Source organism: Rhizobium sp. Rhizsp42, from assembly GCF_047304155.1.
GTDB lineage: Bacteria > Pseudomonadota > Alphaproteobacteria > Rhizobiales > Rhizobiaceae > Rhizobium.
Window position 1 is genome coordinate 1 of sequence record NZ_JBGLYS010000029.1, and the last position, 57086, is coordinate 57086.

At 61.9% G+C, this 57086-nt stretch carries 49 protein-coding genes and 1 other RNA gene (1 of these 50 running past the window's edge); 29 read left to right on the top strand and 21 right to left on the bottom strand.

The features are described from left to right. Window positions 1-113: 113 nt before the first annotated feature. Complete coding sequence (locus tag ACCD05_RS23345) at window positions 114-1373, bottom strand: AGE family epimerase/isomerase (protein WP_413395662.1); 1260 nt, start codon at window positions 1371-1373, stop codon at window positions 114-116. 173 nt (window positions 1374-1546) lie between these two features. Between ACCD05_RS23345 and metH the strand changes: the two genes are divergently transcribed. Beyond that, a complete protein-coding gene (metH, locus tag ACCD05_RS23350; protein WP_413395664.1) occupies window positions 1547-5320 on the top strand; it encodes a methionine synthase in 3774 nt (1257 codons plus the stop codon). Between the two features lie 106 nt (window positions 5321-5426). Here the strand turns inward: metH and ACCD05_RS23355 are convergent, their stop codons facing one another. The 8 genes from ACCD05_RS23355 to ACCD05_RS23390 all read right to left on the bottom strand — a co-directional run bounded on the left by ACCD05_RS23355 (window position 5427) and on the right by ACCD05_RS23390 (window position 13259). Beyond that, window positions 5427-6296, bottom strand: coding sequence for a hypothetical protein (locus ACCD05_RS23355; RefSeq protein ID WP_413395665.1), 870 nt, complete (start codon window positions 6294-6296; stop codon window positions 5427-5429). 76 nt (window positions 6297-6372) lie between these two features. After that, window positions 6373-6678, bottom strand: a complete 306-nt coding sequence (locus ACCD05_RS23360; RefSeq protein ID WP_018897517.1) for an NIPSNAP family protein — start codon at window positions 6676-6678, stop codon at window positions 6373-6375. Window positions 6679-6747: 69 nt separating this feature from the next. After that, a complete protein-coding gene (locus ACCD05_RS23365; protein WP_413395667.1) occupies window positions 6748-8091 on the bottom strand; it encodes an MFS transporter in 1344 nt (447 codons plus the stop codon). Window positions 8092-8271: 180 nt separating this feature from the next. Continuing rightward, window positions 8272-9333, bottom strand: coding sequence for an ABC transporter ATP-binding protein (locus ACCD05_RS23370; RefSeq protein WP_209190894.1), 1062 nt, complete (start codon window positions 9331-9333; stop codon window positions 8272-8274). Between the two features lie 11 nt (window positions 9334-9344). Further along, window positions 9345-10133 carry an ABC transporter permease gene (locus ACCD05_RS23375; RefSeq protein ID WP_018897520.1) on the bottom strand — a complete coding sequence of 263 codons (789 nt, stop codon included), beginning with the start codon at window positions 10131-10133 and terminating at the stop codon, window positions 9345-9347. Beyond that, the gene (locus tag ACCD05_RS23380; RefSeq protein WP_111562140.1) at window positions 10130-11026 is read right to left on the bottom strand and encodes an ABC transporter permease; all 897 of its coding nucleotides are present in this window, start codon (window positions 11024-11026) and stop codon (window positions 10130-10132) included. Before ACCD05_RS23380 ends, ACCD05_RS23375 begins: the two co-directional genes overlap by 4 nt. A 77-nt stretch (window positions 11027-11103) precedes the next feature. Next, window positions 11104-12207: an ABC transporter substrate-binding protein gene (locus ACCD05_RS23385; protein WP_111562139.1), complete on the bottom strand. Its 1104-nt coding sequence runs from the start codon at window positions 12205-12207 to the stop codon at window positions 11104-11106. Window positions 12208-12386: 179 nt separating this feature from the next. Further along, the gene (locus ACCD05_RS23390) at window positions 12387-13259 is read right to left on the bottom strand and encodes a MurR/RpiR family transcriptional regulator (protein WP_047505874.1); all 873 of its coding nucleotides are present in this window, start codon (window positions 13257-13259) and stop codon (window positions 12387-12389) included. 179 nt (window positions 13260-13438) lie between these two features. Between ACCD05_RS23390 and ACCD05_RS23395 the strand changes: the two genes are divergently transcribed. The 9 genes from ACCD05_RS23395 to ACCD05_RS23435 all read left to right on the top strand — a co-directional run bounded on the left by ACCD05_RS23395 (window position 13439) and on the right by ACCD05_RS23435 (window position 23185). Continuing rightward, window positions 13439-14209: an N-formylglutamate amidohydrolase gene (locus ACCD05_RS23395; RefSeq protein WP_413395671.1), complete on the top strand. Its 771-nt coding sequence runs from the start codon at window positions 13439-13441 to the stop codon at window positions 14207-14209. 126 nt (window positions 14210-14335) lie between these two features. Continuing rightward, the gene (locus tag ACCD05_RS23400; protein ID WP_047505872.1) at window positions 14336-15883 is read left to right on the top strand and encodes an amino acid permease; all 1548 of its coding nucleotides are present in this window, start codon (window positions 14336-14338) and stop codon (window positions 15881-15883) included. Window positions 15884-16030: 147 nt separating this feature from the next. Beyond that, the gene (locus tag ACCD05_RS23405) at window positions 16031-17398 is read left to right on the top strand and encodes a glutamine synthetase family protein (RefSeq protein WP_413395673.1); all 1368 of its coding nucleotides are present in this window, start codon (window positions 16031-16033) and stop codon (window positions 17396-17398) included. Between the two features lie 79 nt (window positions 17399-17477). Next, on the top strand, window positions 17478-17954 hold the full coding sequence (locus ACCD05_RS23410; RefSeq protein WP_413395675.1) for a helix-turn-helix domain-containing protein: 477 nt from the start codon (window positions 17478-17480) through the stop codon (window positions 17952-17954). After that, a complete protein-coding gene (locus ACCD05_RS23415) occupies window positions 17947-18360 on the top strand; it encodes a type II toxin-antitoxin system VapC family toxin (RefSeq protein WP_413395676.1) in 414 nt (137 codons plus the stop codon). The genes ACCD05_RS23410 and ACCD05_RS23415 overlap by 8 nt, the downstream gene beginning before the upstream one ends. Before the next feature lie 16 nt (window positions 18361-18376). Further along, window positions 18377-19762, top strand: a complete 1386-nt coding sequence (locus ACCD05_RS23420) for an aldehyde dehydrogenase family protein (RefSeq protein WP_413395678.1) — start codon at window positions 18377-18379, stop codon at window positions 19760-19762. Beyond that, complete coding sequence (locus ACCD05_RS23425; RefSeq protein ID WP_413395680.1) at window positions 19759-20910, top strand: iron-containing alcohol dehydrogenase; 1152 nt, start codon at window positions 19759-19761, stop codon at window positions 20908-20910. The genes ACCD05_RS23420 and ACCD05_RS23425 overlap by 4 nt, the downstream gene beginning before the upstream one ends. A gap of 242 nt (window positions 20911-21152) precedes the next feature. Beyond that, the gene (locus ACCD05_RS23430; RefSeq protein ID WP_018897531.1) at window positions 21153-21866 is read left to right on the top strand and encodes a ParA family protein; all 714 of its coding nucleotides are present in this window, start codon (window positions 21153-21155) and stop codon (window positions 21864-21866) included. Between the two features lie 215 nt (window positions 21867-22081). Further along, the gene (locus tag ACCD05_RS23435; RefSeq protein ID WP_413395682.1) at window positions 22082-23185 is read left to right on the top strand and encodes a helix-turn-helix transcriptional regulator; all 1104 of its coding nucleotides are present in this window, start codon (window positions 22082-22084) and stop codon (window positions 23183-23185) included. A 21-nt stretch (window positions 23186-23206) separates the two neighbouring features. Here ACCD05_RS23435 and ACCD05_RS23440 read toward each other — a convergent pair whose 3' ends face one another. Further along, window positions 23207-24568 (bottom strand): L,D-transpeptidase family protein, encoded by a 1362-nt coding sequence (locus ACCD05_RS23440; protein WP_413395684.1) that lies wholly within the window; start codon window positions 24566-24568, stop codon window positions 23207-23209. A 242-nt stretch (window positions 24569-24810) separates the two neighbouring features. Between ACCD05_RS23440 and ACCD05_RS23445 the strand changes: the two genes are divergently transcribed. The 3 genes from ACCD05_RS23445 (at window position 24811) to ACCD05_RS23455 (ending at window position 26489) form a co-directional block, all read left to right on the top strand. Then, the gene (locus ACCD05_RS23445; protein WP_413395686.1) at window positions 24811-25650 is read left to right on the top strand and encodes a DUF4432 family protein; all 840 of its coding nucleotides are present in this window, start codon (window positions 24811-24813) and stop codon (window positions 25648-25650) included. Window positions 25651-25734: 84 nt separating this feature from the next. Next, window positions 25735-26070, top strand: coding sequence for a TIGR01244 family sulfur transferase (locus ACCD05_RS23450; RefSeq protein ID WP_413395688.1), 336 nt, complete (start codon window positions 25735-25737; stop codon window positions 26068-26070). Window positions 26071-26147: 77 nt separating this feature from the next. Next, a complete protein-coding gene (locus tag ACCD05_RS23455) occupies window positions 26148-26489 on the top strand; it encodes a RidA family protein (RefSeq protein ID WP_112427250.1) in 342 nt (113 codons plus the stop codon). Window positions 26490-26577: 88 nt separating this feature from the next. Here ACCD05_RS23455 and ACCD05_RS23460 read toward each other — a convergent pair whose 3' ends face one another. Genes ACCD05_RS23460 through ACCD05_RS23475 form a run of 4 tightly spaced genes read right to left on the bottom strand, consistent with a single transcriptional unit; the run spans window position 26578 to window position 31380 of the window. After that, a complete protein-coding gene (locus ACCD05_RS23460) occupies window positions 26578-28236 on the bottom strand; it encodes a thiamine pyrophosphate-binding protein (protein ID WP_413395691.1) in 1659 nt (552 codons plus the stop codon). Then, entirely contained in the window at window positions 28233-29429 is a 1197-nt protein-coding gene (locus ACCD05_RS23465; protein WP_413395693.1) for a CaiB/BaiF CoA transferase family protein, read from the bottom strand. Before ACCD05_RS23465 ends, ACCD05_RS23460 begins: the two co-directional genes overlap by 4 nt. An 18-nt stretch (window positions 29430-29447) precedes the next feature. Further along, a complete protein-coding gene (locus ACCD05_RS23470) occupies window positions 29448-30407 on the bottom strand; it encodes a DMT family transporter (protein ID WP_413395695.1) in 960 nt (319 codons plus the stop codon). Between the two features lie 34 nt (window positions 30408-30441). After that, window positions 30442-31380, bottom strand: coding sequence for an alpha/beta hydrolase (locus tag ACCD05_RS23475; protein ID WP_413395697.1), 939 nt, complete (start codon window positions 31378-31380; stop codon window positions 30442-30444). Between the two features lie 155 nt (window positions 31381-31535). On the opposite strand from ACCD05_RS23475, the gene ACCD05_RS23480 reads away from it, so the two are divergent. From ACCD05_RS23480 to metF, 5 genes are all read left to right on the top strand, one after another. Then, on the top strand, window positions 31536-32270 hold the full coding sequence (locus ACCD05_RS23480; protein WP_413395699.1) for a ribonuclease T2 family protein: 735 nt from the start codon (window positions 31536-31538) through the stop codon (window positions 32268-32270). 74 nt (window positions 32271-32344) lie between these two features. Next, a complete protein-coding gene (locus ACCD05_RS23485; RefSeq protein ID WP_413395701.1) occupies window positions 32345-34153 on the top strand; it encodes a hypothetical protein in 1809 nt (602 codons plus the stop codon). A gap of 134 nt (window positions 34154-34287) precedes the next feature. Next, window positions 34288-35937, top strand: coding sequence for an energy-dependent translational throttle protein EttA (ettA, locus tag ACCD05_RS23490; RefSeq protein WP_047505839.1), 1650 nt, complete (start codon window positions 34288-34290; stop codon window positions 35935-35937). A gap of 168 nt (window positions 35938-36105) precedes the next feature. Continuing rightward, window positions 36106-37131: an ArsR/SmtB family transcription factor gene (locus ACCD05_RS23495; RefSeq protein ID WP_026282821.1), complete on the top strand. Its 1026-nt coding sequence runs from the start codon at window positions 36106-36108 to the stop codon at window positions 37129-37131. Window position 37132: 1 nt separating this feature from the next. Then, the gene (gene metF, locus ACCD05_RS23500; RefSeq protein ID WP_413395704.1) at window positions 37133-38032 is read left to right on the top strand and encodes a methylenetetrahydrofolate reductase [NAD(P)H]; all 900 of its coding nucleotides are present in this window, start codon (window positions 37133-37135) and stop codon (window positions 38030-38032) included. A 523-nt stretch (window positions 38033-38555) separates the two neighbouring features. Here the strand turns inward: metF and ACCD05_RS23505 are convergent. The 4 genes from ACCD05_RS23505 to ACCD05_RS23520 all read right to left on the bottom strand — a co-directional run bounded on the left by ACCD05_RS23505 (window position 38556) and on the right by ACCD05_RS23520 (window position 42740). Beyond that, window positions 38556-39815: a lytic murein transglycosylase gene (locus tag ACCD05_RS23505; protein ID WP_413395705.1), complete on the bottom strand. Its 1260-nt coding sequence runs from the start codon at window positions 39813-39815 to the stop codon at window positions 38556-38558. Window positions 39816-39897: 82 nt separating this feature from the next. Continuing rightward, the gene (locus ACCD05_RS23510; RefSeq protein WP_413395707.1) at window positions 39898-40695 is read right to left on the bottom strand and encodes a GH25 family lysozyme; all 798 of its coding nucleotides are present in this window, start codon (window positions 40693-40695) and stop codon (window positions 39898-39900) included. Window positions 40696-40824: 129 nt separating this feature from the next. Continuing rightward, window positions 40825-41499, bottom strand: coding sequence for a class I SAM-dependent methyltransferase (locus tag ACCD05_RS23515; protein ID WP_413395709.1), 675 nt, complete (start codon window positions 41497-41499; stop codon window positions 40825-40827). Continuing rightward, window positions 41496-42740, bottom strand: coding sequence for a DUF3419 family protein (locus tag ACCD05_RS23520; protein WP_413395710.1), 1245 nt, complete (start codon window positions 42738-42740; stop codon window positions 41496-41498). Before ACCD05_RS23520 ends, ACCD05_RS23515 begins: the two co-directional genes overlap by 4 nt. Window positions 42741-42919: 179 nt before the next feature. Between ACCD05_RS23520 and ACCD05_RS23525 the strand changes: the two genes are divergently transcribed. Then, window positions 42920-44311: a serine hydrolase domain-containing protein gene (locus ACCD05_RS23525; protein WP_413395712.1), complete on the top strand. Its 1392-nt coding sequence runs from the start codon at window positions 42920-42922 to the stop codon at window positions 44309-44311. Between the two features lie 20 nt (window positions 44312-44331). Here ACCD05_RS23525 and ACCD05_RS23530 read toward each other — a convergent pair whose 3' ends face one another. The 3 genes from ACCD05_RS23530 to ACCD05_RS23540 all read right to left on the bottom strand — a co-directional run bounded on the left by ACCD05_RS23530 (window position 44332) and on the right by ACCD05_RS23540 (window position 47302). Next, window positions 44332-45246 (bottom strand): transglycosylase SLT domain-containing protein, encoded by a 915-nt coding sequence (locus ACCD05_RS23530; RefSeq protein ID WP_413395714.1) that lies wholly within the window; start codon window positions 45244-45246, stop codon window positions 44332-44334. Between the two features lie 149 nt (window positions 45247-45395). Further along, entirely contained in the window at window positions 45396-46031 is a 636-nt protein-coding gene (locus ACCD05_RS23535; protein ID WP_413395716.1) for a LysE family translocator, read from the bottom strand. 59 nt (window positions 46032-46090) lie between these two features. Further along, entirely contained in the window at window positions 46091-47302 is a 1212-nt protein-coding gene (locus ACCD05_RS23540; RefSeq protein WP_413395718.1) for a pyrophosphate--fructose-6-phosphate 1-phosphotransferase, read from the bottom strand. Window positions 47303-47702: 400 nt separating this feature from the next. Here ACCD05_RS23540 and ACCD05_RS23545 point away from each other — a divergent pair, with 400 nt between their 5' ends. The 10 genes from ACCD05_RS23545 to ACCD05_RS23590 form a co-directional block, all read left to right on the top strand. After that, complete coding sequence (locus ACCD05_RS23545; protein ID WP_018897554.1) at window positions 47703-48410, top strand: J domain-containing protein; 708 nt, start codon at window positions 47703-47705, stop codon at window positions 48408-48410. Further along, entirely contained in the window at window positions 48407-49171 is a 765-nt protein-coding gene (locus ACCD05_RS23550; RefSeq protein WP_413395721.1) for an N-acetylmuramoyl-L-alanine amidase, read from the top strand. Before ACCD05_RS23545 ends, ACCD05_RS23550 begins: the two co-directional genes overlap by 4 nt. A gap of 260 nt (window positions 49172-49431) precedes the next feature. Beyond that, the gene (locus ACCD05_RS23555; protein ID WP_413395723.1) at window positions 49432-50103 is read left to right on the top strand and encodes a lytic transglycosylase domain-containing protein; all 672 of its coding nucleotides are present in this window, start codon (window positions 49432-49434) and stop codon (window positions 50101-50103) included. 118 nt (window positions 50104-50221) lie between these two features. After that, window positions 50222-51409, top strand: a complete 1188-nt coding sequence (locus tag ACCD05_RS23560; RefSeq protein ID WP_413395725.1) for an FAD-dependent oxidoreductase — start codon at window positions 50222-50224, stop codon at window positions 51407-51409. Window positions 51410-51421: 12 nt separating this feature from the next. Continuing rightward, on the top strand, window positions 51422-52618 hold the full coding sequence (locus ACCD05_RS23565) for an FAD-dependent oxidoreductase (RefSeq protein ID WP_413395727.1): 1197 nt from the start codon (window positions 51422-51424) through the stop codon (window positions 52616-52618). Between the two features lie 49 nt (window positions 52619-52667). Next, an RNA gene (gene rnpB, locus ACCD05_RS23570) (RNase P RNA component class A) lies at window positions 52668-53063 on the top strand. An 823-nt stretch (window positions 53064-53886) separates the two neighbouring features. After that, window positions 53887-54327: a division/cell wall cluster transcriptional repressor MraZ gene (mraZ, locus tag ACCD05_RS23575; RefSeq protein ID WP_413395729.1), complete on the top strand. Its 441-nt coding sequence runs from the start codon at window positions 53887-53889 to the stop codon at window positions 54325-54327. A gap of 14 nt (window positions 54328-54341) precedes the next feature. Then, window positions 54342-55367, top strand: coding sequence for a 16S rRNA (cytosine(1402)-N(4))-methyltransferase RsmH (gene rsmH / locus ACCD05_RS23580; RefSeq protein WP_413395731.1), 1026 nt, complete (start codon window positions 54342-54344; stop codon window positions 55365-55367). A 1-nt stretch (window position 55368) separates the two neighbouring features. Continuing rightward, window positions 55369-55767, top strand: coding sequence for a hypothetical protein (locus ACCD05_RS23585; RefSeq protein WP_018897561.1), 399 nt, complete (start codon window positions 55369-55371; stop codon window positions 55765-55767). Window positions 55768-55769: 2 nt separating this feature from the next. Next, window positions 55770-57086, top strand: partial view of a peptidoglycan D,D-transpeptidase FtsI family protein gene (locus ACCD05_RS23590; RefSeq protein ID WP_047505809.1) — the 5' portion only. It continues 435 nt past the right edge of the window; only the first 1317 of its 1752 coding nucleotides appear in the window; the start codon lies at window positions 55770-55772; its stop codon lies beyond the right edge, outside the window.

Here is a 57086-nt window from a genome sequence, read left to right on the forward strand (position 1 = left end):
TTGTTTTTTTCCTTTTCCCCGCGGGCCCGGTTTTTATTTGTGGTCGCGCCGCGGCTTATGCGGTCTAATTCAACTACGGGGGCGCGGGGGTGGGGGCGCCGTCTTGTCGATTGTCAGATCTTGCCTCCGGCTTCGGGGATGACCTTGGTCAGGCTGCCGGTCGCCGGGAAGAGGGGGATGAGGCAGGCCTGCAGGGCGTGGTAGATGTCGCCCTTGCCGGGGAAGATGGTGTGGGCGGGGACCATGTCTTCCGTCAGTTCCTCGTGCCAGCCACCGTTCTTGTGGTCGATGAAGCGGCGCTCGATCACGTTCCAGATCTTGCGGTAGCTCTCTTCGTGGTAGTCGCTCGGCAGGTGTTCGTTGAGGTAGTGGGCGGCAGCCGCACCCTCGCAAGCCGGCCACCACATCTTCTGGCGCTTGTCCGGGCGGTCTTCCCAGTCGAGCGTGTAGAAGAAGCTGCCCTTTTCGTCGTCCCAGCCGAGCGCCATTGCCTGCGAAAACAGGCCCTTGGCGGCATCCGGCAGCCATTCGAGCTTCTTGCCACCGAGCGCCCAGAGCTGCAGCAGCAGGCGCGCCCACTCCAGCGAGTGGCCGGGCGTGGTGCCCGCGGGGCGGAACATCTCGTTCGGGTGATAGTAGTTCTTGTCGAGCGTCCAGTTCGTGTCGAAGTGCTCGGCGACACGCCAGTCGACGGAGCCGGCGGCGCGGCGGATGACGAGGTCGGCGATGCTTTCGGCCTTGGTGAGGTAGTCGCGGTTGCCGGTTGCCTCGAAGGCGGCCATCAGGGCTTCGGTCAGGTGCATGTTGGAGTTCTGGCCGCGATAGGTGCCGCCGTCGAGCGGCTGCCAGTCGGCGGTGAATTCCTCGGCTATGGCGCCATGCTTCTCTTCCCAGAAGCGGGTGTTCAGCACCTCGGTGATATCGGCCAACATGCCGTCCGCGAGCGGATGGCCGATGGTCTTGGCGGAGGAGGCGGCGAGCAGCACGAAGGCGTGGCCGTAGCCCTGCTTGTTGGTGTCGACGGGCCCCTCATTGTTCAGCGACCAGAAATAGCCGCCGTTCTTCTGGTCCCGGTGGTGGTTCCAGATGTACTGCATGCCGTGATCGACGACATCGGATGCGCCGGGGCGACCGAGCAGGGTGCCGATCGAGAAGCAATGCACGGCGCGGGCGGCGATGTGGATGCCGCGCACCTGGCCCTCGGCGTCGAGCGGCTTGCCGGTGTCGTCGAGATCGTAGAACCCACCCTTGGGATTGATGGAATCATGTTGGAAGAAATCGAACAGGCCGTTCGCCTGGGCGACGAGCCAGTCGCGGTGGTAGGTGCGCGTCGTCCAGTTGCCGAGCGCGGCGTCGCCGATTGCAGGTGCCATGATACTCCTCCGATTTCATACACAATGCTTTGAAATTGCCTATATAGGGGGCGTTCGAGTCTGTCATCCTCCGTGCGCCGGCAATGGCGAAATTGTCGCTGATATATTGACATAAAGATATCTTTATGTGATTTGGGCGACTTGTCTTTATAATGACGTCAAGGAGTCCGCCCGTGTTCAACAATCTGTTTGGCCCCGAAGGGGAAAAGCGCGACGGCAGTGAAGTGTTTGCAGCGCTCAGGAAAGCCGCCAGCGAACGCATTCTCGTCCTTGACGGCGCCATGGGCACGCAGATCCAGGGGCTGGGTTTCGACGAGGATCATTTCCGCGGTGATCGCTTCATCGGCTGCGCCTGCCACCAGAAGGGCAACAACGACCTTCTCATCCTCTCGCAGCCGGATGCGATCGAGGAAATCCACTACAAATACGCCAAGGCCGGCGCCGATATTCTCGAGACCAACACCTTCTCCTCCACCCGCATCGCGCAGGCCGACTACGCGATGGAAGGCGAGGTCTATGCGCTGAACAAGGAAGGTGCCGAAGTCGTGCGCCGCGCCTGCATCCGTGCAGAGCGCGAGGATGGCCGCCGCCGTTTCGTGGCCGGCGCCATCGGTCCGACCAACCGTACGGCCTCGATCTCGCCTGACGTCAACAATCCGGGCTTCCGCGCCGTCACTTTCGACGACCTGCGCATCGCCTATGCCGAGCAGATCGACGGCCTGATCGATGGCGGTGCAGACATCATCCTGATCGAGACCATCTTCGACACGCTGAACGCCAAGGCTGCGATCTTTGCCTGCGAGGAGCGCTTCGAGGCCAAGGGCATCCGTCTCCCTGTGATGATCTCGGGCACGATCACCGACCTGTCCGGCCGCACGCTGTCGGGCCAGACGCCGTCGGCCTTCTGGAACTCGGTGCGCCACGCCAATCCGTTCACGATCGGGCTGAACTGCGCGCTCGGCGCCAACGCCATGCGTCCGCACCTGCAGGAGCTGTCGGGTGTTGCCGATACCTTCATCTGCGCCTATCCGAATGCCGGCCTTCCCAACGAGTTCGGCCAGTATGACGAGACGCCTGAGCTGATGGCAGCACAGATCGACGAGTTCGCCCGCGAAGGCCTCGTCAACATCGTCGGCGGCTGCTGCGGCTCGACGCCGGAGCATATCAAGGCAATCGCCGAGGTTGTCGCCAAGTACAAGCCGCGCCCGATCCCCGAGCACCGCCCCTTTATGTCGCTGTCGGGCCTCGAGCCCTTCGAGCTCACCAAGGACATCCCCTTCGTCAACGTCGGCGAGCGCACCAACGTCACCGGTTCGGCACGCTTCCGCAAGCTGATCACCAATGCCGATTACACGGCAGCGCTCGATGTCGCGCGCGACCAGGTGGAAAACGGTGCGCAGATCATCGACATCAACATGGACGAAGGCCTGATCGATTCCGAAAAGGCGATGGTCGAGTTCCTGAACCTGATCGCCGCCGAGCCGGATATCGCCCGCGTGCCCGTCATGATCGACTCGTCGAAGTTCTCGATCATCGAATCCGGCCTGAAGCGCGTTCAGGGCAAGCCGATCGTCAACTCGATCTCGCTGAAGGAAGGCGAAGAGAACTTCCTCGCGCAGGCGCGGCTGCTGCATGCCTATGGCGCGGCTGTCGTCGTCATGGCCTTCGACGAGACCGGCCAGGCGGATACCTATGACCGCAAGGTCGAGATCTGCACGCGCGCCTACAAGCTCCTGACCGAAAAGGCCGGCTTCCCGCCTGAAGATATCATCTTCGACCCGAACGTCTTCGCGGTTGCGACCGGCATCGAAGAGCACAACAATTACGGCGTCGACTTCATCGAGGCGACGCGCACGATCCGCAAGACTATGCCGCTGGTGCATATTTCGGGCGGCGTTTCGAACCTCTCCTTCTCGTTCCGCGGCAACGAGCCGGTGCGCGAGGCGATGCACGCCGTGTTCCTCTACCACGCCATCCAGGCGGGCATGGACATGGGCATCGTCAATGCCGGCCAGCTGGCGGTCTATGACCAGATCGACGCGGAGCTGCGTGAGGCCTGCGAGGACGTGGTGCTGAACCGCCGCAGCGACGCGACCGAGCGCCTGCTCGAAGTGGCCGAGAAGTTCCGTGGCGGGGCTGCCCGCGAGGGACGCGTGCAGGATCTCTCCTGGCGCGAATGGTCGGTCGAGAAGCGGCTTGAACACGCTTTGGTCAACGGCATCACCGAATATATCGATGCCGATACCGAAGAGGCACGCCTTGCCGCGGCCCGTCCGCTTCACGTCATCGAAGGCCCGCTGATGGCCGGCATGAACGTCGTCGGCGATCTCTTCGGTTCGGGCAAGATGTTCCTGCCGCAGGTCGTCAAGTCGGCGCGCGTGATGAAGCAGGCCGTGGCCGTGCTCCTTCCCTACATGGAAGAGGAGAAGCGGCTGAACGGCGGCGACGACCGCAAGTCGGCCGGCAAAATCCTGATGGCGACGGTCAAGGGCGACGTCCACGATATCGGCAAGAACATCGTCGGCGTCGTGCTCGCGTGTAACAATTACGAGATCATCGACCTCGGCGTCATGGTGCCGGCGACGAAGATCCTGGAGACGGCGGTGGCCGAGAAGGTCGATGTCATCGGGCTCTCAGGTCTGATCACGCCGTCGCTCGACGAGATGGTGCATGTGGCGGCCGAAATGGAGCGCCAGGGTCTGGACCTGCCGCTCCTGATTGGCGGCGCCACGACCAGTCGTGTCCACACGGCGGTGAAGATCCATCCTGGCTATAGCAAGGGCCAGACGGTCTACGTCACCGATGCCAGCCGCGCGGTCGGCGTGGTCTCGTCGCTGTTGTCGCCGGAGAACCGTGATGGCTACATCACCGATATCCGCGCCGAATACGCGAAAGTCGCCGCGGCTCACGCCCGCAGCGAGGCCGAGAAGGTGCGCCTGCCGTTGTCTCGTGCTCGCGAGAACGCGCAGAAGGTCGATTGGGCTGCTTACGCGCCCGCCAAGCCGAGTTTCCTGGGCACCAAGGTGTTCGAGGATTACGATCTGGCGACGCTGGCCGAATACATCGACTGGACGCCGTTCTTCCAAACCTGGGAGCTGAAGGGCCGCTATCCTGCCATTCTTGAGGATGAGAAGCAGGGCGAGGCGGCACGCGCGCTCTGGGCGGATGCGCAGGGGATGCTGAAGAAGATCATCGACGAGAAGTGGTTCCGTCCGCGCGCCGTCATCGGCTTCTGGCCGGCCGGCACCGTCGGCGACGATATCCGACTGTTCAAGGATGACAGCCGCAAGGAAGACCTCGCGACCTTCTACACGCTGCGCCAGCAGCTTTCGAAGCGCGACGGGCGGCCGAACGTGGCGCTGTCGGACTTCGTGGCGCCTGTCGACAGCGGCGTCCAGGATTATGTCGGCGGCTTCGTCGTTACCGCCGGTATCGAGGAAGTGGCGATCGCCGAGCGTTTCGAACGCGCCAACGACGATTATTCGTCGATCCTCGTCAAGGCACTGGCCGACCGTTTCGCGGAAGCGTTTGCCGAGCGCATGCACGAAGAGGTGCGTCGCGAGTATTGGGGCTATGCCAAGGGCGAGGCGTTCAGCAAGGAGCAGCTGATCACCGAGGAATATGCCGGTATCCGCCCGGCGCCCGGCTACCCGGCGCAGCCCGATCATACCGAGAAGAAAACGCTGTTCGCGCTTCTCGATGCCGAGAATGCCGCCGGCGTGAAGCTCACCGAGAGCTACGCCATGTGGCCGGGCTCGTCCGTGTCGGGCATCTATATCGGCCATCCCGACGCCTATTACTTCGGCGTCGCCAAGGTGGAGCGGGATCAGGTCGAGGATTATGCCGGCCGCAAGGGTATGGAGATCTCCGAGGTCGAGCGCTGGCTCGGGCCGGTGCTCAACTACGTGCCGTCGAAGCCACGCGAAGACGTGGAAGACGCGGCCTGATCGGGCGCGTCTTCAGGCACTGATTCAATTGCTGGAGAAAATGATTCAGGATCATCGGCCAAGGGCCTGATCCTGAATCGGAAATCGCTGTTTCGTCCGTCCGGCGTCAGGCTGTGAGTTCGACCAGGATTGCGGTCGTGTCGTCGCTCTGCTTGAAGCGCGGATAGCGCAGTCCTTCAGGATCGGTCTCGCGCTCGAAGCGGCGAAGTTCCTCGATCATCGGGGCGAGGCCCTTGTCGAGTGCCGCGCGCACCAGGCTTGCGGCGTCATAGGCTTCATAGAGCACGACCAGATCGGCGAAGCCGTCGCTGCAGATGATGGCGTGGGCTTTGCCTTTGATCTTCAATTCTTCCGAAACGAGATGATCGGCCGATTCCGGCACGAGGCCCAAGGTCCAGATGCCGCCTGCGGTGTTCTGGCTTTCACGGTGGCGGCGCAGAGCCGCCAGCGTCTCCACATTGCCGAGCGCGCCGCCATCCCTGGTGATGCCGCCGGTGCGGGCGATATGGCTTTGCGCGTGGGCCTGCTCCCTAGCATAGGCGTCGGGAAGGGCCATGTGGAAGCTCACCGATCCATCTTCCTGCAAGAGGAAGACGCAGGAATCGCCGAGGCCGTAGAAGGTCAGGCGATCGTCGGTGGCGTGGATCATCGAGAAGGCGGAGAGCGGCCAGGCGTAGCGCGGCACATCGGGGTTGGTGCCGAGGAATGCGGCCCTGGCCTCCTGCGAGACGGCGCGCGCGACATCGGAGACCGGTGTCTCACGCGTGATCTGTTGCCCGAAGCCATCCGCGAAGCGTGCCGCGACCCAGGCGGCGTCGCTGCCGGATGCATCCATGTATTGGCGGTCGCCAAGGCCGGTCGCGCCATCGATCACGAAGGCGCAGGCCTCGTTATATCCGAAGCGGTCGTCGTTCGGCTTGGCCGGGTTGCCCGGTACGGAGAGCGCGTCGAGGATCTTGATCTGAGGTGCCGGCATCGTTCTTCAGTTCCTCGTCATGGGAGCCAATGGAAGGCCGAGCAGGTCGGCCGTCGCGGATGTGGTGACGTCTCGGTCAGCCGAGAACCGGGCGCATGAAGCTGCGCTCATAGCTGATGATGCTGCGGTTGCGCTTGTCCAGATCGAAGGCCGCCTGGCACTCAGGATCGACGGCCATGCGGGTGCGGTAGTCTTCGTATGCCGCGAGGCTCGGAAAGGAGAACAAGGCGACCGCGATGTTGTTGGCACCTTCGGAGGGCAGGAAATAGCCGTGATGGTTGCCGCCCATGCGGTTGACGATGGGGATCCAGAGCCTGGCGTATTCCTCGAATTCGGCGAGCTTGTAGGGGTCGATGACATAACGCAGATGGCAGGTAATCATTGAAATATCTCTCGTTGATCGGGTCGGCTAAAATGCCTGCCGGCCCGCTATTGGCTTATTGTGCTGTCCTCAGGCGCCGGCTGCAAGCCGCTGGTTGAGTTCCTCGATGCCGACATCGGCCTCCACCGTATCGCCCTTGACGAGCAGGTAGACGCCGAGCGCGAAGGCGAGGGCTGCGATGAACAGCAGGTAATAGGCGTGGGCCATGGGGTTCAGCGGCAGCAACGAGGCGACCGCCAGCGGCGTCAGGCCGCCGAAGATGGCGTAGGAGACGTTGTAGGAGAAGGAGAGGCCGGTGAAGCGGACGCGGGCCGGGAAGGCGCGGACCATTACGTAGGGCACGGCGCCGACGAGGCCGACCGAGAGGCCCATGATCGCATAGAGCACGAAGAGCACGGTCAGCGATGTCGCGGCGTAAGTGTAGAAGGCGAAGGTGGCCGCGCCGAAGAAGATGCTGGCGACGATGAAGAAGCGGCCGGAGCCGACGCGATCGACAATCGCGCCCGCGGCCGCCGTGCCGAAGATCAGGAACAGCGTGCCGAAGCTGGTCGCGGCCAGCGATTGCTGCGCGGTGTAGCCGTAGAGCTTCTGCAGGAAGGTCGCGGTCATCAGCGTGGTGACGACGATGCCGGCGGAAAGAATCCAGGTAAGTAGCATCGAGATAATGACGCCGCGCGGATAGTCGCGCAGCACGGCCTTCAGCGGCAATTCGCGCATTAGCGACCGGCTCTGCTTCATCTCCGAGAAGATCGGCGTCTCCTGCAGCCAGCGGCGGAGATAGACGGCGACGAGGCCGAAGATGCCGCCGAGGAAGAAGGGGATGCGCCAGGCGTAAGCCGCGACATCTTCAGGCATGAAGGCGGAGTTGATGATGGTGGCGATGAAGGAGCCGAGCAGGATACCGAGCGTCAGGCCCGAGCAGAGGAAGCCGCAGGCAAAGCCGACGCGACGGAAGGGAACGTGTTCGGCGACGAAAGTCCAGGCGCCGGGCACCTCGCCACCGATCGCCGCACCCTGCAGGACGCGCATCAGGATCAGCAGGATCGGTGCCGCGATGCCGATCGTGGCATAGGTCGGCATGGCGGCCATGCCGAGCGTCGACAGCGCCATCAGCATGATGGAGAAGGCAAAGACACGCTTGCGGCCGAACATGTCGCCGAAATGGGCGAGCACGATGCCGCCGATCGGGCGCACCAGATAGCCGGCGGCGAAGATGCCGAAGGTCTGGATCGTCACCAGCCAGTCAGGCATGTCCGGCGGGAAGAACAGGTGGCCGATCACGCTGGCGAAGAAGACGAAGATGATGAAATCGTAGAACTCCAGCGCGCCGCCAAGGGCGGAGAGGCCGAGCGTCTTGAAATCCTGGGCGGTGAGGCGGCGAGGGGCGGCTGCGGGCGTCGTGGTGGGGGACATGATGCGGGCTTCTTGCGGTATGACTTCGGTTGTGCCGTCGTCGCGCAATGGGGTGGGGATTTCAAGCGTTTTCTGGTGTTTTCGCGTCATGTTGCGGTGTCGGCGCGTCCGCTGTGGCAAAGCCGCAAACGGAAAAGGCGCCGCCATGGGCGACGCCTTTAAAATCGGAAAGTCCGGTGATCAATCCCGGATAACCAGCAGATCCGCCGCCATGAAGCGCAGGGTCACCGTTTCGCCGGTGGCCGGCGGCTTGACGCCGGGGCTGTTGAACATGTCGAAGGAGATGACGTTGCCGCCGACGTTCATGCGGGTGCGGATGACGGAGCCGAGGAAGTGGGCGGAGACGACTTCGCCGGTGAGCTTGGTGTCGCTCGGTGTGCTTTCGGCGAGCGATCCCGCCTCCGGGCGCAGCGCCAGCGATACGGTGTCGCCGGCCTTGTAGGTGGAGATGTTTTCGCGGAGCGTCACGCCCTGGTCGCCGATCTGGATGCGGTTGACCGAGGGGTCTACGACCTTGGCCTCGATGATGTTCAACGTGCCGACGAAGGATGCGACGAAGCGCGTGGCCGGCGTGTTGTAGATCTCGAAGGGGGTGCCGATCTGGTCGGCGCGGCCGCCGTTCATGACGACGATGCGGTCGGAGATCGACAGCGCCTCCTCCTGGTCGTGGGTCACGAAGATCGTGGTGATGCCCAGCGACTGCTGGATCTGGCGGATTTCCTCGCGCAGCGAGACGCGGATCTTGGCGTCGAGGGCCGACAGCGGCTCGTCGAGCAGCAACACCTGCGGCTTGGCGGCAAGGGCGCGGGCGAGCGCCACGCGCTGCTGCTGGCCGCCCGACATCTGGTAGGGGTAGCGGTCGGCGAGGTGGCCGAGATGGATCAGCGCCAGCATTTCCTTGACGCGAGCGTCGATCTCGGGCTTCGGCTTGCCGGCGATCTTCAGGCCGAAGGCGACGTTGTCATGCACCGTCATGTTCGGGAACAGCGCGTAGGCCTGGAAGACCATGCCGATGTTGCGCTGGTTCGGCTTCAGCGGCGCGATGTCCTTGCCGGCGATGCTGAGATTGCCGCCGGTCGGGTTTTCGAAGCCGGCGATCATGCGCAGGACCGTGGTCTTGCCGCAACCCGACGGGCCCAGGAAGGAGACGAATTCTCCCTTCTCGATGTTCATGTTGAAGTTCTTGACGACCTGAACCTGGCCGAAGGATTTCTGAATGTTGGTCAGCGAGAGAAAAGACATGTCGAAATACCTTAAGCCTTGGCCGGGCGGGATCTGCCGATGCGCGAGACGAGATTGAGCAGGCCCATGCTGAGCCAGGTGATGGAGAATGCGATCACGGCGAGCGCCGAGGGCTCATAGGCCCTGTTGGCGCCGACCAGCTGCAGGTAGGGGCCGAAGGCCGGACGGCTCAGCAGTGCCGCGAAGGTGAATTCGCCCATGACGATCGCCAGCGTGATGAATGCGCCGGAAAGGATGCCGCTCATCACGTTCGGGAAGATGCACTTGAACATGATCGTCCACCAGCTGGCGCCGAGGCTCTGGGCGGCTTCGGTCAGCGTTCTGACATCGATGGCGCGCATGGCGGTGTCGACGGAGCGGTACATGTAGGGCAGCGACAGCGTGATGTATGAGAAGACGAGCAGGATGTTGGTGCCTGTCGTCGAGCCGGTCATCGGCAGGTAGGAGGATGAATTATACATCCTCAAATAGCCGAAGACGATGACGATAGCCGGGATGACCAGCGGCAGCAGGGTGATGAACTCCACCACCTGGCGCATCTGCGGCATGCGCAGGCGCACCCAGTAGGCCGTCGGCACGATCAGCAGCATGCCGAAGACGATGGTCAAAAGCGCCATCATCATCGAATAGCCGAAGGTCGCGCGGAAGCGCTCGTCGGAGAAGACCGAGAGGTAGGCGTCGAAACTGTAGGCATCGCGGCGCATGCGCAGCGAGAACTCGATGGTTCCGAGCAGAGGCACGATGAAATAGGTCGCGCCGATGGCGATGGCGATCCAGGCGCCGAGTTTTTGAGCCTTCATTTCTGCCACCGTTCAGCGCGCATGCGCAGCATGAGATAGAGGATGTTGGACACGCCGGTGATGACGATCATGCCGAGCGCGATCGCATAGCCGAGGTTCGCATTGTGAAGGACGTCGCCGCGGATCTGCGCATAGAGCAGGATGGGGACGATGTTGAGCGAAGAGCCCGTCAGCGCATAGGCCGTCGCGATCGCGCCGAAGGCGTTTGCGAAGAGCAGCAGCGTGGTGCCGAGAAGGCTCGGCCAGAGGATCGGAAGGGCGACCTTGGTCCAATATTGCAGATTGCTGGCGCCGAGGATTTCGGCCGCTTCACGCCATTCTTTCTTCATGCCATCCAGCGCCGGCGTCAGGATCAGCACCATCAGCGGGATCTGGAAGTACATGTAGGTGATGGTGAGGCCGAAGAAGGAGAGCAGGTTGAAGCCGGTGCCGTAGAGGTTGAAGCCGAACCAGTCCCTCAGGAAAACCGTCACCAGGCCGGTGCGGCCAAGGGTTGCCAGGAATGAGAAGGCGAGCGGGATGCCCGCGAAGTTCGAGGCGACGCCGGAGAAGGTCAACAGCGTCGAGCGCACCGAAGTGGGCAGGCCGCCGAGCACGACGGCCCAGGCGAGGAAGAAGCCGATCAGCGCGCCGCCGAGTGCCGAGGCGACCGAGACGCGGATACTGATCCAGTAGGCGCTGAGGATCGACGGGGTGAAGAGATCCCCGATGTTCTTCAGCGTGAAATTACCCTCGGGGGTCAAAAAGGCGCCGACCACAAGGTAGAGTGTGGGAATAATAAGAAAAAGCAGGGCAAAAATAATGAAGGGTGTAATGCCGAGCCAGTCGATCACGCGGTCCTTGGTGATCAGCGGGGCCGTGCTCACCACGGGCGTCGTCGAAACAGTGCTCATTGAAAAAGCTCTTCTTGCGGCGTCGGAGGGGCAAAAGCCTCCCCGCGATAAGACGGGGAGGCCGGTTTCATATTGTATTACTGGACGTTGGCGCCGACGACGCTATCCCACTTGCCGGTGATAGCGGTCTTGCCGGCTTCCTGCTCTTCGAGCGTCGGGAAGACAGCCTTTTCATAGGCAGCAGCCGGCGGCAGCTTGTCGAGAAGGTCCTGCGGGATCTTCTTGTTCTTGGCCAGATCGTTGAAGCGGATCGGGTGGCAATAGCCCTTCAGGTAGCCGAGCTGACCTTCGTCCGAATAGAGGTATTCCATCCAGAGCTTGGCAGCGTTCGGGTGCGGAGCGAAAGCGGAGATCGCCTGGACGTAAACGCCGGCGTTGACGCCCGATGCCGGAACGACGACTTCAACCGGCGGGTTGCCCTTCAGCGTATCGCGCCAGGACAGGCCGTTGTAGTCCCATGCGATGACGATCGGGGTCGAGCCCTGTGCCAGCGAAGCGGACTTGCCGATGACAGGAACGAGGTTGCCTGCCTTGTTGAGTTCGCCGAAGAAGGCGAGACCGGCTTCACCAGCCTTGGTCGCGTCCTTTTCACCAGCAGCGATGCCGGCAGCGTAAACAGCCTGAACGGCCTGGTTGGACGCGCGCGGGTCACCGGCGAGAGCAACGCTGTTGGCGTAGTCCGACTTCTTCAGGTCAGCCCAGTCCTTCGGCACTTCCTTGACGATGTCGGTGTTCACGACGAAGGAGAGAACGCCGTAGTAATCGCCGTACCAGAAGCCGTCGGCATCCTTGGCGCTGTCAGGGATCGAATCCCAGGTCGAAACCTTGTAAGCCTGGATCAGGCCGTCAGCCTTTGCGGTCGGGCCGAAGGAGAGGCCGACGTCGATGACGTCAGGAGCCTGCGGGCCGGTGTTGCCCTTGTTGGCCTTGATGGCTTCGATTTCGTCGCCCGAACCAGCGTCCGGGTTCAGTTCGTTCACTTCCAGACCATACTTCGCCTTGAAGCCGGCAATGACGTCGCCATAGCCGCACCAGTCGTGCGGGAGAGCGATCGTGGTCAGCGTGCCTTCCTTCTTGGCGGCGGCGATGAGTTCAGCGCTTGGCTCTGCGGCAGCAATTGCGGTTGAAGCCACAACAATTGCTGTAGAGAGCGAGAGCAGTCGAGAAAGATTAGAGATCACTGTTGTTCTCCTTCGGGTTTCAGTGTCCGACGATGCTGTTACTGACGTTACGTGAAGCTTGTGTGACAGTTGGATGACGCTATTTTTTCTTTGTATCGCGGGCGTTTGGCAAGGATGTTTCGATTGCGACACGTCCTTGTTTGCTGCCCGTTACATCTTCGCTGTCGTAATTGTCCCTCCTAACCAAGTTTGCGGAAGAGCCGCGTCTGTTCGAAAAGGCCTTCCAGCGTTTTCATGCGCTCCTTCGTCTCGTCCCATGTCGAGTTCTGAACCGCTTCGATCAGCGCCTCGACGATGAAAAGAGTGACGACGGAGCTGTCCCATGCCGACGGCGCCTCGATCTGCACGCGAAACGTATGGCGTGCCAGTTTGGCGGCGGGAGAGGCCCACTGGTCGGTGAAGATGATGATCTCGGCGCCGCTGTTCTTGGCGGCGGTGGCGAGGCTGACAAGCTCCTGCTCGTAGCGCCTGATATCGAAGATGATCAGCAGGTCGCCTGGGTTCATGTTCAGGACATATTGCGGCCAGCTGCTGGAATTGGCCGACAGGAGCGCCGTATTCGGGCGAATGACCTGCATATGCGTGAAGAAATATTCGGCCAGCGCGCCGGTGATGCGGCCGCCGACGAAATAGAGGTTGCGCTTGCGGTCCGACAGAAGGGTCGCGACGCTATCGAAGGTCGCGGTATCGAGACCGGTCAGCGTCTGGCGCAGATTGTCGATGATGGCGTCGGCGAAACGGTTGAGGATGTGAGTTCCTGGCGCGTTGGACGCCCAGCGGTCATGCTTGGCGATCGGATTGGAGATCGTCGCCTCGACCTCCTGGTGCAGATGCGCCTGGAAATCCGGATAGCCCTTGAAACCGAGTTTCTGGACCATGCGCACGACCGTCGGGGTCGATACGCCGGCGTTTTCGGCAATCGTCGTGATGCTCCCCAGTCCCGAGACAGGGTAGTTGTCCAACAGACTTTCAGCCAACTGCTTTTCGGCGCGCGTGAGCACGCCAAAATGCGAGTGGATTACGTCCGAAACTGTCTTCGACGCAACGGTCACGCGATCTTGCTCCCCGGGATTGGTCTTGTGCCACTTTCCCACTCAAAGTTAACAACGCTGTCACAATCCATGTCAACCACTGTCATGAAAAGATTTTTTCAGTGTGCGCTTGACACTTATGGAAAGCTGAAGAATTCTTTTCTTATAAGTATTTTATTAACAGTTGTGGTGGAGCGACTGTGGTGCTTGCTCGGTTGGAAGTGCTTGGCAAAGGGGAAGGGGAGTGCGTCGCGGTCGAAAGGCCAGACGGCACCAGCCCGGTGCTTATCATCTGTGAACATGCATCGCGGGTTCTGCCTGCCAGCTTCGGGACGCTTGGTCTTTCCGAGGAGGCGCTCAACAGTCACATTGCCTGGGATCCCGGCGCTCTTGCGGTTGCCAGGGGCATGTCCGAGGCGCTCGATGCCACGCTGGTTCACCAGCGGTTTTCACGCCTGATCTACGATTGCAACAGGCCGCCGGAATCGGCCGGCGCGATGCCTGAGAAAAGCGAGGTCTATGACATCCCGGGAAATGCAGGCCTGAGTGCGGAGGAAAAGACGGCTCGCACCGAGGCTCTCTACATCCCGTTTCATGACGCCATTCGCGCACTCATTCGTGATCGCAAGGCGCGGGGACAAGAGACCGTTATCGTCACCGTCCACAGCTTTACGCCTGTCTTCCACGGAAAGACGCGCGCGGTCGAGGTGGGTGTCCTGCATGATGACGACAGCAGGCTGGCGGATGCGATGCTTGCCGCTGCGGGTCGGACGACGCACTATAGAGTTGAGCGCAACGAGCCTTACGGCCCCTCGGATGGCGTGACGCATACGCTGATCCTGCACGGGCTGTCGAACGGATTGCGCAATGTAATGATCGAGGTCCGCAACGACCTCATCGCAGACCCGGCTGGCCAAGGGGTCATGGCCAGCTATCTGACAAGGCTGCTCCAGCAGAGCCTGGACGCCTGACGACGAAAGATAAGACCCCAGGGAGCAGTCTAACTGCGATCCGCCCACAGGCGAATACGTCGCGGGCACTTTGGCACTGGATAATCAGCCGCAATTCCGCGGTTGATGGCTAAACAGGGGGACGTCATGTCCGATTATTCGGAACTCGACAAGAAGCAGGATGTGCACATCCTGCATTCCATGGGCTATGCCCAGGAACTCGAACGGCGCATGAGCTCGTTTTCGAATTTTGCCGTTTCATTCTCGATCATTTGCATTCTTTCCGGTGGTATCAATTCGCTGGCTCAGGCAACGGCCGGTGCGGGCGGTGCTGCGATCGGCATCGGCTGGCCGATCGGCTGCTTCGTTTCGCTGGTGTTCGCCGTTGCCATGGCGCAGATCAGCTCGGCCTATCCGACGGCCGGCGGTCTCTATCACTGGGGTTCGATCCTCGGAAACCGCTTCACCGGCTGGCTGACGGCATGGTTCAACCTGCTCGGCCTCGTCACGGTTCTCGGCGCCATCAACGTCGGCACCTATTACTTCTTCATGGGTTCGTTCGGCACGACCTATTTCGGCCTGACCGACACGACGACGGTCCGCATCCTGTTCCTCGTGATCATCACCGGCGCGCAGGCGCTCGTGAACCACATGGGTATCGGCCTGACCGCGAAGCTCACCGACTTCTCGGGCTATCTGATCTTCGCATCGGCGATCGCGCTGTCGGCCGTGTGCCTGTACTTCGCGCCGTCCTACGAGATTGGCCGCCTGTTCACCTTCGCCAACTATTCCGGTGAAGCGGGCGGCAATGTCTGGCCGGCAACGTCGGGCACCTGGGTGTTCCTGCTCGGCCTTCTGCTGCCGATCTACACGATCACAGGCTATGACGCCTCGGCGCATACGTCGGAAGAAACGGTCAAGGCTGCCCATTCCGTTCCGCGCGGCATGGTTTCTTCCGTGCTGTGGTCGGCGCTGTTCGGCTACATCATGCTTTGCTCGTTCGTGCTGATGCTGCCGAACATGGATGACGCCGCCAAGCAGGGCTGGAACGTGTTCTTCTGGGCGATGGACACGCAGGTCAATGCGACGGTCAAGGATATCCTCTACTTCGCGATCCTCGTGTGCCAGTGGCTGTGCGGCCTTGCGACCGTCACCTCCGTCTCGCGCATGATCTTCGCCTTCTCGCGCGACGGTGGCCTGCCCGCCTCCAAGGCGCTCGCCAAGGTCAGCCCGAAGTACCGCACGCCGGTTTCGGCCATCTGGACCGGATCGATCCTCTCGGTGCTCTTCGTGTGGGGCTCTTCGCTCGTTTCGATCGGTGACACGCCGGTCTACACGATCGTCGTCTCGTGCACGGTCATCTTCCTGTTCTTCTCCTTCGCGATCCCGATCACGCTCGGCCTCTTCGCCTGGGGGACTTCGAAGTGGGACAAGATGGGTCCGTGGAACATCGGCGAGGGCATGTACAAGCTGTTCTCGGTGCTCACCATCCTGGCGATGATCCTGATCTTCGTTCTCGGCGTGCAGCCGCCGAACGGCCCGGCACTCTACGTGACCGTCGGCTTCCTGGTGCTGACCGCGATCGTATGGTTCGGCTTCGAAAGCCGCCGCTTCAAGGGCCCGCCGATCGGCGAGGAAGTTGCGCGCCGCCAGGCCGAGATCGCGGCTGCCGAAAAGGCTGTCGGCGAAGGCTGACATATTCTTCCAAGAAAGCGGGGCCGCGTCCGGCGGCCCTGCATTGCGGTTGACCGACATTAGACTGCGCAGTCCGGCGCGGCATTGCCGCGCGGAGCATGCCGTTTCGTTGGCCCGATTTCAGTTTAAATTTATGGGGAGGTCCATATGAGCATCTATACTCTCGACGATCTGAAGCAGGACGTTGCCGACGGACGCATCGATACCGTGCTGGCATGCCAGGTCGACATGCAGGGGCGGCTTATGGGCAAGCGTTTCCAGGCCGAATACTTCGTCGAAAGCGCCTGGAAGGAAACACACAGCTGCAACTATCTCGTCGCCACCGACATGGAGATGGAGACCGTCTCCGGCTACAAGGCGACCAGCTGGGAAAAGGGCTACGGCGACTACACCATGAAGCCGGATCTCTCGACGCTGAGGCGCATTCCGTGGCTTGAGGGGACAGCCCTTGTGCTCTGCGACCTGCTCGACCACCACACCCACGAGGAAGTGCCGCATTCGCCGCGCGCGATCCTGAAGAAGCAGGTCAAGCGGCTGGAAGACATGGGCATGAAGGCCTTCATGGCCTCGGAGCTCGAGTTCTTCCTGTTCGACCAGACCTACGAATCCGCGCAGGCATCCGGCTATCGCAACCTCAAGCTCGCCAGCGCCTATAACGAGGATTACCACATCTTCCAGACCACCAAGGAGGAAGAGGTGATGCGGGCGATCCGCACCGGGCTGCAGGGCGCCGGCATTCCCGTCGAGAACTCCAAGGGCGAGGCTTCGGCGGGCCAGGAGGAGATCAACGTGCGCTACGCCGATGCGCTCGCCATGGCCGATCGTCACTCGATCATCAAGAACGGCTGCAAGGAAATCGCCTGGTCCAAGGGCAAGGCGATCACCTTCCTCGCCAAGTGGCACTACAATGCCGCCGGCAGCTCCTCGCATATCCACCAGTCGCTGTGGAGCGCCGATGGCAAGACGCCGCTGTTTGCCGACGACAAGGGTAAGTACGGGATGTCCAGCCTGATGGAAAACTACATTGCCGGCCTGCTCGCGCATGCCAGCGAGATCACCTATTTCCTGGCGCCCTACATCAACTCCTACAAGCGCTTCATGGCCGGCACATTCGCGCCGACCAAGGCGATCTGGAGCAAGGACAACCGCACGGCCGGCTATCGCCTCTGCGGTGACGGCACCAAGGCGATCCGCATCGAATGCCGCGTCGGCGGCTCCGACCTCAATCCGTACCTCGCCTTCGCCGCTCTGCTGGCCGCCGGGATCGACGGGATCGAGAACAAGATGGAGCTGGAAGCGCCCTTCGTCGGCGACGCCTATGGCGCGCGCAAGGTCCGCGAAATTCCGCGCACGCTCAGGGCCGCGACCACGGCGATGACAAAGTCCAAGATGCTGCGCAATGCTTTCGGCGAGGACGTCATCGACCACTACACCCGGGCGGCGGAGTGGGAGCAAGAGGAGTATGACCGCAGGATCACGGACTGGGAGGTGGCGCGCGGATTCGAGCGAGCATGAGATAATCGCAACACTCGCTCTGATTGTTGCGTTGGTCGCATTGTGCTAATGTGCTCCGGCGTTTCCAGAGGAGATCGACATGGGTGTGATCGACAGCGCATGGTTCTACGAAAAGCTTTCACAGCGCGACGCTTCGCTTCGAGACATGGCCCGGTTCATGGGGCTTGATCCGAGCGCCGTGTCGCGCATGTTGAGCGGCGAGCGGAAGATGAGCGCCGACGAGCAGGACCAGATCGCGGATTATCTTGGCCTTCCGTTGGAGGAGGTGGCAGCGCATCGACGTGGCGATGCCGCCGGTTTCGCGGAGAAGAAGCAGGCGGGCTATGAGGGCGGCGGCACCGCACCGGTTTTGCCCGACGAGCCGCCCGTCAAGATGTTTACGGAGGACGACGTCATCTACAAGGATGGCAAGCGCTGGATGGAGCTGGAGGATGGAACGCTGATCGAGGTGCACCCGGCCTGGGGATGCATGAAGGGGACGCTGACCATTATGCCGGGGGTTGATCTGACCGCGCCCGCCGATCCGGATTGGGGTAAAGTCTACGACGATGACTGACCGCTTCCTCCTCGATACCTGCACGGTTCTCTGGCTTGTCGAGGGAGCGCCACTCAGCAGAGATGCGAACGTTGCGCTTAGTAGTGGACGTGAAAAGCGTGGTCTGTTTGTTTCGTCTATGTCGGCGTGGGAGATTGGGATTTTGATCAGCAAGGGGCGGCTGCCAACGACGAAGGATGCGATGTCCTGGTTTGAAGACGCTATGGAACTGATCGGAGCGCAGACCGCTGATGTTTCTCTGCAGGCGCTTGTCGCGTCGTCTTTTCTGCCGCAGCCCGTTCACAACGATCCCGCAGACCGCATCCTGATCGCCACGGCGCGGGAGAACGACCTGACCATCATCACGCGCGACCGCGCGATCCTTTCCTATGGCGTCGCGGGGCATGTCCGCACGATGGCCTGTTAATGACTGGAGTTTGGAAATGACTGTAATTCAATGCATATCGCCGATCGACGGATCGGTTTACGCCGAGCGTCCGGCGCTGCCGCTGGAGGCGGCGAAGGAGGTCGTGGCGCGGGCGCGCAAGGCGCAGAAGGCCTGGGCGCGGCGGCCGCTGGAAGATCGCGTCCAGCTGGTGCTGAAGGGTGCTGCGCGGCTGAACGAGATGTCCGACGTCGTCGTGCCCGAGCTTGCCTGGCAGATGGGTCGGCCGATCCGCTATGGCGGCGAGTACAAGGGCTTCAACGAGCGCTCCAACTACGTGGCCTCGATCGCCGCCGATGCGCTGGCGCCGCTGGTCGTGGAAGAAAGCGACAAGTTCGCGCGCCGCATCGAGCGCGAAGCGCATGGCGTCGTCTTCGTCGTGGCGCCGTGGAATTACCCCTACATGACGGCGATCAACACGATCGCGCCGGCTCTGATGGCGGGCAATACGGTTGTGCTGAAGCACGCCTCGCAGACGCTTCTCGTCGGCGAGCGGCTGGTGCAGGCCTTCGTCGAGGCCGGCGTTCCCGAGGATGTCTTCCAGAACGTAGTTCTCGACCACGAGACGACATCGGCGCTGATCGCGGCCGGAAGCTTCAATTTCGTGAACTTCACCGGTTCTGTCGAAGGCGGGCGCTCGATGGAGCGGGCGGCGGCAGGCACGTTTACCGGCCTTGGCCTCGAGCTCGGCGGCAAGGACCCGGGCTACGTCATGGAAGACGCCGATCTCGATGCGGCGGTCGATACGCTGATGGATGGCGCGACGTATAACTCGGGGCAGTGCTGCTGCGGGATCGAGCGCATCTATGTGCATGAATCGCTTTATGACAGCTTCGTCGAGAAGTCGGTCGCATGGGTCTCGAACTACAAGCTCGGCAATCCGCTCGATCCGGAAACGTCGCTCGGCCCGATGGCGAACAAGCGTTTCGCCAAGGTCGTGCGCGAGCAGATCGCCGATGCGGTCGGGAAGGGCGCCAAGGCCCTGGTCGATCCGAAGCTGTTCCCTCAGGATGACGGCGGTGCCTATCTCGCACCGCAGATCCTCGTCAATGTCGATCACTCGATGGCCTTCATGCGCGAGGAGACCTTCGGTCCCGCTGTCGGCATCATGAAGGTGAAGAGCGACGACGAGGCGCTGGCGCTCATGAACGACAGCCAGTACGGCCTGACGGCCTCGCTCTGGACCAAGGATGCCGAGCGGGCAGGGCGGCTTGGTCGCGAGATCGAAACCGGCACCGTGTTCATGAACCGCGCCGATTATCTCGATCCGGCACTGTGCTGGACCGGCGTCAAGGAAACCGGCCGTGGCGGCTCGCTGTCGATCATCGGTTTCCAGAACCTGACGCGTCCGAAATCCTACCATCTGAAGAAAGTGACAGCATGAGCGCGCATATCACAGCCAACTGGAGCTACCCGACTTCATTCAAGCTCGGCCGCGGCCGGATCAAGGAACTGGCGGACGCCGCCAAGAGCCTCGGCATGAAGAGGCCGCTCCTGATCACCGATCGCGGCCTGGCGTCGATGGCGATCACATCAAACGCGCTCGACATTCTCGAAGCGGCCGGGCTTGGCCGGGCGATCTTCGCCGATGTCGATCCGAACCCGAACGAGAAGAACCTTGCGGCCGGCGTCAAGGCGTTCAAGGATGGCGGCCATGACGGCGTCATCGCCTTCGGCGGCGGCTCGGGCCTCGATCTCGGCAAGTGCGTGGCCTTCATGGCCGGCCAGACGCGTCCCGTGTGGGACTTCGAGGATATCGGCGACTGGTGGACGCGCGCTTCGGTCGAAGGCATCGCGCCGATCGTGGCCGTGCCGACGACGGCGGGCACCGGCTCGGAAGTCGGCCGCGCCAGCGTCATCACCAATTCCGAAACGCATGTGAAGAAGATCATCTTCCATCCGAAGTTCCTGCCCGGCGTCGTCATCGCCGATCCGGAACTGACAGTCGGTATGCCGAAGATCATCACCGCCGGCACCGGCATGGATGCCTTCGCGCATTGCCTGGAAGCCTATTCCTCGCCCTTCTACCACCCGATGTCGGCGGGCATCGCGCTTGAAGGCATGCGGCTGGTCAAGGAGTTCCTGCCGCGCGCCTATAAGGAAGGTACGGATCTCGAAGCCCGCGCCAACATGATGTCGGCCGCTGCCATGGGTGCGGTCGCGTTCCAGAAGGGGCTCGGCGCCATCCATGCGCTGTCGCATCCTATCGGCGCCGTCTACAACACGCACCACGGCATGACCAATGCCGTTGTGATGCCGGCCGTGCTGCGCTTCAACCGCGCAGTCATCGAAGACAAGATCGCACGCGCTGCCGCCTATCTCGGCATCTCCGGCGGCTTCGACGGGTTTTACGATTACGTGCTGAAGCTGCGCTCCGAACTCGGCGTGCCCGAGAGCCTTTCGGCGATGGGAATCAAGCCGGATCGAATCGATGAACTCTCGGCGATGGCGATCGAAGACCCGAGCGCTGGCGGAAACCCTGTCGCGATGACGCTCGAGAACACAAAGGCGCTGTTCAAGGACTGCTTCTGATACAAAATGCGGACCTGAGATTTGGCCCGGAAAGCACTGCGCTTTCCGGGTCTTTTTTGGTGTGGCGCAGGACGTTCAGGCGAAGTGGCCACGGCTGCTGCAAGAAATGCGGACCGGAATTTCGGATGCCTTGTTTAGATATTGTTAACCATGTTTGGAAAGGATGCAGTAACCGCACGATGCATCCCGATGTGCGCAACAGAGCGATCCCGGCTCACGACATTTCCCCCCGAGGAACGAATATGGCAGTCATCACATTTGCAAATACCAAGGGCGGCGCCGGGAAGACCACCGCTGTTCTGTTGCTGGCCACCGAGCTTGCCCGCAAGGGCTACCGGGTCACCATTCTCGATGCCGATCCGCAGCACTGGATTTCGCGCTGGCACGAAATCTCCGGCCACGTGCCCAACGTCTCCGTGATCGATTTCGTGACCTCGGCATCGCTGCCGCAGCATATTTCCGAAAACAAGCACAACACCGACTATTTCATCATCGACCTGCCGGGCGCCCGCAATCCGATGCTGGCCACGGCGATCGGTCTCTCGGACCACGTTCTGATCCCGATCCAGGGCTGCGCCATGGATGCACGTGGTGGGGCACAGGTGCTGGAGCTGCTGCAGTATCTCGATGAGAAGGCCGGTATCCGCATCGGTCACTCCGTGGTGCTGACGCGCGTCAACTCGATGGTGACGACACGGGCGCTCGCGATCGTGAAGACGCTGCTCAACCAGCGGCAGGTGCCGGTGCTCGATACCGCGATCATCGAGCGTTCGGCCTTCCGCGATATCTTCGATTGCGGTGGCACGCTGCACACGCTCGATCCGGCCCGCGCCAGCAACCTCGACAAGGCGCGCGAGAACGCCCTCTGTTTCGCCGAGGAGATCATGCGCAAGTTGCCGGTGAGACTGCCTGCCGCGGCGCGCATGACCGGTCCGCTGATCCGTTCGGCTGCCTGATCACTCATTTTATGATTGAAAATGCGCCCCGGTCCGCTGGGGCGCATTTTCATTGATGCAAGATCGGTCTCCTCGTTTCGACGCGACCATGTATCTCTGCATCACTGCCTGTTTTTCCCTCAGGTGGGTATCACCCGAAAAGGGTAATTTTCGTTGTTTCCAGAAGCTTTACACTGGTAACCTCGCCTGCGATGCGGGTACTTGCCGGGGGAACAATGATCGTCGCTGAAGATACCTATGACAGTCTGGTCGACACCATCTACGGTGTCATTTTCGGCGAGGCCACCTGGGACATGTTTCTTGGTCGGTGGAACGAGATCGTTCCCGGCGGCAAGACCACGTTGTTCTACCACGACCCGATGCGGGCGGAGGGCGCGTCTCATATAGACAAGGGTTTCAGCGATGAATGGGTCGAAAGTTATTCTGATCATTTCGCGAGCATAAACCCCTGGGCGCCGGCCATGAGCGTGATGCCGATGTGGCGCGGCTTCCTGTCCGAGGAGTTGCTGCCGCGTGAGCAGTTCGTGAAGACAGAGTTCTACAACGACTTCTGGAAGCAATGCGGCGAGACCGCCATCGGCATGGCGCTGGTGAAGCGTGACGGCCGGATGTTCAATATCTCGAGTTCGATCGCAAACGGCGGACCGGAGGACAACAGGGTTTACGCCGATACCTTCACCCGGCTTGCGCCGCATCTGCACCGGGCGGTGCGCTATTTTGAGGCTGGAAAGGGCGAAAAAAGCGCCGATGAGCTCGGTGGTCGACTGTTCGACGCGATCGGCGTTGGCGTCCTATTGGTCGGGGACGGCGGCAAGCTGCTGTCGGCCAGCGCGGTCGGTGAGCAGGCGCTGACCGAGGGGCGGTCCGTGCGGCTCGATCTGCAGGGAAAGGTCTGGCTCGCCGATGCCGACGCCAATGCGTGCCTCGGTCGATTGCTGTCGCAATGGCGTGACGGCGAGCGGCAGCAGGTGCTTGATGTGAACGGCGTCAAGCTTACCCTCGTTCGTCTGCAGAAGAGTGCCCGCATTCAATTCTTCGATGCGCCGAGCATCGCGATCATCATCGAACCATCAGCCAAGCCCGTGGCGATGGATGTGCCGGGGCTTGGCGGCAAGTTCGGGCTGACCAGGGCAGAAATGAAGATCATGCAGGGGCTGCTGCATGGATCGTCGATCACCGATATCGCCATCGAGAGCAATCGGTCGCGCGAGACGATCCGCAGCCAGCTGAAGTCGGTATTTGCGAAAACGGGCGTCAATTCGCAGTCGGAATTGTTGCGGCTCGTCTATTTCAGCGAACGGGCGCGCCGCAACAACTAACGCTTTGGCAATAGCGTGTGATCAGTCGACGAACTCGACGGTGACGCCGGGCTTGACCATCTTGGCGAGCTCCGTGGCGTCCCAGTTGCTCAGGCGGATACAGCCGTGGCTCTGGGTGCGGCCGATCTTCGAGGGTTCGGGCGTGCCGTGAATGCCGTAGGTGGGCTTCGACAGCGCCATCCACACGGTGCCGACAGGGCCGTTCGGGCCCGGCGGTATGTTGAGGATCTTGTCGTTGGCGCCCTGCTGGAAGTTGATCTTCGGATTGTAGGTATAGCCCGGATTGAAGGCGACGCGCTCGACCGTCACCGTGCCCGAAGGCGAGGGCGTGTCGGTGGAGCCGATCGAGGCCGGGTAGGCGGAGATCAGGTTGCCGGAGGCGTCATAGGCGAAAACCTGCTTCTTGCCCTTGTCGGCGATGATGCGGGCCACACTGCCGGTCTTGACCTCACCGGGATTGACCACCTTGATGATGGTGCCGGGGACGGTGAAGTCGGCGCCTGCGTTCAGCTCCTTCAGGAAGCCTTCGTCCATGTGGAAGCGTTCGGCCAGAGCCTCCGTGACGGAGGTGAAGGCAAGCGAGGTCATCTGCGACTTGTGCGCATAATCCTCGGGGATTTCGGCCACGTAAGGGCCGGCCGCGTCTGCGGGCGTGATGGTGTAGCTGACGACAGGCAGGCCGCCGGACATGCGCAACTGCTCAAGGATCGCGTCGGTATTGTTCGGATCGAGCGTTTCGCCGGTCATCTGCTCGTAGGCGTAGACGGCCTTGGTGACGTTGGCGCCCATGTGGCCATCGATGGCGCCAGGCGAAACGCCAGCGCGGTCGAGGAAGACCTGCAGGGCGACGATCTCGGATTTCGACTTGTTCTTCAGCGTGATGACGGGATCGGCCGGACGGGTCGGCTGGGTGACCTGCGGCTGCTGCTGGTCAGGATCGATCGATGCGTAGTCGCCGTCATTCTGCGGATAGGGCTGATCCAGCTGCTGGCGATCAATCGATGCCTCGCGCGGGATGGCGCCCGTGACCGCACCGCGCTCGGAATAGCGCGTGTCGCCGTACTGGTCTTCGCTGTAATAGGGGTCGTTGTTGTAGACATCGCGGCCGTAGACCTGGCGCGAGGGCGGCGGCGGATAGTAGCCGCGCGAACGCGCTTCGGTGGCGATGATGTTGCCGTAGCCGTCGACCAGCACGCGGTTGCCGGCGCGATCGCGGGTGTAGCCGCTGCCTTGAGGCATGTAATCGAGGATCTCGCCGTTCGGTGTGACGAAGACGACGCTGCCCTGGCGGCGATATTGTTGCGCGGACGCATCCTGAACCGCAGCCGACATGGCCAGCACGATAACGGTCCCAGATAATGCCGATTTCAGAAAGCGATTCACGTCTTCGTATCCTTCAGTGACTTGGCGACACACACCCGCGAATTTTGACGCTAGTGTGGAATTTATGAAATCGTGCTGAACAAAAAATGAAAAAACCAATAAATTTCCCTTTACTCATAAACATTTGAGAGGGCCAGCTGGTTCCAATCAAAATCTCGTTGGCGGTGGCGACACCTTGGATTGACGAAACAGCGGGTGCCGCCTAACCCTACGGAAGTTCATTTTGAGGGGGAGACGGGATCATGATGGAATTCGCCGCAGCGACCGGGCCAAAGCTGATGCTGGACGAGACATCGCTGATGGATATCGGCGGCTGCGTGATTGAAGGCATCGATATCGCGCCGAAGGAGGCCGTTCCCGATGACGGAGATGCGCGCATTTCGCATTCGGTGCAAGGGTTCCTGTTTACCTGCGGGCCAGACCACATCCGCCATCGCGAACCGATCCCCGGCCGTTCCGACGGCAAGGTCTTTCCGCTGCACGGTTCGGCCGCTGGCCATGCCGCCAAGGTGCTCTGGACGAAGTTCGAAAACGGCAATGCGGAATGCCGCGCCGATATCGACATCGTGACCGTCGAAGGGCTGCCTGCCCGGATCGAGCGCCACTGGTTTATCGACGGCAAGACCGGCGAGGCGCATCTGAAGGACAAGGTGATCAACACCAGCGACCAGACCGTGCCGACGTTCCTGATGTATCATATGAACATCGGCGGCAAATGGTTCGACGAGGGCACGCGGCTCGAAGGCGCAATGCTTGAGGGCGGCGGCTTCCCCTGGCGTTTCGGCAAGGATGGCGGCGATATCTTCTGCGTGGAAGCGCCGGCGACGCGCGATGGCCTGGCGGAAGTGCGGCTTGGGCCGATGGCCTCAATCGGCGGCAAAACGCTGCGGGTGCGGGTGAAGGCCGATACGCTGCCGCATCTGCAGGTCTGGCGCAACCAGACGGCGCCGGCCGATGTGCTCGGCATCGAGCCGGTCTCGCATCGCTGGGTGCCGCGCGCGGAGCTTCAGGAAGCCGGTGAATTCAACATGCTCAAGCCCGGCGAAAGCCGCGAGTACGGGCTCAGCTTTGCTTTCGTCTAAGTGGCGGTTTTCACAGTGATCCGCGGTTGACGGCTTTGATCGGGCGGCGTAGTCATTCAGCCCATAATTTCAGGAGTATTTGCGATGGACATCCGCCAGATCGACGACGAATATTCGGTTTCCGGCCAGATCACGGTCGATGAGCTCGACGAGATCAAGGCCATGGGCTTCAAGTCCATCGTCTGCCATCGTCCGGACCAGGAAAGCATGGACCAGACCCCGTTCGCCGATATCGCGGCGCGGGCCAAGGAGCTGGGCCTCGAGATCGCTCACGTTCCCGTCGGCCCGATGGGCGTGACGGAAGAGGCTGTCGCCGGCATGGTCGACGCGCTCGACGAATTCCCGCGCCCGATGCTCGGCTACTGCCGCTCCGGCGCCCGCTCGACGGCGATCTATCAGACCCATCACATCCGCACCTGATCCAAGGCGCGGGCTGTAAAGTCCGGCGCTGCGCTTGAGGTGCGGCGCCTCTTTCATTTCATGACAAGGAGAATACCATGAGCATCAAGCGTATCGACGCCGGCGCCCGCATGAGCGGCGCGGTCATCCACGGCAACACCGTTTACCTCGCCGGCCAGGTTGGCGAAGGCGCAACCGTGACCGACCAGTGCAAGGACGCGCTCGGTGAAGTCGATCGCCTGCTGGCCGCTGCCGGCTCCGACAAGTCGAAGATCCTGCAGACGCTGATCTACCTCTCCGACATCTCGGACTTCGCCGAAATGAACGCTGCCTGGGAAGCCTGGGTCGACCCGGCCAACACGCCGGCTCGCGCCACCAGCGAAGCCAAGCTGGCCGCTCCGAAGTACAAGGTCGAGTTCATCGTTACGGCTGCGATCTAAGATCGTTTCCGTTGCGGTTTGAGAGCCGGTGAGCATGTGAACTGCCCCGGACGCTGGATATCTCCAGCGCCGGGGACAGCTCACGGTCTCACCGGCTTTTTGTTTGCGCGATTTCCGAGAGCGTGCGCGTCGGGGTGATCGCCTCCGGATCGAGCTTGATGTCGATGATAGCGGGCAGGCCGCTTTCGCGGGCGCGTTCGAAGGCGAGGGCGAAGTCCTCGGTCCTTTCCACCGTCTCGCCATGGCCGCCATAGGCGCGGGCAAGTGCTGCGAAATCGGGATTGGTGAGGCCGGTGCCGCTGACGCGGCCGGGATATTCGCGCTCCTGATGCATGCGGATCGTGCCGTACATGCCGTTGTTGATCAGAAGGGTGATGAACGGCAGCTTGTAGCGGATGGCGGTGGCGAATTCCTGGCCGTGCATGAGAAAGCAGCCGTCGCCGGCAAAGCAGATCACCTCGCGATCCGGAAACAGCGCCTTGGCGGCCACGGCTGAGGGGACGCTGTAGCCCATGGAGCCCGAGGTCGGGGCCGCCTGCGTGTTGAACTGGCGAAAGCGGTGGTAGCGGTGCTGCCATGTCGAATAGTTGCCGGCGCCGTTGGTGAAGATGGCGTCGGGCCGCGTGTTCTCTTCGATCCATGCCATGATCGGGCCCATATGGACGTCGCCGGGTCCCGTTTGCGGCGGCGTCGACCAGGCGAGATAGGCTTGATGCATGCGCTCGGTGCGATCCGCCCATCGCGCTTGCGTGGGTGCCTCGAGATCGGCAAGGGCTGCGACGAAGTCCTGCGGGCTGGCTGATATGGCGAGATCCGGGCGATAGATACGGCCGAGCTCGGACGGGTCTGGATGGATGTGGACGAGTTGTTGCTGCGGGTAGGGGATATCGATCAGCGTATAGCCCGAGGACGGCATTTCCGACATGCGGCAGCCGAGCAGGATCAGCAGATCGCTCTCCTTGATCTCCCGCGCCAGCTCCGGATTGATGCCGACGCCGATATCGCCGGCATAGCCAGGATGCAGATGATCGAACAGCATTTGCCGGCGGAAGGAGCAGCCGACCGGCAAGCTGAAGCGCCCGGCGAAGGTCTTGAAGTCGGCCACCGCATCGGCATCCCAGCGCGAGCCGCCGAGGATCACCATCGGGCGCTCGGCCTTCAGTAGGCGCAGATAGAAGTCGTCGACTTGGCTGCGGCCCGGATGAGCTTCGACGCGCGAGTAGCGCTTGGCGCGGGGCGCCTCGACCATGTCGCGCAGCATGTCCTCGGGCAGTGACAGGACGACAGGGCCGGGGCGGCCGGAGGTGGCGAGCGCGAAGGCGCGGGTGACGAATTCGGGGATGCGGGCCGCGTCGTCGATCTCGCCGACCCACTTGGCGTATTCGGTCAGCGCGCGGCGGAACTCGACTTCCTGGAAGGCTTCGCGCTCGCGGGCATCGCGCTGGACCTGGCCGATGAAGAGGATCATCGGGATCGAATCCTGCTTTGCGATGTGCAGTCCCGCGGTCGCGTTGGTGGCGCCGGGGCCACGGGTGACCATGCAGATGCCGGGCTCGCCGGTGAGCCGGCCCCAGGTGTCGGCCATCATCGCGGCGCCGCCCTCCTGGCGGCAGACGATGACCTCGATGTCGCTGTCATGGAGCGCGTCGAGGACGGCGAGGAAACTCTCGCCGGGAACGCAGGAGAGGCGTTTCACCCCATTTGCCTTCAATGCCTCGACGATCAGTTCTCCGCCTGTCCGTTTCATTTGTTCCCCTCCCATTGGATGAGTTCCGCAAGCACCCCCTCCTGGTGCTCTCCCAGTCTCGGACTGGGCCTTTCATAGCTGAGCGGCGTCCGCGACAGGACGACGGGCGTCCTGACACCGGGAATGACGGTGCCGGCGCTATCCTCAAGATCGATGCGCAGGCCGCGCGCGACGATCTGCGGATCGTTGAACATGTCCTCGATGGTGTTGATCGCGCCTGACGGCACGGCGTTCGCCTCGCAGGCGGAAAGAAGATCGGCCTTTGCCCATTTCAGCGTTTCGGTCGAGACCAGCCGTCTCACCTCGTCGCGATTGGCGACGCGGGCCTTGTTGGTGGCGAAGCGTTCGTCGTCGGCGATGCCTGGAAGATCCAGGATGGCGCAGAGTCGGCGGAACTGGCCGTCATTGCCGATGGCGAGGATGAGGTAGCCGTCAGCGGTGGGGACGACCTCGTAGGGTGAGATGTTGGGATGGGCGTTGCCGAGGCGTGTCGGCGGGCGGCCGGATATGAGGTAGTTCATGTTCTGGTTCGCAAGCACCGCCGACTGGACATCGAGCAACGCCATGTCGACCAGCTGGCCTTCGCCCGTCTTCAGCGCGTGGATGAGGGCCGCCTCGATCGCCGAGACCGCGTAGATGCCGGTGAAGATATCGGCGATGGCGACGCCCGCCTTCATCGGCTGTCCATCGGGCTCGCCGGTGATCGACATGAAGCCCGACATGCCCTGGACGATGTAATCGTAGCCGGCAAGGCCTGCATAGGGGCCTGTCTGGCCGAAGCCGGTGATCGAGCAATAGACGAGCTTGGGATTGATCTTGCGCAGGCTCTCGTAATCCAGCCCGTATTTGACGAGGCCGCCGAGCTTGAAATTCTCGATGACGACATCGGCCGTTGCGACCAGCCGGCGGACCAGCGCCTGGCCTTCCTCGCTGCGCAGATCGGCCACAATGGATCGCTTGCCGCGATTGGCGGCGTGGTAATAGGCGGCCGAGAGGTTCTCGCCATCGGCACTCTCGACGAAGGGGGGACCCCAGTGCCTCGTATCATCTCCGCCATCGGGGTTTTCGACTTTGATCACATCGGCGCCGAGATCGGCCAGCATCTGGCCGGCCCAGGGGCCGGCAAGCACACGCGCGAGCTCGATGACACGAATGCCTGTGAGCGGCGCTTTGTTAGGCTGGGTCTGCGTCATGTTCCTCCCACGATCAGATCAGGGTGCCCGCGTCTCCTCAGATGTATCGGATACGGGCTTCGATGCAAAGCGCCGCTCGCGCCAGATGATGTAGAAGCCGGAGCCCATGATGATCGATATGCCGAGCCATTTCAGCGCATCCGGGAAGTCGCCGAACACAAGCCAGGCGAAGGCCGTGGCCGAGACGATCTCGAAATATTGCAGTGGGGCCAGCGTCGAGGCCGGCGCCGAGCGATAGGCATAGACGCCGAAGATGCCGGCGATCGCGGCTGTGACGCCGACGCCGAGAAGATAGAGCCAGGCGCGGGTGTCGGGGATGACGGGGTCGAGTATATCGGAGCCGCTGCCATGGCCGAGATAGAGCAGGACGGCGCAGATGAGCAGGCCCCAGAGGCTCATGTGGAACTGCATGACCCACGGGTCTTCGCGCTGCGCCAGCGCCCGGTTCATCATCGCGGAAATGGCGATGCAGACCGCGCAGACGACGGGCAGAAGTGCGACATAACCGACCTCCTGGAAGCTCGGCTGGATGATGAGGATCGCGCCGAAAAAGCCGACGCCGCAGGCCGTATATCTGCGCCAGCCGATCTTTTCCTTGAGGAAGATGCTGCTCAGGATCGTCAGGATGATCGGCTCGACGAAGAAGATGGCGATGGCATCGGCGACCGCCATGTATTTCAGCGCGGTGACGAAGGAGATCATCGAGACGGTGATGATGGCACCGCGGATGGCGTGGAAGAAGCTCTGCTTCCAGGTGATGTCGGTGAGGTTTCCGCGCCAGAGGACGATGGGCAGCATGCAGAGCGCCTGCAGGCCGAAGCGCGCCGCGGTGATCTGGCCGGACGGGACCGTGCTGATGGCAAGCTTGGAAAAGATGTCGATGATGGGCGACAGCAGCACCGAAATGAACATCAGGATCAGCCCCATCATCACTTCCGATGGGGTGTTGCTGGTGCCGGGTGCCGCGTTGCTGCTCATGACGGAATTCTCTGATTGGGGTAGGGGACCGGGATCAGCCGTTCACCGGCCGAGAGCTTGCCTGATCGCACCAATCGGCGAATGCCGATATGGCGGCGTCGGCGCCGATCTCGTTCAAGGTCTCGTGGCGCATGTCCTGATATATCTCAGTGCTAATACGGGAGAAGCCATGGGTTTTCAAATGGTTTGACAGCCAGAGAATGGCTTTTCCATTCTCCGTCGCCGGATCCTGGCCGCCGCCGACCAGATGGATCGGCGTCTCGGTCGGCAGGCGGGCGAGATGTTCTTTTTGCGGCGCCCGGAACGTCAGTTCGAAGAGGTCGAGCCAGAGCGAGACGGAGGCGCCGAAGCCGCAGAGCGGATCGGCCACATACTTGTCGACCTCTTCGGGGTCGCGCGACAGCCAGTCGAAATCCGTGCGGCGGTTGGCGACCGATTTCGCCCAGGTGCCGAAGGTCAGCTTCGGCAGCAGGTCGCTCGGGACATCGGAGCCTTTGAGCGCCCGCTCGATCAAGAGGATCGCCTGCGCGGCGCGGCCGGCGAGGCCGGGGTTGAAGTTCGAATTCCAGACGGCGACGGCGTCGAATTTTCGCGGGTAGGTGACGGCCGCGTTGAGGGCGATCAGCCCGCCCATGGAGTGGCCGAAAAGAATGATCGGCAGGCCCGGATGCTCGGTCGCGGCTTCGTCGCGCATCGCCTCGATATCGTCGACGACGTAGCTCGCGCCATTACGCCTTGCGAAGCGACCGATCGGCGCGTCCGGCGCGGTGGTCTCGCCGTGGCCGCGATGGTCGTGGGCGTAGACGTGGTAGCCGCGTGCAGCCATTATCTCCGCGAAGTGCTGGTAGCGTTTCGAGTGCTCGGCCAAGCCGTGGCTGATCAGCAAAATGCCGCGCTCAGTGCCTTCGGGCTGCTGATAGTGATAGGCGAGGGACGCGCCCGCATGGTCGAGGCGCCGGGTATCTGCAAACATGATTTCCTCCGTGGCGGGAGAAGACCAGAACATCCGCCAAATGCAACAGGCAGGGCGGGTTGTGCCGGAGATTTTCGCTTGCCTCGTTTTGCCGCTTGCCCGCTGATGCGTCGTGTGCTTTGATGTTCATGAATTGTTCCTTCATGGGGATGGGTATGGGCAATCTCGGTTTTCGCGTCATCGCATTGTTCCTATTGTCGATCATGGCCGTCCCGGCCTTGGCGCAGGAGGGCGGCGGGCGCACGCGCTTCATTCTCGCGGCCAGCTGGCAACCGGCCTTCTGCCAGACCAACCAGCGCAAGGCCGAATGCGCCAGCCAGGGCAGCGACCGCTACGACGCCAAGAACTTCTCGCTGCACGGGCTTTGGCCGATGCGCAAGGATTATTGCGGCGTTTCCGACGCCGATCGCTCCGCCGACAAGGATGGCGACTGGAGGGACCTGCCGGACGTAAAGCTCTCGGCCGAGACGAAGGCATCGCTCGATAAGGTCATGCCCGGCACGCAATCGGCGCTTGAGCGGCATGAATGGACCAAGCACGGCACCTGCACCGGCATGAGCGCCGACGCCTATTTCGGGGATGCCGTGCGGCTGATCGAAGATCTGAACGGATCCGCCGTCCAGGAACTATTCGCCGCCAATATCGGCAAGTCACTGACTGGAGATGCGATCAAGGCGGCCTTCGACAAGAGCTTCGGCCCCGGCGCCGGCGACCGGGTAAAGATGAGCTGCCGCCGCGCCGGCAACAACCGCGTCATCAGCGAATTGACGATCGGGCTTTCAGCGGATGCGACGGATGGGAAGGGCAGGGATCTCGGCGATCTTATCCAGGGCGCGGGGCGGACATCCTTCGGCTGCAACGAGGGGATCGTCGACGCGGCGGGATTTTGAGGTCGTAGGATAATCTCAATTTTTGACGTCTATCGTCTCTGGCTGGTGGTGACCAATAGCATGAGTGGCGACTGATGTCCGAGATGGTGGCATGTGAAAGCGATCAGACTGCTGCAGGCGAGATGCCGTTATGGCGCATGTTCCTGATCGTTTACGCGACCGCCCTGGCAATGGTGCTGTTCGATCTCGTTGATGGGATAAGGTTCGTCAGCGATATCGACGATCAGTTGCGCGAACTCCAGATCCGGCACCTGATGTCCCCGCAGGGGCACTGGTTCGATCTGTCGCTTCCCTTCATCTCGATGCCGGCGACTTACGTGTCGCCATGGTCACGGCTGGTCGATCTCCCTTATGTCGCAATCGCCTGGTTGCTGCAGCCTTTCATGCCGACCGCGCAGACGCTCTCCGTTGCCTTCCAGGTCTGGCCGCCGATGTTGCTCTCGCTCTGCTGCCTGCTGGTCGCAACGACTGCACGGCGCCTGCTTGCGGGGTTCTCGCTGACGGAAACGACGCTCACGCTGTCGTTGATGCTCGCCACCGTTCTCATGAGCATGGGCGTGCTGGAGTTCACGCCGGGGCGCATCGATCACCATAACGTCCAGATCGTCGCTCTCATGATGATCATCGCGGGGCTGGTGCGATGGGATCGGGCAGGGGGGCTGATGATCGGTGCGGGTGCCGCGATCTCGACGGTGATCGGTCTCGAGTGTCTTCCGCTCGTCGTGATCGCCTATGCCGGGCTCGTTGTCTGCTACATCGGAAATGTCGCCGGGGTGCGCACCGTCCTTGTCGCCGCATCCGTCTCGATGGTGATCGTCACGCTTGTGTCCGCCATGGCGTTCCTCGGCCCCGCCGCTGCCGTTTCGACGCAATGCGACGCCTTCTCCGCCCCTTACATTTTCCTGCTGTCGGCATTCTCCATGGTTCTCGGTGCGGGGGTGGCGATCCAGAGTGACCGCGCGGGGCCTTTCATGCGGCTCCTTGCCCTGGCAATTCCGGCCGTCGCCGTTCTGGTCGTCGCCGCCTACCTTTTTCCATCCTGCATTTCTGGGCCCTACGGCATCATCGACCCGGTGTCGCGGGAGCTGTGGTTCGACCGGGTATGGCAGGAAAAAAGCATCCGGTATTTCTACGAGAACGGTCAATATGATCTGTTGCTGCTCCTGGCATTGACGGCTGCCGTCGGCGCTTATGTCGGTCCGCTGGTGCTGTTCAAAATGCGGGAGCGGTCATTCGGACCAGCAATCGCCTATCTCATGGCGTTGGGCGCCCTCGTTCTCACCTTATTCGTGACGCGCAACATTCGCTTTCCGATCGCGCTGATGCCTGTGTTCCTTCCCGCCGTCATCGCGACGATGACAATGAAATCGCCGGCCTTCGACAAAATGTACCGGCTTTCCGCGATTGCCGCTGCTGCGGTTGCCGCCGCGCTTTGTGTCTTCTTCGTGCTGGTGCCGTCGGTTCAGCATAAATTCGACGAGGTCGACTATATGGTGGCGAGCGAGTGCGAGCGGCAGGATTTCTCCGTGCTTCAAACCGTCCCGCCGGGCCGCGTCGCCGCGCCGCAAGGGATCGCCATGCCTCTGATCCTTGCGGCGCCATCGGGCTTTTCGGTCGCCGCCATGCCGTTCCATCGTGCCTCGCCCGGAATGAAGCGGATCTTCCAGGCGTTCATGACCTCGGACCCGCAGCTGCGCCGCGAAGCGCTGGCGCCTTTCGACTATGTCGCCGTCTGCCGCTTTCCTCTCGAAGCCGATCCGAAGCAGGCGCCGCTTTATGCCGCATTGGCGCGTGGGGATGGCTGGCCGGGGCTGGAGCGGGTCAATCCGCCCACACGCAGCGATTTCCAGCTTTTCCGGATCGATCACGCCGCCTTGCAATAGAGCGGGCTGACTTTCAGGCGCAAACTGCGGGTGATCGGCGACAAAGCGGGTGGATTTTGCCGCTGGCGCGTTGCCCCCGGGCGCCAATTCGCCTACATAGCGGCAAACCAATTTCCCCCGGAGCAGAATTACCGATGGCACGTCAGTTCATCTACCACATGTCGGGACTGAACAAGTCCTACGGCGCCAAGAAGATCCTCGAAAACGTCAACCTGTCGTTCTACCCGGATGCCAAGATCGGTATCCTCGGCCCGAACGGCGCCGGTAAGTCGACCGTGCTGCGCATTATCGCCGGCCAGGACAAGGAATTCACCGGGGAAGCCTGGCTCGCCGAAGGTGCGACCGTCGGCTACCTCGAGCAGGAACCGCATCTCGATCCGGCCAAGAACGCCTTCGAAAACGTCATGGAAGGCGTGGCCGACAAGCAGGCCGTGCTCGACCGCTACAACGAACTGATGATGAACTATTCCGACGAGACCGCCGACGAAGGCGCCAAGCTCCAGGACATCATCGACAGCCAGAACCTCTGGGACCTCGAACAGCAGGTCGAGATGGCGATGGAAGCGCTGCGCTGCCCGCCGAAGGATGCCGACGTCACGCTGCTTTCGGGTGGTGAGCGTCGCCGTATCGCGCTCTGCCGCCTGCTGCTCTCGCAGCCGGACCTGCTGCTCCTCGACGAACCGACCAACCACCTCGACGCCGAGACCATCGCCTGGCTTGAAAAGCACCTGCGCGACTATCCGGGCGCCGTGATGATGATTACCCACGATCGCTACTTCCTCGACAACGTCACGGGCTGGATTCTCGAGCTCGACCGCGGTCGCGGCATTCCTTACGAAGGCAACTACTCCGCTTACCTGCAGGCGAAGGCCAAGCGCATGCAGCAGGAAGCCCGCGAAGAAGCCGGCCGCCAGAAGGCGCTGTCGCGTGAACAGGAATGGATCGCTTCCAGCCCGAAGGCTCGTCAGGCGAAGTCGAAGGCTCGTATCAAGGCCTACGAACAGCTGGTCGATGCGGCTGAGAATATCCGCCCCGGCGACGCGCAGATCATCATCCCGGTCTCCGAGCGTCTCGGCCAGGTGGTTATCGAGCTCGAAGGCATCAACAAGGGCTTCGAAGGCCGCACGCTGATCAACGATCTCACGATCAAGCTGCCGCCTGGCGGTATCGTCGGCATCATCGGCCCGAACGGCGCCGGCAAGTCGACGCTGTTCAAGATGATCACCGGTCAGGAAAAGCCGGATGCCGGCTCGATCCGTATCGGTGATACCGTTCATCTCGGTTATGTCGACCAGAGCCGCGATGCGCTTGACGGCAACAAGACCGTCTGGGAAGAAATCTCGGGCGGCGCCGAAGTCATCAAGCTCGGCAAGTTCGACATGAACTCGCGCGCCTATTGCGGCGCCTTCAACTTCAAGGGCGGCGATCAGCAGCAGAAGGTCGGCAATCTCTCGGGTGGTCAGCGCAACCGCGTTCATCTCGCCAAGATGCTGAAGGCCGGCGGCAACGTTCTGCTGCTCGACGAACCGACCAACGACCTCGATACGGAAACGCTCGGTGCGCTGGAAAGCGCGCTCGAAGCCTTCGCCGGCTGCGCCATCATCATCAGCCACGATCGCATGTTCCTCGACCGCCTTGCGACGCATATCCTCGCCTTTGAAGGTGACGGCCATGTCGAATGGTTCGAAGGCAACTTCGAAGACTACGAAGAAGACAAGGTTCGCCGCCTCGGCCCCGACGCGCTGAACCCGGGCAGCCAGGCCTACAAGCGCCTGACGCGATAAGCCTTTGCTCAGAAGAGTGATTGGAGAAAAAGCCCCGGTTCGCCGGGGCTTTTTTGTGAGAGCCGATGTCGCGATTTGCGCAGGGAATTTCGTGAACCGATCGAAATCCCGCTTGCACGACCAAATCATTTCACATAAAGATATCTTTATATGTTGATTGGATCGGATATGGGTGAACCCGTCAGGCTAGGTTTGGATGCGTTGGTGGACGTGCTGCGGGCGGCGGGCGAGCCGACGCGCTTGCGTCTTCTGGCGCTGCTGGCCGCCGGCGATGTGACCGTGACCGATCTTACCGAAATTCTCGGCCAATCCCAACCGCGTATCTCGCGCCATCTCAAGCTGCTTGGCGAAGCCGATCTCATCGATCGCTATCAGGAGGGCGCCTGGGCCTATTTCCGGCTGCGGCAGGAGGGGAAGGCGGCGAGCTTCGTGCGCAATCTTCTGGCGCATGCCTCCGACAACGATCCTGTCATCCTGCGCGATGGCGAGCGGCTCGATGCCGTCAAGCGCCAGCGCTCGGAGCGGGCGCAGGCCTATTTCAGCCGCAACGCCGCCGAGTGGGACGAACTTCGCCGCCTTCACGCGGCCGACGAGGAGGTCGACGCCGCCGTGATCCGGCTGCTCGGCAGCCAGCCGATCGATTCGCTGCTCGATCTCGGAACCGGCACCGGCCGCATCCTGGAGCTTCTGTCGGGGCTCTATCGCCGCGCGATCGGCGTCGATGCCAGCCGCGACATGCTGAGCGTCGCCCGCGCCAATCTCGACCGTACAGGCATCACCAAGGCCTCGGTGCGCCATGCCGATATCCTGAACCTGCCTTTCGAGGCGCAGGATTTTGACCTGGTGACGATCCATCAGGTCCTGCACTTCTTCGACCAGCCGGAAATCGCCATCGGGGAAGCGGCGCGCATGCTGCGCCCGGGCGGACGGCTCGTCATCATCGATCTGGCGCCTCACACGCTGGAATATCTTCGTGACGACCACGCGCATGTGCGTCTCGGCTTCTCGCACCAGTCGATGACCGACTGGCTGCGCAAGGCGGGGCTCGATATCGAGCAGGTCGTCGATCTTCATCCGGGGCACGAGAGCGGGCAGGGACTTACGGTCACCATCTGGCTCGCGCGCGACCCCAGGCGCCTGATGGCCTCCGCCGAGAGCGATCACGCCGCACCCACATTTGCCGGGAGAGACTGACATGGCTTTGAACCAGGACGCGCGCAACAGGATCGGCATCTCGTTCGAGTTCTTTCCGCCGAAGTCGGAAGAGGCCGAGGGGCAGCTCTGGAAGACCGTCAGCGAGCTGCAGGACTGGAACCCTGACTTCGTGTCGGTGACCTATGGCGCCGGCGGTACGACCAAGGCGCCGACGCTGGCAACCGTGTCGCGCTTCATCAGCTCCACGCCGCTTGCCACGGCCTCGCACCTCACCTGCGTGGGCGCCACCAAGGAAGAGACGCACAGCGTCGTCGAGAGCTTCCGCAAGGCCGGTGTGAAGCACTTCGTGGCGCTGCGTGGCGATACGCCCGATGGCGTCGGCGCGCCCTACACGCCGCATCCGGGTGGCTACGCCAACGCCTCCGAGCTGGTCGCCGGCCTGCGCGAGCTTGGCGATTTCGAAATCTCGGTTTCGGCCTATCCGGAAAAGCATCCTGAAAGCCGCGATGTTGCCGCCGATATCGACATGCTGAAGCGCAAGGCCGATAACGGCGCCAACCGGGCGCTGACGCAGTTCTTCTTCGACAACGACAATTTCGAGCGCTACCTGGAGAAGGTGCGGGCGGCCGGGATCACCATTCCCGTCGTTCCCGGCATCATGCCGATCATGAACCTGACGCAGCTGAAGCGTTTCGCGGGTGCCTGCGGCACTGTCATTCCCGCGTTTCTCGATGAGCGCTTCGAGGGCTATGACGACAAGCCGGAAGAGCGCGCCAAGGTCGCGGCCGAAGTCGCTGCCGAGCAGATCGAGGATCTGGCCCGTCGCGGTATCTCGGATTTCCATCTCTATACGATGAACCGCTCGCCGCTGGTCTCGGCCGTTCTGACGAACCTCGGCTTCAAGCGCAACGCCGCCAAGAGCGCGGGTGCTGCCGCCTGATCAAGGCGACGTTTACAGTCTATCGAACAGAAAAAGCGCAGACCACGATGGCCTGCGCTTTTTCTGTTTCATGAACTCTGCGCTATCTAGGAGTTTCGGCATAGTCCGTTTGAAGCGGCATCCTGTGTCAGATGAAAAGCATCGACAGCACGAAAAGAAACGCCGCACCGATCAAAAGGACATTCAAGGATCGTGTCAGTCCCATGTCTGTCTCCTCGCGTTAACGAGCTGATAATATGTCGGGACTGTGGCAGTTGGAAAGCGCTTTTTTTGCTGCGATGCGGCGAAAATGTCACATCTCCCACTGGTGACAAAAGCTACTTCGCTGAATCTTCACGACAAAATCGGTCGGAAAAATATTCACACATTTTAACGGAGCGTAAAAAAGGGCGACCCGCCGTTTACGCCTGTGGCGGATTGCAGGCGCGGTGCAGGCCGCTGAAAACACTCGCGAAATCGGAAAACGAAAAAGCCGGGCGCTTGGCCCGGCTCTTGTCGTCGTTTTCGGCTCTCTCGCGGGCGCTCAGAGCGCGTTGAGGAGGGCAGGCGTTGCCCAGCCGTCGGCCGGCATGCCGAGGCGCTGCTGCTGCTTCTGGATGGCGACGCGGGTGCCGGAGCCGAGGATGCCGTCGATGGCGCCGACGTCGTGGCCCATCGTGTCGAGCTTGGTCTGCAGTTCCTTCATCTGGTCGTTGGTCAGGCCCTGCTCAGGCGTGCCCTTGAGATAGGGCTCGGCGCCGGAGAGGCGGGTCGCGAAATAGGCGGCCGAGGTCGTGTAGATGAAGGACTTGTTCCACTCGAGATAGATGCCGAAGTTCGGATAGGCGATGAAGGCCGGTCCGAGGCGGCCCTGCGGCAGGACGAGATCGCCGCGCAGCGTGCCGAAGCTGGTGTCGCCGTTGCGCGGCTTGACGCCGAGCGCGAACCATTCACCCGCCGTCATCGTGCCGCCGAGGCCCGACTTCTCGAAGGGCAGATCCTGCGGGATGGTGACTTCCTGCAGCCAGGGCTGGCCCTTCTGGAAGCCGAGGTGCTGGATGAACTTGGCGGCGGTCAGGATGGCATCAGGGCCGCTCTGCTTCAGGCGCACATGGCCATCGCCGTCGCCGTCCATGCCGTAGGCGATGATATCGCGCGGCAGCATCTGCACCTGGCCGATTTCGCCGGCCCAAGCGCCGGTGTTTGTTTCAGGGTCGAGGTCGCCGTGCTGGACCATCTCGATCAGCGCGATCAGCTGCGGGCGGAAGAGCTCCGGACGGCGGCAATCATGAGCGAGCGTCACGAGCGCGTTGCGGGTGTTGAAATCGCCCTGCACGGCACCGAAATCGGTCTCCATCGCCCAGAAGGCGGTGATGACGCCCGGGGGCACGCCGTATTCCTGTTCGGCGCGGGAAAAGACGTCGGCGAACTGCTTCATCTTCTGGCGACCGATGTCGAGGCGGGCCTGGCTGACGGTGCGCTGCGAGAATTCGAGGAAGGTCTGCTTGAACACGCCCTGGGCGCGGTCGCGGCTCAGCACCTTCGGGTCGATCGCAGCACCTGCAAGCGCCTTGTCGGCGGCCTCTGCCGAGGCACCGGCTGCAATCGCCTCGGCCTTGACGCCGGCGAGGAAGGTGGAGAGATCGCCGTCACATGCGACAGCCGGCGCGGCGGGGGCTGCCGCCGTCGCGGGCGCCTGACCGGCCGGTGCGGCCGGGGCCGGTGTTTGCGCTGCCGCGCCGGTCGCCAGACCAGCGGCAAGGAGGAGAGCGAGCGCAGAACGGCTTGCAGGCGTGCGGTGCATGGAGTGTATCCTCGTCATTGCTTGAATTGCTGTCGATGTCCCAAATGATTGTGACAGAAGCAAGAAAGAAAACGGGACGTTACTAAGAATTCCTATCCTTGGATACGGCCGCGACCCAGTTATTCCAGTTCTTCGCCGAACCCGCGAACACGTTAATGTCAGTCGGGCCCTTGATCCCGGGGATCACGCCGGTCGAGGTGTACTGCCAGAAGGCCCAGCGACGGTTGGCGTAGGTGACCTCGGGGTGTTTCGCGACGGAGCGGACCCAGAAGTGATAATCCTGGAAATAGCCGTCCAGATTTTCGCGATGGAAGTCGACCGAGGTGTAGATGATCGGGCGCTTGCCGTAATAGGCCTCAAGCCTGTCCATGAAGCGCTTGATCTCCGAGCGCACGGTCTCGGGATCGGGACGTGTGCGGCAGGTCTTCGATTCACCGTTCCACTCGACATCGAGCACCGGCGGCAGCTTCATGGATTCCTTCGGCACGTTGCTGATGAACCAGTCCGCCTGTTCGTCGGCGGACGAACAGAAATAATAGAAATGATAGGGGGCGTGCGGAATGCCGACCTGACGGGCTTCCTGCCAGTATTCGCTGAAGCGTGGGTCGATGCGGTCCTTGCCCTCGGTCGCCTTGATGAAGGCGAAGTCGACGCCCGACTTGCGCACCGTCTGCCAGTCGATATCGCCCTGCCACTTGGAGATGTCGATGCCGTGGATGGCGTTTTGCTGCGGATGCTTAGGCCCGAAATCCTGCGGATCGGTGTCCTGGAAACGCATCTTCGGCTTTATCGAGGCGGTGGAGAGATAGTCATAGCCCGAGGAGGTGCAGCCAGCGAGCATAAGGGCAAGGGGCAATACGCTTAACAGAAGCCGGCGCATGGATGTTCCGTCGTGAACCGAATGATCTTTTTGCCCCACAGCCTGACCTTCGAATTGACGCGTCCAGCGCTAGATGCCCTCTCTATTCACCATATCAACGTAAAAAATCGGTTAGTTTCAAGCTAAATATTAGCGGGCCTTAATTATTATCGCGCGCCAGGCATAGCCGCCGCCGATCGTCTTGAAGATCAGCTGGGCATTTTCCCGGTCCGCCTTGGCCTGAAGGACCTCTCGCAGCGTCGCGCGCGGCGTGACGTGGAACTTGTCGAGCCAGGAGCGCAGCAGGGCGCGAAACCAGCCGGGCAGGCCTTCCTGCTGGCCGAAATCGACGATGTGCAGCTTGCCGCCGGGGGCAAGCGCTGCAAGCGATGCGTCGATCGCACGCTCCCAATCGGGGATCATCGACAGCGCGTAGGAGATCATCACCCGGTCGAAGCCATCGACGCCGAAATCGCGGGCGTTGAAGGCCGTGGCGTCGGCGACGCGGAAATCGGCTGAGGTGTTCAGCCCCGCGAAGGTCTTGCGGGCCGAGATCAGCATCTCCTGCGAGATATCGAGGCCGTAAAGCTTGGCCTCAGGATAATGCCTGTGGGCGAGCGCCAGGTTGCGACCGGTGCCGCAGCCGACCTCGAGCAGCGTGGCGCCCTTCTCAAGATCGAGATTGCGGATCGTCTGGTCGCGGCCAAGGAGGTAGTATTTGCGCGTCAGGTCATAGATATGGCGCTGGTAGCGGTACATGCCGTCCATCAGGTCGGCATGCTTCTCCGAGGGTGCGTCCACCGGGCTCATATCCGTCCGGCTCATGGCTTCTTCACATAGATGTGGAAGCCGCCGTAGATGGCCGAGCGGTCGAGCGCGGTCAGTTCGAGCGAGCGGTCCTCGAGATAGGTCCACTGGTCGCGGATGGCGGGCGACAGGCGGCCTTCGATGATGCTCTTTTCGGCGGCGGTGCGGAAGATGACGCGGGCGCCGTCGCGGGCGGTGCGTGAAATTTCCGACCAGACGTCGTTGAGCTGCTGATCCGTCATCCAGTCCTGCGCGTCGAGGAGGATATAGCGGTCGCGCGAGGCGGCCGGTTCGCCGGCAAGCAGCTCGGTGAAGCTTGCATGATGGACGCTGACGCGGTCGACATTGGCGCGGATCGCCTCGTAGTGCTCCGCCTTCAGGTAGGTCGGCAGGGGACCTTCGCCTTCATCGGCGTAGCGGCGGGCGAAAGCCTGCCAGGCGAAGTAGTTTTCCTGCATCGGGAAATGACAGGTGAGCTTTTCCAGGCGGTGACGGAGGACCGGCGCGATCGAATTGTCGGCCGCGAGGCTTGCGAGCTCATCATATTGCTGCGGCGGAATGCCGAGGCCGAAGAGCGAGCTCTTGCGGCTGGTGATCCAGCGCACGACGGGCTTTTCGAACAGAGGCGCGATCTTCTCGTCGAAGAGCTGGCGCTGTTCTTCCATCGTCTTCGCCTTGGCGACGCCGGTGAGGTCGATGCCGTGGACGCGGGCGAGGAGGTGGGCGGCGCCGATGAAGCGGCCGAGCAGGCCCGTCTTGTAGATGTTGCGGTCGAACACCGTGACGCGGCGGCGGCCGAACTTGCGGCCGTTCCAGTAGCTGCTCGTGGCTTCATCCAGATTGGCGGACAGGAAGCGATCGAAGGCCTGGCTGTTGGCGGACTGGTTCGGCCTTGCCAGGAAGCGAACGAGATCGGCATGGGCGGGAAGGTGGCGGAAGGCGCCGAGCTTCAGCTTGTTCAGCGCGATATGGTGCGGATTGAGATCGACTACGTCGATCGAAGCCGGGCTCTGCGAGAGATAGGCGAGCATGTTGCAGCCGCCGGAGCCGATGGTGACGATGCGGTGATGAGGCTCGAGCTCCATCGCCTTCATGTCGAGATCGGGATCTTCCCAGATCTGCGGATAGACGAGGCCGGAAAAGAGCAGCCCGAAAAGACGTTCGGACAGGCCCTCTTTCGAAAAGGCCTTGTGGCGGAGAAGAGCTGCCTTGAGTTTCCGGTTCTTGCGGAAGCCGGCATCCGGGGCAAATTCCGTCATAAGTGAGTCTCTCAACATTTAGCGTTCAGGGCGTTTAACGCGGCGGCGCTACAGTTTGATGACGTTGCCTGTGGGCGGCCTTGGCTGTGGACACCTCGCGCAATTGAGAATGGTGAGCACTTGACGGGGCTTTCTAAACGACAATTTTCCTGCTTCTCTATCAGTCCGGAGGGGCGCTTATGGGACGTGTTCTGCGTATCTTGAAGGCGGCGGCTTCAGGCGTTGCCGTCATCGTCGTTGCGGGTGCGGGCTGGCTTTATGTCAGGCCGCCGGAGTTGCTGAGGATCGGCGACGGCTATGCGGCGAAGATCGTCTGCTCGAATGTCTTCCTGGCAGGGCGCGACGCGAATACCGTGCTTGCCGAGGACGTCCAGGCGCCCGGAAATCCCTTGCTGCGGTTGATTCGCGTGCATGTCGATGAGGCCGGCAAGCAGGTGACGGCGCGCATTCTCGGCCTGTTTGCCGCCAATTATGCGATCTACCGCGATGGCCTCGGCTGCACGGCGGTGCCGGATGGCGATTTCGCCGCCGCGAGAAAGGCGGTGCCCGAGCCTGTCGCCGCCAAGCCTCCCGAGGACGCAGCCGTGCTGCCGATCGAAAACGATGCGGCGATCTCAGCGCTGCTTGCCGATCCCCGGTTGACGGGTGAGAACATGCGCGCGGTCGTCGTCGTGCATGACGGCAAGATCGTCGCCGAAAGCTACGGCAAGGGGTTTGGTCCGCAAACGCCATTGATCGGCTGGTCGATGACGAAGACGGTCAACGCCGCTCTCGTGGGTCGGTTGATGCTCGACGGCAAGATCGATGCCGGTGATGCCGGGCTGTTTCCGCAATGGCGCGACGACAAGCGGTCGCAGATCACGCTTGGGCAGCTGCTTGGGATGGAGAGCGGCCTCAGGTTCAACGAGAACTACGGCACGGTGGCTGACGTCACCCGGATGCTCTATCTCGACGCGGACCAGACGGCGCTGCCGGCAAGTCTTGATCTCGACGACGATCCCGGCACGCAGTTCAACTACTCCAGCGGAACATCCGTGTTGATCTCCCGCATCTGGATGGATCGCTTGGGCGACGAGAAGCAGGCGATCGATTATCCGAGGACGGCGCTGTTCGATCCGCTCGGCATGTCGAGCGCTGTTTTCGAAGTGGATGCGCGCGGCACCTTCGCCGGCAGCTCCTATCTCTATGCGACGGCGCGCGATTGGGTGCGGTTCGGGCAGTTCCTGTTGCAGGATGGTGTGTGGAACGGTGAGAGGCTGCTGCCCGAGAGCTTCATGAGCATGATGCGTACACCGACGGCATCCTCCGGCGGCATGTATTCGCATGGTCAGGCCTGGCTTCGCCCGCCCGGCAGCGGGAGGAGCGGGGAGACCGGTATTCCGGGCGACGCCTTCTGGCTGGAAGGGCATGATGGCCAGAGCATGGTGATCGTGCCGTCGGCCAGCCTCGTCATGGTCAGGCTCGGCCTGACGCCGAGCTGGCTGCGTTACCAGCCGGAAATTCTGCTGAAGGAAATATTGGCGACGCTGCCATCGCCGACTAGGTCGGCATCCGCCGATCCCGCTCAATAGAGCCTTTGGGGCTGTAGGGCTTAGTAGTTGCCGTGGGCGATGTCGTCCATGCCCTTGCGCTTGGCGTCGTAATAGTAGCCGCGCGCGTAGAGCCTGACGGCGTTGTCTTCGCTGTTGTCGGACACCAGCCATGCGCCGCGGAGATATTTGGCGGCATACTTGATGTTGGTTTCGGCGTCGAACAGGCCCTCGGGCTGGCCGTCGTAACCCATCGACTTGGCGGTGTTGTACTTGATCTGCATGAGGCCGAAGTAGCCGCGCTTGTTGTAGGCCTTCGGGTTGTACCGGCTTTCGCGGTGAACGACGCGGTGAAGCAGCGTCGCAGGTACCTTGTAGATTTGCGAGTACTTGTCGATGATCTTGGTGATCGCGCTCTTTTCGACCGTCGGCGCGCCATCGTCGTCGCTGTCATTGTCGCTGAACATCGGCGGCGCGGTCGGCGGGTCCATCGGGCCCGATGTGTCGAAGCCGTAGTCCATCATCGAATGCGGGGTGGTGTCGATCGCCGAAAGGGCGGCAATGGCATTGTTCTGCGGGCTGGCGGCGAAAGCGAGCTCGGTCGATGGGGCGCCCGGTCGTGGTGTCGGCACCACGGATTGGATCGCGGTCATTTCGGGTGTCAGCGGGATCTGGCCGTAGGCGGCTGGCTGCAACTGCGCGGTCTGCTGCGCCGAATCGACTGCCGGCATGGCCGCGGTTGCCACGGACGCAGCGGTCTGGTCGCCGCCGATCTGAGTACCAAGTGTGCCTTCGCCTGCGGGGATGGCCGCAAACATCGCGTCTTCGCCGGGCTTCGGTGTAGGGACGACGACCTGTTCGGCCATCAAATCCGCTTGGGATGTGTATTCGACGCTCGAGCAGCCAGCAGCAACGCAGCACAGCATCGTGGATACGATGAGATTGCGTTTAAAGCCGGAAAAACCGATCGCTGCCATACTCTCACTCTCGTGAAAACGCGCCACCCCGGCAGCGTCAAAAGTTACCAAAAACCTTAAGCCCTGAATTGCCAATTAACCTATTCGTTGCTTTGCGGCAACCCACGGAAAATTTCTCGCGCTTTTCGCGGTCGGTAAGCCTGAGATTTTCAGGCAGCGATGCGGCGATATCCGGCGGTCACGGCGCCGGCTGCAATGAGCAATGTGCCGCCCGTGCGATTGACCGCGCGCTGCACGGCGGCCTTGCGAATCAGGCCTCGCGCGGCATGCGCGGCAAGGGCGTAAGTGGAGGCGTTGATGGTCGCGAGCACCAGGAAAGTCGCTTCCATGACCAGCATCTGACCGAAGAACGGACTTGCCGGGTTGAGGAACTGCGGCACGAAGGCGACGAAGAACACGATGCTCTTCGGGTTGAGCGCGGTCACCACATAGGCGTGGAGGAAGATCTTCAGCGATTTTTCTTCGGGCAGATTGTCATTGTCGGCCATTGGGCCGTCAATGATCGGCGCCCGCCAGAGCTTGATGCCGAGCCAGATCAGATAGGCGCCGCCGATGAACTTCAGGACGGTGAAGAGCGTCGCCGATGCGGCCAGCAGCGCGCCGAGGCCGAACAGAGATGCCGTCATCGCGGTGAAGTCGCCGAGCGCCACGCCGCTCACGGTCGCAAAGGCTGTCTTGCGGCCGTGGCCGAGCGCATAAGATACGACGAGGAGAATCGTCGGCCCTGGGATAGCCAGCATGATTGCCGATGCGGCAGCAAATGCTAGCCAAGCTTCGAGCGACATGGAATCTCCTCCTCTTTCATTAGAGGACAAGCAAAGACATCATATCTCGCCTGCGTCAATCATGCGTCTTCGTATTTCTGGCCGATCTCGTCCATCAGTTCGCCGAACCACTTGACCGAGGTGTCGAAAGCCTTGCCGCCCTTGATGCGCGGGAATTCGATGGTGCGCAGCTTGCCGTTCTGGCCTTCGTCGTGGCCGGTGACGCCCGAGACCTTGTTCAGCGCGCTGTCAACGGCGAGGTCGGTCATGCTCTGGATAAGGCGCAGATCGTCGCCATTGGCGGGCGCGGAGCGGGCGAAATAGCCGGATTTCTGGACCAGCGAACGCTCGGCGTTCAACAGGCTCGCAAACTGCTTCTGGAACCAGCCGCCGACATTGATGGTGTCGATTTTCACGTGGCCGAAGGCGTCGCGCTTGACCGTTTCGCCGGCCGCTTCACGCTCGGCGACGATGGCGTCCAGGCAGGCACCTTCCGAGACGAAGACGGTCGCATGGCCGGTACGATCCATGATCTCCTTCAGGCGCGCCGATTCTTCCTCGAGGTCGAACAGCGTTTCAGGCAGATAAACCGCGTCGATGCTCTTCATGCCGGCATTGGTCATCATGCCGTCTACATATTCATTGTTGCGGGTGCGCTTCAGATAGGCGCGGGCGGTGGCCGCCGTCAGCCAGCCGCAGTGGCGGCCCATCACTTCATGGATAATGAGGGTGCGCGGAGCGGCGGTCTGCTCGTTGCTGACATTGTCGAAGAAGTGCGCGCCGACTTCGGCCGCCGTCCAGGCGCCGAGCGATTGGCGGATCGGAACGACGTCGTTGTCGACGGTTTTTGGGAGGCCCACGACCGTCAGGTCGTAGCCGTTGGCGGCGAGATAGGCGGCGAGGTCGGCGGCCGTCGTGTTGGTGTCGTCGCCGCCGATCGTGTGGAGAATGCTGACGCCGTCATTGGCGAGGCGCTCGGCTGCGACCCGGAGCGGGTTTTCGCCTTCCTTGACGAGGCCGCGCTTGACGCAGTCGGCGGCGTTGGTGAGCTTGACGCGGCTGTTGCCGATCGGCGAGCCGCCGTAGCGATGTAGCAGATAGGCCTTCTCACGCATCTCAGGCGTGATCTTGATGCTGTCGCCCTGAAGTACGCCCTGGTAGCCGGAGCGGTAGGCGATAAGTTCATGATCGGGAGCAATGTCGGTGTAGCGTTCGATCAACCCGCCGACGGCCGAAGAGAGGCAAGGCGCAAGGCCTCCTGCCGTGAGCATTGCGACTTTTTTCTTGGCCATGGGTGTCTCCGCTATCCGTGTCTAAACTTGGTTCGGTCGTGCATGGATGCGGCAGAGAGCGGATGGTGTAAAGTGTTGTTTCTGTGAAAAATGCGTGTTGCAGCGCGGTCAAGCAAGCAAGTCGCCCGAAGGCGCTGATCTAATCGGTTCAAGCCGCAACAGCTGTCTGCATGGGACTGTGGAAATTGTCGGCGCGTCCGTTCCAAGACGTCTCGATGCGGCGCGACAAAGCGTCACGAGGTCGTCGGGCGGGTGGCCAGCAAAGGGCGCGAATGTTTCGGTTACACGCGACCATTACCGAATTGTGAAAGGTGTTTTCAACCCTGCGGCCAATCCCCGTCTTGCAAAGGCAACCTTTATTTGTTCAAGGTGTTTCTCCTTTTATTAGACGAGAGACCTGATGTCCTTCTGGGAAAAACTGCTGAACGCCATAGGCAACGCTGCGGGAAATGCGCTTTCCGCCGTGGTTGAGGCTGTTCGCACGGTTTTTGAAGGCGACCCCGAGACGCGGCGCAAGGTGGCGTTTTCGGTCGCGATCATCGCGCTGTCGGCGAAGATGGCTAAGGCCGACGGGATCGTCAGCGAGAAGGAGGTTCAGGCCTTCCGCGAGATTTTCGAATTCCCCGACGATCAGGCCGCCAATGTCGCGCGTCTCTATAATCTGGCGCGCCAGGACGTGGCCGGCTACGAGGCCTATGCGGAGCGGCTTTCGACGCTCTGCGTGACCTGCGCCGCCAATTGCCCGGTTCTGGAAGAAGTGCTCGACGGCCTGTTCCATATTGCCAAGGCCGATGGTCTCATCCACGAGAAGGAATTTGCGTTCCTGGCGCATGTGGCCGAAATCTTCCACATGAGCGAACAGCGCTTCGAGCAGATTGCCGCGCGGCATGTGTCGATCGGGGGCGATCCCTACAAGGTGCTCGGCGTTTCTCCGTCGGATGATTTCCCGACGATCCGCCGCCGTTACCACGGTCTCGTCAGCGAGCATCATCCGGACCGGTTGATCTCGCGCGGCGTGCCGGCCGAGTTTCATGCGATTGCCAATGAACGCATGGCGGCGCTCAATGCCGCCTACGAGGCGATCGAGAAGGAACGCCGCGCCGCATGACCGCCTTTGAGGCAGACTACGCCAAAGCGAGCGTAAGGCCGTCGCCGAACCATGGCGAGCGCGTCGACGGGCGAAAGCCCGATTTGGTCATTCTCCATTATACCGGCATGCCGACGGCGGACGGAGCGCTTGACTGGCTCTGTCGCGAAGAGAGCCAGGTCTCGTGCCATTACTTCGTGCATGAGAATGGCGACGTCGTGCAGCTCGTTCCGGAGGCGCGGCGCGCGTGGCACGCCGGCAAGAGCATCTGGCAGGGCGAGACCGATATCAACTCGTCGTCGATCGGGATCGAGATCGCCAATGCAGGGCATCCGGGCGGTTGCCCCGAGTATCCGCAGGCGCAGATCGATGCGGTGATCGAATTGTGTCGCGACTGCGGCGAACGTTGGTCAATCACCCCGGAAAGGGTGCTCGGACACTCCGATGTCGCCCCTCGGCGCAAGCTTGATCCGGGTGAAAACTTCCCCTGGGGATTGTTGCACTCCAGGGGCGTCGGCCACTGGGTGGCGCCGGCCGCGATCACCGGCGGACGCTTCTTCCAGCGCGGCGACCAGGGCCAGCCTGTCGAAGCCCTGCAGTCGATGCTGTCGCTCTACGGTTACGGCACTGAGATCACAGGCGAATTTTCCGACAAGATGGCCGGCGAGATCGAAGCCTTCCAGCGCCATTTCAGGCCGGAAAGGGTGGACGGGATCGCCGATTTCTCGACGATCGACACACTGCATCGCCTGCTATCGGCCCTGCCGCGTTACGGCGCCTGAGACCGGGCCGATTTGCCGGCATATACCCCTAGATTTTACGGGTTTGCCGCGCTGCCACATGTTTTCCCTATTATCTCCTCAATGCGATGGTCTAACCGCAGTCGCTAAACGGCGCCGGTTGTTTTGTTGTGTGTTGTCGACCGTCGTCAATTGAAACAGAAAAGAAATATCGCTGATACTTTGAGTATTGATGCGAATTTATGCTGCGTTCGGATTTCATTTATACGCAGCTTTTCTTTTGCTTGGAGTATCTGGACTACATGAGAAAGATTTTTTCTGCTGTGGTGTGCGCCAGCACACTGCTGATGGGATTCAATTGCGCAAACGCAGGCGAATGGGGCAATAGAGCGCAAGCGACAGAGACGACGCAGACACTCAAGACGCAAAAGACAGATAAGGCCAAGACGGCCGAAGTGGCCTCGAAGAAGGCTCCGAAAGTTCACAAGACCCAGCGGGTACAGAAGGTCGCCAAGACCGATAATTCTCGGAAGAACGGGGCCCAGAAGACCGTGGCGCTGAATACCGTAGACCGTACGTCCGGTTTCGCGATGCCCGACATGCCCGGCAGCAAGTATGCGGCGATCATCGTCAAGTACGCGAGAGAGTACAACGTTCCGGTCGAACTCGCGCATGCCGTGGTTCGTGTCGAAAGCAACTACAATCCGAATGCTCGCGGCAGCGCCGGCGAAATCGGCCTCATGCAGATCAAGCCGGCGACGGCTCGCATGATGGGTTATTCGGGTTCCAGCAAGGGTCTCTTCGATCCGGATACCAACATCAAGTACGGCATGAAGTATCTGGCGGCCGCGCACACGCTTGGTGGCGGTGAGACCTGCGATACCATCCTCAAGTACAATGCCGGCCACGCGGCGACCCGCATGAACCCGGTTTCCAAGGCCTACTGCGGCAAGGTGCTGGCGATGATCAACTGATCGCCAGCGTGGGATAGCCACGGGCGAAAGCGCTTGTGGCTGAATCACCTGAGGGCATGACTTAACAATATGATTCAACTTGCAGATCGTGCTATCTCCCCTTGAAACGAGGTGAGACATGGCATGTGATTTCAAGGCGATCATAATCGGGCGCGGAATGATGGGCGCGGCTGCGGCCCGCCATCTCAGCGCGATGATCGAAGGGGTGGCGCTGATCGGCCCGAGCGAGCCTGTCGAGCGCAAAAGCCACCACGGTGTGTTCGCGAGCCACTATGACGAGGCGCGCATTACCCGCACCTTCGACGACAATATCGTCTGGGCGACGCTCGCCGCCCGTTCGCTCGACCGTTACGCCGAGATCGAGGCGAAGAGCGGCATCTCCTTCTTCACCGAAGCCGGATGCCTGTTCGCCGGGCCGGTGCCGCAACCGGGGCAGGGCTATCTCGGACGCGCGATCGAGGTCTCCGACGGGCTCGGCGTCGAGTATGAGGTGCTGGATGCGGCCACCTTGCGCCAGCGCTTTCCGGAGTTCACGCTGAAGGAGAGCTTCAGCGGCTATTACGAGAAGCGCCGCGCCGGCCATGTCAATCCGCGCGCCCTGGTGCGCGCGCAGACTGCGCTTGCGGAAGTGGGCGGCGTCACCATCATCGATGCGACGGTAACCAGCGTCCGGGATACCGGCTCCCATGTCGAGGTGAGCGTCGGCGACCGGACCTATACGGCCGAGCGCGTGCTTGTCGCGGCCGGCGGTTTCAGCAATTTCAATCAGCTTCTTCCTGCGCCCGTGGATACCCGCGTGGCGGCGCGCACAGTGGTGTTCTACGAACTCGGCGAGCGCGAAAAGGCGATCTTCGGCGGCATGCCGTCGAGCATCGTCTTCGGCGACCGCGACGAGGACCATGTCTATATTCTCCCGCCGGTGCGTTATCCCGACGGCAAGACCTATTTGAAGCTTGGCGGCGATACCGAGACGCGCAGCTTCGACACGCTCCAGGATGCCGGGGCCTGGTTCCGCTCGGATGGCGACCCCGCCGAGCGCGATCTGCTGGTGGCAACTGCGCTGGAGCTGATGCCTGATCTCGCCGGTTGCCCGGTGACATCGGCGCCCTGCGTCGCGACCTTCACGCCGACCGCCTATCCCTATGCCGGTTTTACCTCCTCGCCACGAATCGCGGTGCTGACCGGTGGCAATTTCGTTGCCGCGAAGTCGTCCGACGAGCTTGGGCGGCTGGGGGCGGTGCTGCTTGCGGAAGGCGAGCTTGGCGAGGCCGATTTCGGCCAACAGCTGACGCCTTCTTTTCGATAGATCGGGACGGTCATGAGCGTGGATTTCAAATATATCATCGTCGGTCGCGGCATGATGGGTGCTGCCGCCACCCGGCATCTGGCGAAGTCGACCGATGGCGTTGCCGTCATCGGCCCGGACGAACCTCAGGATCGCAAGCGGCATGACGGCGTCTTCGCCAGCCATTACGACGAGGGGCGCATCACCCGGACCATCGATCCCGACCGCGACTGGGCCTTGCTCGCCAATCGCTCGATCGGCCGCTACGCGGAGATCGAGCGGGAGAGCGGCGTTTCCTTCTATACGCCAGCCGGCTGCCTCGTTGTTGGTCCCAAGCGCGGCGGGGCTGATACCTATGTCGAGCGGACATCGTCTGCTGCCCGATCGCTTGGGGTCGAGACGTCGCTGCTTGACGATGCCGGCCTGAAGGAGCGGTTTCCGTTCTTCGCCTTTGCCGCCGGTACCGAGGGTGTGCACGAGGCGACGGGGGCCGGCTATATCAGCCCGCGCAATCTCGTCAGGGCGCAGTCGATCGCCGCCGAGAAGGCCGGGGCTTCGGTCATCCGCGAGGTCGCGGTGTCGATACGCGACGAGGGCGTTCTGGTCGCCGTCGAGACGGCTGATGGGAGGACATATCGGGCCGAGAAGGTGCTGCTCGCTGCCGGCGGTTTTTCCATTGCGGAGAATCTCTTGCCGCAGCCTGTTGATCTGAAGGTTTATGCGCGCACCATCGCTTTCTACGAGGTCGACGAGGCGGCCGCCGCGCGGTTTGCCGGCATGCCGTCGCTGATCTCGCATGACGTCGATGGTCTCGACGATTTCTACATGCTGCCGCCGATCCGCTATCCCGACGGCAAATTCTACATGAAGATCGGCGGCGATCCCGATGATGTCAGGCTGGAGCGCGAGCCGGAGCTGCGGGACTGGTTCAAGACCGATGGGCGCGAGAGCGTCCAGTCGCATCTGACGCGGCTGATCGAACAGGCTGTGCCGGAGCTGCGGCCGGTCTCCACCTCAAGCGGCTCCTGCGTCGTCTCGGTTACGCCGAGCGGGCATCCGATGATCGGCTATACCGCGTCGCCGCGGATCGGCGTTCTCACGGGCGGTTGCGGCACGGCTGCCAAGAGTTCGGACGAGATCGGCCGGCTCGGTGCGTTGCTGTTGCTCGAAGGTGGAATCAACGGACAGGGCTACGCGACGGATTTCAAACCGTATTTCCGCGAAGCCTGACGCGATATTTTGTTGGCATTCGCTCCCAGTCTCGGTTAAGGGAGCCGGGCCAGTTGGCCGGGCAGCCGCGCTTTACCAATGTCGAAAGACGGTAGGGTGAGGAAAGTCCGGGCTCCACGGAAACACGGTGCCGGATAACGTCCGGCGAGGGCGACCTCAGGGAAAGTGCCACAGAAAGCAAACCGCCTGCTTCGGCAGGTAAGGGTGAAAGGGTGGGGTAAGAGCCCACCGCGTCTCCGGCAACGGCGATGGCAAGGTAAACCCCACCGGGAGCAAGACCGAATAGGGATGACGCGGACGGCGCAAGCCGTCCGGCTGGTTTCCAGGCCAGTCATCCGGGTGGGTTGCGAGAGGCAACGTGCAAACGTTGTCCCAGAGGAATGGCTGCCACGTTCCGGTTTCGGCCGGAGCCATACAGAACCCGGCTTACAGGCCAACTGGCGATTGTCTTTTCATCGACGTCCATACGATTTCACTGGCCCTTTAGGGCTCAGTGAGACGTTGGCGGCTGGCGAAGGCACTCCTCGCAAACGGTGCTGCTCAGCGAAAGTGCCGACCATCGCTTGAGTAGTTTTCCACAGTTTACACACTGAATTTCAGAAGTCATGCCGACTTTCTTCAGTGGAGGCTGAGTATTCGGCGACTTCATTCCAGCCAACATTCCCTTGAAGCTAAAACTCGCCATGGATTTTCTCCGTGCTTTCTTAGTTTGTTCTGCAAATGGATATGTTTTTGTCTTTGTGTATGCATGATATCTAAAATACATTATTTTCCGTTAACGACATAGTAGGCATAACACGTCGGTTGAACACATGCGAGTGAACGGGGAGGTGGCTCGAGGTATTCACGGCCAGATGCGCATTTAAAGTTGAGTTTTGCGATTTTCACCTGCGCGGCGTGTTTGAATTCATTTTCCGCAACCGGGGATGTTTTTCGCCGCAAGCTGCGGTGCCGCTTTGGGGCGCTTCGGAGCCTGAGAATTCGGGTGTTCATAACCCTTTGTTAAACTTAACAGCTTATAAATTTTCGATACTGCGCTCATCGTGAGACGGGCGTTTCCCATTGACGCCCATATGGTCCCATGTTATCCCATTCCTGCACTGCGCAAGGGCAATCAAGTGTCCACCAATCGCAAAGTAAAGGCGTACTCCTCACCGGAGACGCTGGATGGAATGTCGTTCATCCGGCTGGCGAAGCTGTGTCTGAGAAATGGGGTTCGGGGCGCCTAATCGCTGTCCGGGCTCTTTCGGGAACGGATGTTTCGTGTCATGGGCCGCTTCCTTTCACATGCGACCAACAGGATCGATTCCAAGGGCAGGGTCTCCGTGCCCGCGGCGTTTCGATCGGTGATGGCGCAGAGCAACATCCAGGATTTGTACTGCTTCCAGGATTTTGTGTTTCCGGCGATCAGCGTCGGCGGTTCGGACCTTCTCGAAAGGTTCGAGCGGCAGATCGCTGCGGAGGATCCGTTTTCGCCGGAAGCGAACGAGATGTCGCTTCTCATTCATGGGGGCGGGGTCTTCATGAAGCTCGACGCCGAGGGGCGGTTGATGGTCACGGATTTCATTCGCGACTTCACCGGTATCTCGGACGAAGTGACCTTCGTTGGTCGGGCGGATCATTTTCAGCTGTGGCAGCCGAAGGAATGTCAGGCTGTGCAGCAACGAGCACGAGAGGAGCGCAGGCTGGCGGGCAAGCGTTCCTCGTAACACGAGGGAACGGAATGGCGGCGAATCCTGGCGAAGGTTCAACTGATGCCGGTGGCGGACCGGTTCGCCACATTCCGGTTCTTCTCAACGAGGTGCTGACGGCGCTGGAGCCTGCTGCCGGCAAGGTCATTCTCGATGGCACGTTCGGCGCGGGCGGCTATACGTCGGCCATTCTGTCTGGTGGTGCCGATGTCATCGCGCTCGATCGCGATCCGACGGCGATCGCGGGCGGGCAGGCGCTGGTCGACGCACATGGCGGCCGCCTGAAGCTCATTCACTCGCAGTTCTCGCGGCTGGCCGATCACGCGCCGGCCGGTGGCCTCGATGGCGTCGTGCTCGATATCGGCGTGTCGTCGATGCAGATCGACGAGGCCGATCGCGGCTTCTCCTTCCAGAAGAACGGGCCGCTCGACATGCGCATGTCGGCATCCGGCGTTTCCGCCGCCGACGTCGTCAATCGCGCCAAGGTGGCCGAACTCATCCGCATCTTCCATTTCCTCGGCGAAGAGAGCCAGTCGCCACGCATCGCGCATGCGATCGAGAAGCGCCGCGCCGAAAAGCCGTTCGAGACGACGCGCGATCTGGCGGGTCTGATCGAGATCGTCACGCCGCGCAAGATGAAGGACAAGATCCATCCGGCGACGCGGGTGTTCCAGGCGCTGCGCATCTTCGTCAACGACGAGCTCGGCGAACTGGCGCAGGCGCTGTTTGCGGCCGAGCAGGCGTTGAAGCCGGGCGGCCGTCTCGTGGTCGTCACCTTCCACTCGCTGGAAGACCGCATCGTCAAGACCTTCTTCTCCGATCGCGCCGGCAAGGCATCCGGCTCGCGCCATATGCCGATCGCTCACGAGCGCGCCGCGACCTTCGACCGGATCGGCAAGCCGATGGTGTCGGCAAGCGACGCGGAAGCCGAGATCAATCCGCGCGCGCGTTCCGCCAAGCTGCGTGCGGGCCTCAGAACCACCGCGCCGGCTGAAGCCGCCGACATGTCGATCTTCGGACTGCCCAACCTCGCAAGCCTCGGAAAGCTCGGAGCCTGATATGCTGAGAACCTTCGACCTCGTTCTTGTTGGCGTCATGACGGCCGCGGCCGCCGTGACCTACACGATCAAGCATCGGGCCGAACTCAAGCTCGAGGAGGTTCACCGCCTCGAAGCGGAGATCAAGCTCGAGAAGGACACGATCGATCTCCTGAAGGCCGACTGGGCGCTGCAATCGCAGCCGAACCGGCTGGAGCGGCTGGTCAACAACTACAATAGCGAGCTGCAGCTGCAGCCGACCGTCTCGACCTCGCTGGTGCATGCCAAGGAGCTGCCGATGCTGAAGGCGCAGGTGCCGGTGCCGGAGATTGCCGACGCCAAGACCGGCAAGCCGAAGCCGAAGGTCGTGGCGAAGCCTGTCGAGGAAGAAGACGAAATGACAACCGGATCTGTGGAGTAGAGATGTCCTTTCTTTCACGCATCATGGTTGCCAAGAGCCAGGCCCACTTTTCCTCCGGCGTCTACAGCCGGTTCGGCGGTCCATCAGGCAGCGTATCGATCCAGGGCTCGCGCAAGAAGCGCAGCGGCCAGGCCAAGAGCCGCGTCGGCCTCCTGGCCTTCGCTTTCGTCTGCGTCTACTGCGTCATCGGCGGGCGTCTCGTCGAATACGCCGTGCGTGATCCCGACGTCGTATCCAGCATCCTGCCGCCCGACCGCCTGCTGGCGTCGCGCCCGGATATTCTCGACCGCAACGGCGAAGTGCTGGCGACCGACATTCGCACCGTCTCGCTGTTTGCCGAGCCGAACAAGATCGTCGATGCCGACGAGGCCGTCGAGAAGCTGACGACCGTGCTGCCCGATCTCGACATGAAGGGCACCTACAAGAAGCTCGCCAACCGCAACTCGCACTTTGCCTGGCTGCGCCGCCAGCTGTCGCCGAAGCAGCAGAGCCAGATTCTGGCGCTCGGCATTCCCGGCATCGGCTTCCGCCCGGAGAAGCGCCGCTTCTATCCCGGTGGCGCGACTGCCGCGCATATCCTCGGCTACGTCAACATCGACAATCGCGGCGTTGCCGGCATGGAGAAATATATCGACGACCAGGGGCTGGCCGATCTCGCCATGGTCGGCATGACCAGCGATCAGCCGCTGGAGCCGGTGAAGCTGTCGATCGATATCCGCGTCCAGAACATCGTGCGCGATATCGTCGTCAACGCGGTGAAGAACTACGAAGCCAAGGGTGCGGGCGCCGTCGTCCTCGACATCCACACGGGCGAAGTGCTCGCCATGGCATCGGCGCCGGATTTCGATCCGAACAATCCGCTCGAAGGCGCCAAGGAAGGCTGGCTGAACCGCATGTCGAACGGCACGTTCGAAATGGGCTCGACCTTCAAGACCTTCTCGCTCGCCATGGCGCTCGACACTGGCAAGGTCAACCTCAACTCCAGCTTCGACGCGACGCAGCCCTTGCACATCGGCGGCTTCACCATCCACGACTTCCATGGCCAGCGCCGCTGGCTGACGCTGCCTGAAGTCTTCCAGTATTCCTCCAACGTCGGCACGGCCCGTATCATCGACATCGTCGGCATCGATGCGCAGAAGGACTATCTGACGAAGCTGGGTCTTCTCACCAAGATGAAGACCGAGCTGCCCGAGGTGAAGATGCCGAGCCAGCCGAAAGTCTGGAAGAAGATCAACTCGGTGACCATCTCCTTCGGCCACGGTGTCTCGACGACGCCGCTGCAGACGGCTGTGGCCGGTGCCGCACTCGTCAATGGCGGC

Excerpts from the sequence above, each read along its gene's own strand:
- ACCD05_RS23345 (WP_413395662.1), bottom strand. The coding sequence starts at position 1,373 with ATGGCACCTGCAATCGGCGACGCCGCGCTCGGCAACTGGACGACGCGC.
- ACCD05_RS23355 (WP_413395665.1), bottom strand. The coding sequence starts at position 6,296 with ATGCCGGCACCTCAGATCAAGATCCTCGACGCGCTCTCCGTACCGGGC.
- ACCD05_RS23360 (WP_018897517.1), bottom strand. The coding sequence starts at position 6,678 with ATGATTACCTGCCATCTGCGTTATGTCATCGACCCCTACAAGCTCGCC.
- ACCD05_RS23365 (WP_413395667.1), bottom strand. The coding sequence starts at position 8,091 with ATGTCCCCCACCACGACGCCCGCAGCCGCCCCTCGCCGCCTCACCGCC.
- ACCD05_RS23370 (WP_209190894.1), bottom strand. The coding sequence starts at position 9,333 with ATGTCTTTTCTCTCGCTGACCAACATTCAGAAATCCTTCGGCCAGGTT.
- ACCD05_RS23375 (WP_018897520.1), bottom strand. The coding sequence starts at position 10,133 with ATGAAGGCTCAAAAACTCGGCGCCTGGATCGCCATCGCCATCGGCGCG.
- ACCD05_RS23380 (WP_111562140.1), bottom strand. The coding sequence starts at position 11,026 with ATGAGCACTGTTTCGACGACGCCCGTGGTGAGCACGGCCCCGCTGATC.
- ACCD05_RS23400 (WP_047505872.1), top strand. The coding sequence starts at position 14,336 with ATGTCCGATTATTCGGAACTCGACAAGAAGCAGGATGTGCACATCCTG.
- ACCD05_RS23405 (WP_413395673.1), top strand. The coding sequence starts at position 16,031 with ATGAGCATCTATACTCTCGACGATCTGAAGCAGGACGTTGCCGACGGA.
- ACCD05_RS23410 (WP_413395675.1), top strand. The coding sequence starts at position 17,478 with ATGGGTGTGATCGACAGCGCATGGTTCTACGAAAAGCTTTCACAGCGC.
- ACCD05_RS23415 (WP_413395676.1), top strand. The coding sequence starts at position 17,947 with ATGACTGACCGCTTCCTCCTCGATACCTGCACGGTTCTCTGGCTTGTC.
- ACCD05_RS23420 (WP_413395678.1), top strand. The coding sequence starts at position 18,377 with ATGACTGTAATTCAATGCATATCGCCGATCGACGGATCGGTTTACGCC.
- ACCD05_RS23425 (WP_413395680.1), top strand. The coding sequence starts at position 19,759 with ATGAGCGCGCATATCACAGCCAACTGGAGCTACCCGACTTCATTCAAG.
- ACCD05_RS23430 (WP_018897531.1), top strand. The coding sequence starts at position 21,153 with ATGGCAGTCATCACATTTGCAAATACCAAGGGCGGCGCCGGGAAGACC.
- ACCD05_RS23435 (WP_413395682.1), top strand. The coding sequence starts at position 22,082 with ATGATCGTCGCTGAAGATACCTATGACAGTCTGGTCGACACCATCTAC.
- ACCD05_RS23445 (WP_413395686.1), top strand. The coding sequence starts at position 24,811 with ATGATGGAATTCGCCGCAGCGACCGGGCCAAAGCTGATGCTGGACGAG.
- ACCD05_RS23450 (WP_413395688.1), top strand. The coding sequence starts at position 25,735 with ATGGACATCCGCCAGATCGACGACGAATATTCGGTTTCCGGCCAGATC.
- ACCD05_RS23455 (WP_112427250.1), top strand. The coding sequence starts at position 26,148 with ATGAGCATCAAGCGTATCGACGCCGGCGCCCGCATGAGCGGCGCGGTC.
- ACCD05_RS23460 (WP_413395691.1), bottom strand. The coding sequence starts at position 28,236 with ATGAAACGGACAGGCGGAGAACTGATCGTCGAGGCATTGAAGGCAAAT.
- ACCD05_RS23465 (WP_413395693.1), bottom strand. The coding sequence starts at position 29,429 with ATGACGCAGACCCAGCCTAACAAAGCGCCGCTCACAGGCATTCGTGTC.
- ACCD05_RS23470 (WP_413395695.1), bottom strand. The coding sequence starts at position 30,407 with ATGAGCAGCAACGCGGCACCCGGCACCAGCAACACCCCATCGGAAGTG.
- ACCD05_RS23475 (WP_413395697.1), bottom strand. The coding sequence starts at position 31,380 with ATGTTTGCAGATACCCGGCGCCTCGACCATGCGGGCGCGTCCCTCGCC.
- ACCD05_RS23480 (WP_413395699.1), top strand. The coding sequence starts at position 31,536 with ATGGGCAATCTCGGTTTTCGCGTCATCGCATTGTTCCTATTGTCGATC.
- ACCD05_RS23485 (WP_413395701.1), top strand. The coding sequence starts at position 32,345 with ATGTCCGAGATGGTGGCATGTGAAAGCGATCAGACTGCTGCAGGCGAG.
- ettA (WP_047505839.1), top strand. The coding sequence starts at position 34,288 with ATGGCACGTCAGTTCATCTACCACATGTCGGGACTGAACAAGTCCTAC.
- ACCD05_RS23495 (WP_026282821.1), top strand. The coding sequence starts at position 36,106 with ATGGGTGAACCCGTCAGGCTAGGTTTGGATGCGTTGGTGGACGTGCTG.
- metF (WP_413395704.1), top strand. The coding sequence starts at position 37,133 with ATGGCTTTGAACCAGGACGCGCGCAACAGGATCGGCATCTCGTTCGAG.
- ACCD05_RS23505 (WP_413395705.1), bottom strand. The coding sequence starts at position 39,815 with ATGCACCGCACGCCTGCAAGCCGTTCTGCGCTCGCTCTCCTCCTTGCC.
- ACCD05_RS23510 (WP_413395707.1), bottom strand. The coding sequence starts at position 40,695 with ATGCGCCGGCTTCTGTTAAGCGTATTGCCCCTTGCCCTTATGCTCGCT.
- ACCD05_RS23515 (WP_413395709.1), bottom strand. The coding sequence starts at position 41,499 with ATGAGCCGGACGGATATGAGCCCGGTGGACGCACCCTCGGAGAAGCAT.
- ACCD05_RS23520 (WP_413395710.1), bottom strand. The coding sequence starts at position 42,740 with ATGACGGAATTTGCCCCGGATGCCGGCTTCCGCAAGAACCGGAAACTC.
- ACCD05_RS23525 (WP_413395712.1), top strand. The coding sequence starts at position 42,920 with ATGGGACGTGTTCTGCGTATCTTGAAGGCGGCGGCTTCAGGCGTTGCC.
- ACCD05_RS23530 (WP_413395714.1), bottom strand. The coding sequence starts at position 45,246 with ATGGCAGCGATCGGTTTTTCCGGCTTTAAACGCAATCTCATCGTATCC.
- ACCD05_RS23535 (WP_413395716.1), bottom strand. The coding sequence starts at position 46,031 with ATGTCGCTCGAAGCTTGGCTAGCATTTGCTGCCGCATCGGCAATCATG.
- ACCD05_RS23540 (WP_413395718.1), bottom strand. The coding sequence starts at position 47,302 with ATGGCCAAGAAAAAAGTCGCAATGCTCACGGCAGGAGGCCTTGCGCCT.
- ACCD05_RS23545 (WP_018897554.1), top strand. The coding sequence starts at position 47,703 with ATGTCCTTCTGGGAAAAACTGCTGAACGCCATAGGCAACGCTGCGGGA.
- ACCD05_RS23550 (WP_413395721.1), top strand. The coding sequence starts at position 48,407 with ATGACCGCCTTTGAGGCAGACTACGCCAAAGCGAGCGTAAGGCCGTCG.
- ACCD05_RS23555 (WP_413395723.1), top strand. The coding sequence starts at position 49,432 with ATGAGAAAGATTTTTTCTGCTGTGGTGTGCGCCAGCACACTGCTGATG.
- ACCD05_RS23560 (WP_413395725.1), top strand. The coding sequence starts at position 50,222 with ATGGCATGTGATTTCAAGGCGATCATAATCGGGCGCGGAATGATGGGC.
- ACCD05_RS23565 (WP_413395727.1), top strand. The coding sequence starts at position 51,422 with ATGAGCGTGGATTTCAAATATATCATCGTCGGTCGCGGCATGATGGGT.
- mraZ (WP_413395729.1), top strand. The coding sequence starts at position 53,887 with ATGGGCCGCTTCCTTTCACATGCGACCAACAGGATCGATTCCAAGGGC.
- rsmH (WP_413395731.1), top strand. The coding sequence starts at position 54,342 with ATGGCGGCGAATCCTGGCGAAGGTTCAACTGATGCCGGTGGCGGACCG.
- ACCD05_RS23585 (WP_018897561.1), top strand. The coding sequence starts at position 55,369 with ATGCTGAGAACCTTCGACCTCGTTCTTGTTGGCGTCATGACGGCCGCG.